This is a genomic window from Rhodococcus sp. 2G, from assembly GCF_001886355.1.
Classification (GTDB): Bacteria; Actinomycetota; Actinomycetes; order Mycobacteriales; family Mycobacteriaceae; genus Rhodococcus; species Rhodococcus pyridinivorans.
In genome coordinates this window covers 514,273-571,943 of the sequence record NZ_CP018063.1, presented here as the reverse complement: position 1 = coordinate 571,943, position 57,671 = coordinate 514,273, and the positions used below count along the sequence as shown (strand labels likewise).

The following is a 57,671-nucleotide window of genomic DNA, read 5'->3' as shown; positions in this document are numbered from 1 at the left end:
CCTGCGCCTGCTCACCGAGACCGCGCTGCACGACATCTCCCATTACCTGCGCACGGATCACCTGAAGCAGCTGGCGAGCATCCTCGAGGACCCCGAGGCGTCGAACAACGACAAGTTCGTTGCGCTCGACCTCCTGAAGAACGCAAACATTGCCGCCGGCGGCGTGCTGCCCATGTGCCAGGACACCGGCACCGCCATCGTCATGGGCAAGCGCGGCCAGCAGGTGCTCACCCCGGGTGACGACGAGGAGTCCATCGCGCGCGGTGTGTACGACGCGTACACGAAGTTGAACCTGCGGTACTCGCAGAACGCCCCGCTGACGATGTGGGACGAGAAGAACACGGGCAACAACCTGCCGGCGCAGATCGAGCTGTACGCGGACACCGCGAAGGGCCACGAGAACGCCTACAAGTTTCTGTTCATGGCCAAGGGCGGCGGATCGGCCAACAAGTCGTACCTGTACCAGGAGACGAAGGCCATCCTGAACCCGGACTCGATGATGCAGTTCCTCGAGGCCAAGATCCGGTCGCTCGGCACCGCGGCGTGCCCGCCCTACCACCTCGCGATCGTTGTCGGCGGCACCTCCGCCGAGTTCGCGCTCAAGACGGCCAAGTACGCCTCGGCGCACTACCTCGACGAGCTGCCCACCGAGGGTGCCATCACCGGCCGCGGCTTCCGCGATCTCGAACTCGAGAAGAAGGTCTTCGAGCTCACCCAGAAGATCGGCATCGGCGCGCAGTTCGGTGGCAAGTACTTCTGCCACGACGTCCGCGTCGTCCGCCTGCCGCGCCACGGCGCGTCGCTGCCCGTCGCGATCGCCGTCTCCTGCTCGGCCGACCGCCAGGCCAAGGCCAAGATCACGCCCGAGGGTGTCTTCCTCGAGCAGCTCGAGTTCAACCCCGGTCAGTTCCTGCCCGAGGTCACCGACAGCCAGCTCGACTCCGAGACGTCGGGCGTCTCGGGCACCGGCAAGGGTGCCGCGGTCAAGATCGACCTCACCCGGCCGATGCCGGAGATCCTCGCCGAGCTGTCCAAGCACCCGGTCAAGACGCGCCTGTCGCTCACCGGTCCGCTGGTCGTCGCGCGCGACATCGCACACGCGAAGATCAAGGAGCGCCTCGACCGTGGTGAGGAGATGCCGCAGTACCTGAAGGATCACCCGGTCTACTACGCCGGTCCGGCGAAGACCCCCGAGGGTCTGGCGTCGGGTTCGTTCGGCCCGACGACGGCCGGTCGTATGGACTCCTACGTCGACCAGTTCCAGGCCGCCGGTGGCTCGATGGTGATGCTCGCGAAGGGCAATCGCTCCAAGCAGGTCACCGACGCATGCCACACGTACGGCGGCTTCTACCTAGGTTCGATCGGCGGTCCGGCCGCGCGTCTGGCGCTCGACTGCATCAAGAACGTCGAGGTCGTCGAGTACGAAGAGCTCGGCATGGAAGCGGTCTGGAAGATCGAGGTCGAGGACTTCCCCGCATTCATCGTCGTCGACGACAAGGGCAACGACTTCTTCGCGCACACCGGCGAGGTCACGCTCACGGTCGGCAAGCGACCCGGTCTGTAGACCCGACTCGCTGTAGACGCACTATCCCGAACGGCCCGGCAGGATTTTCTGCCGGGCCGTTCGCGTTCGGGTGGATGTGCGCACCGTGCGGACAGAAACACGCTGCCGGAGCGTGTGCTCATGTCCACAGGACGAGCAAATTCGGACTCAAGCAGCGCAGGTATGCGTCCGCGCGAGCACCGCGGGCGACTGCACGACCACCTGCTGCAGGAAGTCGAGGACGATGCCTGGTGCCGGTTCGGCGCCGGGTGTGAGCACCGCGCACAGTGCGCGGTACTGGTCGTCGCTCATCACGGGCGCGATACGGAAATGCGTGGTCATCGCGAGCGTGAAGTCGATCCCGAAGTCGCGGGCGCGGACCTGCAGCTGCGGACCGTGCTCCCCCGCGATCAGGCAGACGTCGAAGACGGCCCGTCCGGCGGTGTGCTCGAACGATGCGGCCGGAACGTTGTTGCGGACCATCTGCCGGTAGAGAGGTCGCAGTCCGCCGAGCACGACCGGCGGAAGCGTCACTGCTCGAGGACGGTCGGCGGTGAACATGTGATCACTCCTTCAACCCTGCGACCCCACCCGGGTCGCCCACTTCTTCTGGAATAAATCCAATAACTGGAACTATTCCAGAAAAACGTTCAAGACGCAACCACCTCGTTGGCCGATCATCCAACCGGCGCACCCGCGGCGAACCGAACTCTGTAGCGCTTGCACCTCCCCCGCCGCACGCCCACCGGACAGTATCGAATGCACCGACGAAAGGAGGGTCCGTGCAGCTCACAACGGCCCGGTTCGATGCGATGCCCGAGGACGAGGCCGTCGCTCTGTTGCTCGACTGCTGTTCGAGCCGGACATGGGCACACTCCGTCGTCGCAGCGCGCCCGTTCGGTTCGCGCACCGTGCTGCTCACCGCCGCCGCTGCCGCGGCCGAGAACCTCGACGGTGACGACCTCACCGACGCCCTCGCCGGCCACCCGCGCATCGGCGAACGCAGCGAACACGCTGCTTCCCGTCGCGAGCAGTCCGCCGTCGCCACGGCCGACGCCGACATCCTCGACCGGCTCGCCGCCGGCAACCGTGAATACGAGGAACGGTTCGGGCACGTCTACCTCGTCCGCGCCGCCGGCCGCACGGCCCCGGAACTGCTGGAGATCCTCGAGCGTCGCCTCGACAACGACCCGGAGAGCGAGAAAGCCGAGATGCGTGCGGCGCTCGCCGAGATCACCCGACTCCGCCTCGAGCGGATCGTCATCGAGACCGCAGGGAGCCGCGCATGAACACCCTGAGTACCCACGTGCTCGACGCGACGGCCGGTGCCCCCGCGGTGGGGTTGCGCGTCGCCCTCACCGATACGCACGGAACCTCGTTGGGCGCCGGTGTCACCGACGACGACGGTCGTCTCACCGGTTTCACCGATCCATTGCCCGAGGGCACCTACCACCTGACCTTCGCCACCGGTGACTGGTTCTCGCGCCGCGGAGTCGCGTCCTTCTATCCGGAGGTGACCGTCACCTTCCGTATCCCGGAGGGCAGCAGCCACTTCCACGTGCCGCTCCTCCTGTCGCCCTATTCGTATTCCACCTACCGCGGGAGCTGACCACCATGACCGAACTGACCGGCAAGATCGTCCTCGGACCGCACCGCTACGGCAAGGCCGAGAATCGGGTGGTGCGCATCGTGCGCGACACCGACCGGCACGAGATCCGCGACCTGAACGTCTCGTCCTGCCTGCACGGCGATTTCGACGCCGCACATCTCGAGGGAGATCAGGGCACGGTGCTGCCCACCGACAGCCAGAAGCAGACCATCTACTCCTACGCCAAGGAGAAGGGCGTCGAGTTCGTCGAGGAGTACGGCCTCGCGCTCGCGCGGCATTTCGTCGACGACGTCGAACCCGTCCGCTCGGCGCGCATCGAGATCGAGGAGTACGCCTGGGAGCGGGTCGTCGTCGACGGCGCCGAGCACGACCACACCTGGACGCGCAAGGGATCCGAGGTCCGCACCGCCGCGATCACCGTCGAGGGCACCGGGACCGACCGACGCGAATGGGTGGTCGGCGGCCTGAAGGATCTCGTCGTCCTCAAGTCCACCGGCTCGGAGTTCCAGGGCTTCCTCACCGACCCGTACACGGTTCTCGAACCGGCGGAGGATCGCATCATGGCGACGAGCCTCCAGGCGCGCTGGCGGTTCGCATCGACCGACGTCGACTGGGACACCGTCTACGCGGGCGTGCGCGCCACCCTCCTCGAGGTGTTCGCGAACCTGCATTCGAAGGCCCTGCAACAGAGCCTGTACGAGATGGGCCGCGCCGTGCTCGAGCGGTACCCATCGATCGCCGAGATCCGCCTGTCCGCACCGAACAAGCACCACTTCCTCTACGACCTGGCACGTTTCGGAGTCGAGAACGCCGGTGAGGTCTTCCACGCCGACGACCGGCCCTACGGACTGATCCAGGCGAGCGTGCTGCGCGAGGACGCCCCCGATGCCGGCATCTCCTGGGAGCCCTACACCGGCGCCATGTGACCACTCACGCGGCACGACAACGGATACCGCTCACGCGAGAGCGGGTTCCAACGAACGCAGCGCGAGATACAGATCGAAGCGGTCACCGGTGCGCGCGAGGGAACGCCCGGTGAGCGCTTCGACTCGCCCGATGCGGTAGCGGACCGTGTTCAGGTGCACGTGCAGTCGATCGGCCGCGCGCCGCCACGATCCGTCGCAGTCGAGGAATGCCTCGAGGGTCGCGAGCAGACCCGCGTCGGTGCGTCGGTCGTGTTCGACGACGTCCCCGAGCAGCCGGTCGGCGTAGGCGCGACGCAGTTCGTCGGGCAGGGTCGACAACAGGTCGAGCGCCGAATCGAGTTCGGCACGTCGCACCGACACCGGACCCGGATCGTTGTGTGCTGCAGCGCATGCCGATGCCGCCGCGCGGACCGCGCCGGCCGGGTCGTCGTCGGAACTCTGCCCGCCGACACCGACGAACATCCGGTCGCCGCGCAACGCCGGCGCGAGACGCCCGAGGCGTCGGCTCAACAGCCGTGCCACGTCGACGTCGCTGCCGATCGCCGGGGCGACCACCCTGTTCGCCGCGTCGATCGACGTGACCGCTCCGTCCAGGACGTCCTCGACGAGACCGCGTAGGACGTCCGGCGAGATCCGGCCCTCGGCTTCGGCCACCACCGCGACCCGCGAGTCCGCAGCGCGCACGGTCGGGGTCCGGTCGGTGATCTCCCATGCCACCCGGCGCCGTTCGTCGCGCCGGATCCGATCGAGAGCGACCACCGCGGCGAGTTCGGAGAACGCCTCGACGCACTCCGGTCCGCTCTCGTCGTGCCGGATCACCAGGAACCACGCGTCGATCCGGTCCGTCAGTCCGCGTCCCACCGGCAGGACGGTGAAGTCACCGTCGAGCCGCAGTGGAAAGCGGTCGGCGGTCAACGCTGCTGCGGTGATCCGGTCGAGTTCGGCGTCGTCGAGCTCAGCACCTCCTGCGACCGTCACGCCTGTGGAGGTGATCAGCGCCGATTCCACCCCGAGCTGCTGCGCGAGTCCGTCGAGCAGCTCCCCCACACTCCGACCGTCGGCGACGGCGGCGAGCCATTGCCGCTGCCGTGCCAGTCCCGTCTGCAGACGATCCATCCGGGCTCCGGCCATATGCCCGGTCATGTATTCGATGACCCGGCTGAACGGCACCTCGTCGGGCACGACCAGCAGCGGCATGCGATGTCGTGCACACGCCTCGATCACGTCGTCGGGTACCCGGCCGTGCAGGGCCTCGCCGGCGGCCATCGCCGTCACCCCCGCTCGGACGAGCCGTTTGACGAACAGGTCGGAGTCCTCGACGGAGCGTCGCCACACCAGGCCGGTGAACACGAGCGAGCCTGCGCTGACGTAGCGCGTGGGGTCGGGCATGTCGGTGGTGCACGCGCGCAGCACGGGACGGCTCAGGGCCTCCGCGTCGCCGTGCAGTACACCGATTCCCAGCCCCGGCGCCTCCACCACATCTCGAAGAAGCACGATGTTCACCTCCTGGTGACGGTCTTGGACGATCGCACAGTACGAGCCGCGGATTTCCGAGGTGTTTCGTGCGTGCTGCCGCAGAGGTACATCTGTTCGGCGCAGTTGACTGAAGACTCCCGACGATCCGAGGAGTCGACTATGCACGCGCATCCCACCACCCGGCCGCTCGTCATCCGCGGCGCACACGTGGTGAGCATGGACGCCGCCCGCGCCGAACACCGCGACGGTTATGTCGTCGTCTCCGGCAACCGGATCGTCGCGGTCGGGTCGGGCGAACCGACCGGCTACGACGATGCGCAGATCGTCGACGGCACCGGTTGCGTGCTCACCCCCGGCCTGATCAATACCCACCACCACCTGTACCAATGGATCACGCGTGGGCTCGCCGCCGACCACACCCTGTTCGAATGGCTCACCACCCTCTATCCAGTCTGGGGTGGCATCGACGCCGACGCCGTGCACGTCGCGGCCAAGGGCGCACTCGCGCATCTGGTGCGCACCGGATGCACGACCAGCACCGACCACCACTACGTCGTGCCCCGCGAGGGCGGTGACGTCTTCGGCGCGGAGATCGCCGCAGCGGCCGAGGTCGGTATCCGCTTCCATCCCTGCCGCGGGTCGATGGACCTCGGTGCGAGCGCCGGGGGTCTGCCGCCCGATCACATCGTCGAGGACATCGACGCGATCCTCGAGGGCAGCCGCGAGGCCGTCGACCGCTGGCACGATCCGTCGTTCGATTCGATGTTGCGGGTCGCGCTCGCGCCGTGCTCGCCCTTCTCGGTGACCGGTGAGCTGCTGAAGCAGTCCGCGTTGCTCGCCCGCGATCTCGGGGTGCGGCTGCACACCCATCTCGCCGAGACCCTCGACGAGGAGGACTTCTGCCTCGAGAAGTTCGGATGCAAGCCCGTCCAGTACATGGAGTCGCTGGGCTGGACCGGACCCGACGTCTGGTACGCGCACGCCGTGCACCTCGACGACCGTGACATCGGTGTGCTCGCCGCGTCGGGTACAGGTGCGGCCCACTGCCCCACCTCGAACGCCCGGCTCGGTGCCGGCATCGCCCGCGCCGCCGACCTCTACGCCGCGGGCGTGCCGCTCGGCCTCGGCGTCGACGGTGCCGCGAGCAACGAGTCGTGCTGCATGCTCGAAGAGGCCCACCACGCCGCACTGTTCGCCCGTGCCCGCAGCGGCCCCCGCGCCATGACGGTGCGGCAGAGCCTCGAACTCGCCACCATCGGCGGCGCCCGGGTCCTCGGACGCGAGGACGAGATCGGATCGATCGAGCCCGGCAAGCTCGCCGATCTGGCGTTGTGGCGGATCGACGGCCTCGCCCACTCCGGCATCGCCGACCCGGTCGCGGCCCTCGTCCTCGGCAGCACACCGCCTCTCGAACTGCTGTTGATCAACGGCCGTGAGGTGGTCGTCCGCGACGAGGTCCGGACCGTCGACGAGGACGTCGTGGCACGGCAGGTCGCGGCGGAACACGCCGCGCTGGTCGCCAAGGCGGGGTGAAGGCGATGGATCTGCACAACATCACCGCCTACGACATCGCCCGCGACCGCACCGATCTGACCTTCGAGGAGGGCGCGGCCCCGCTCGGCGGTGGCACCTGGTTGTTCTCCGAACCGCAACCGCACCTCCACCGACTCGTGGATCTGTCCGGTCTCGGCTGGCCTGCCGTGACCCGGCACCCCGACGCTCTCGAGATCGCCGCGACCTGCACGGTCGAACAGATGGCCGCACTCTCGGACGAGGCGGAACATACTGCGGCACCGCTGTTCCGGCAGTGCGCCGAGGCACTGTTGGCGTCGTGGAAGATCTGGAAGCGCGCCACGGTCGGCGGCAACATCTGCCTGTCCTTCCCCGCCGGCGCCATGATCTCGCTGGCGACCGCACTCGACGCGGACGCGGTGATCTGGACGATCGACGGCGGCGAACGGCGGATCCCGGTGGCCGACTTCGTCCTCGGAGTCGCCTCCAACGCCCTCGCACCCGGAGAGATCCTGCGGAGCATCCGGATTCCTCTGCGGGTCCTGAGTTCCCGCACGGTCTTCCGCAAGATCGCCCTCTCTCCGCTGGGACGTTCGGGGGCCGTCGTGATCGGACGCCGCGACGACGACGGCAGTGTCACGCTGTCGATCACCGCGTCGACGGTGCGTCCCTGCCTCCTGCGGTTCACGGAAGTCCCGTCGGCACAGGCGTTGTCCGACGCACTCGCCCGTCTCGTCCCGACGACGAGCTACTACACCGATGCGCATGGCTCCGCCGACTGGCGACGTGCCGTTACCGCGGTGCTCGCCGAAGAGATCCGCACCGAACTGTCGAACACTGCACTGCCGAAAACGGAGGTTCAGCCGTGAAACTCACCGTCAACGGCCGCGAACGCGACGTCGACCCCCGGCCCGGCCAGTGCCTGCGTACCCTGCTGCGCGAGACCGAGCACTTCGAGGTCAAGAAGGGCTGCGACGCCGGCGACTGCGGCGCGTGCTCGGTCCTGCTCGACGGCGAACCCGTCCACTCCTGCGTGGTCCCGGCCGTGCGGGTCGAGGGTCGCGAGGTCACCACGGTCGCGGGACTGGGAACCCCCGACGACCTGCATCCCGTCCAACAACAGTTCGCCGACGCCGCCGGTTTCCAGTGCGGCTTCTGTACCGCAGGCATGATCGTCACCGCGTCCACCTTCACCGACGAAGATCTCGACGACCTGCCGAAACGCTTGAAGGGCAACCTGTGCCGGTGCACCGGCTACCGATCGATCGAGGATGCCCTGCGGTCGCGCACCAACGTCGAGCAGGTCGATGGCCCGTCGTGCGGCCGCTCGCAGCGCGCACCGGCCGCGACGCGGGTCGTCACCGGCACCGAGCCGTACACCCTCGACACCACCGTCGAGGGCCTGCTGCACATCGCCGTCCTCGGCAGCCCGCACACCCATGCGCGGATCCTCTCCGTCGACGTCTCGGCCGCCGAGGCGTTCCCCGGTGTCCACGCGGTGTTGTACCACCGCGACGCCCCGGCCACCGCCTATTCGACCGCTCGCCACGAGAACCGCAACGACGATCCCGACGACACATACCTGTTCGACCGGGTCGTGCGCTTCCGCGGACAGCGGGTCGCCGCGGTGGTCGCCGAGAGTCCGGCAATCGCACACCGGGCGCTCGCGTCGATCCACGTCGAGTACGAGGAACTGCCCTTCGTCCTCGATCCCGACGAGGCCCGGAAGCCTGGGGCTCCCCTCCTGCACGCCGACAAGTCCGCCGACGCGCGCATCGCCGATCCCGGACGCAACGTCGTCGCCGCGATCCACGGCAGCAGCGGGGACGTCGACGCGGCGGTCGCGTCCGCTGCGGCGGTGGTGCAGGGACGCTGGCAGACCCACCGCGTCCAACACACCCATCTCGAAACACACGGAGCCATCGGTCATCTCGACGAGGCCGGACGGCTCGTCATCCGCAGTTCCACACAGGTTCCGTTCCTGGTGCGCGACGAGCTGTGCCATATCTTCGGACTCGACCGGGACCGGGTGCGCGTGCACACGGCCCGGGTGGGCGGGGGTTTCGGCGCCAAGCAGGAGATGCTGGTCGAAGATGTCGTCGCGGCGGCGGTCTTGAAGACGGGGCGCCCGGTGCAGTGGGAGTTCACCCGTTCCGATCAACTCACCGTCGCTCCGTGCCGGCATCCCATGCGGGTCGACGTCACCCTCGCCGCCGACGCCGACGGTGTCCTCACCGCCCTCGCGATCGACGTGCTGGCCGACGCGGGCGCCTACGGCAACCACAGCCCCGGGGTGATGTTCCACGGCTGCACGGAGTCGATCGCGGTGTACCGATGCCCGAACAAGCGGGTCGACGCCGAATCCGTGTACACGAACAACCGGCCGTCGGGCGCCTTCCGCGGCTACGGCCTCGGCCAGGTGATCTTCGCCGTGGAGTCGGCCATGGACGAACTCGCCATCAAGCTCGGCATCGACCCGTACGAGTTCCGGCGCCGCAACATCATCGCGCCGGGAGAGCCACTGGTCGCGGCGCATCCCGAGGGCGTCGACCTGACGTACGGCAGCTACGGACTCGACCAGTGTCTCGATCTTGCCGAACGGGCGATGGCGCGCACCGGCGGCCGGCCCACGCCGACCGGTGATCACTGGCGGATCGGCGAGGGGATGGCGCTCGCGATGATCGCGACCAACCCGCCCAACGGGCACATCTCCGAAGCGTCGATCGAACTTCTGCCCGACGGCCGGTATCTTGCCCGGGTGGGCACCGCGGAGTTCGGCAACGGCACCACCACCGTCCACACCCAGATCGCGGCCACCGCGCTCGGCACCACTCCCGACCGCATCGTGGTCCAGCAGTCCGACACCGACGTCACCACCCACGACACCGGTGCCTTCGGGTCGTCGGGCACGGTCGTCGCGTCGAAGGCCCTGCTGGCGGCCTCCCACGAGTTGCGACGGCGGATGGCCAAGACCGCCGCGGAGCTGACCGGCCTCGACCCGGAGCAGGCCGAGCTGCAGGCCGACGGCGTGCGGTGCGGCGATCGTCTCGTCACGCCTGGTGAGCTGCTGGAGGTCGCGGGTGGCCGGTTGCGCGCCGAGGGCCGGCACGGCGGTCTGCCGCGCTCGCTGTCGTTCAACGTGCAGGCCTTCCGCGTCGCCGTCGACACCCGTACCGGTGAGGTGCAGATCCTCCGCTCGGTCCAGGCCGCCGATGCCGGCACCGTCCTCAACCCCGAGCAGTGCCGCGGGCAGATCGAAGGCGGCACTGCGCAGGCGCTCGGTGCGTCGATGTACGAGGAGATCATCACAGACGACGCCGGCCGCGTGACGACAGATGTGTTACGCAACTACCATATTCCGCAATTCGCGGACGTCCCGCGCACCGAGGTCTACTTCGCCGACACCTACGACGAACTCGGGCCGATGGGCGCGAAGTCGATGAGCGAGGCCCCGTTCAACCCGGTGGCCCCGGCGTTGGCGAACGCCGTGCGCAACGCCATCGGGGTGCGGCCGCACGAGCTGCCGCTGTCCCGCGACCGCATCTGGCGCCTCATGCAGTGAGCCCGACCCGTCGAGACCGATGTTGTGTGCGATTTCCGGCCGGATTTCGCACACGACATCGGTCTCGTTCGTTGTACGGCCGGACACGCAACGCAGCCGTAACACGAAGTTGATGCAGCGGGGTCGATTCGACTCATCACGCTGTGTGCGCGATGGGCGTGGGATCCGACGCCGTCGTCGACCCGGACCTGCGGGTCCACGGCGTGGACGGACTGCGCGTCGTCGACGCCTCCGTCATCCCGGTGCTCCCGTCGTGCAACACCAACGCCCCCGTGATCGCCCTCGCCGAGCGCGCGGCCTCGCTGATCACCGGAACCGAGAGGAGACTGTCGTCTGGGATTACGAGAACGGCGCCGCCGGGCCGGAGAACTACTTGGAGACGAAGACGGTGTGCTTGTCGATCTGACCGTCGGTCGGGGCCCCGAGGTATGCGTGCGTCGCTTCGAACCGCGATTGAAGGTACTCGCCGGCCCCGATCGGTGGATGGATCGGCTCCGCGCCCGGTTCGACACAGGTCGGGATCGCCTCGATCACGGCGTGGTAGTCCGGGGTGACGAAATAGGGCAGCGAATAACGGTGTCCGTGTGTGGGATTCAGCACACGATGGCGGGTGGAGACGTAGCGGTGGTTGGTCCACCGGGCGATCATGTCGCCGAGGTTGACGATCAGCGCGTCGGGCGGGGTCACGACGTCGATCCATCCGCCGCCTCGCGCGGCGACCTGCAGCCCACCGATGTCGTTCTGGGCGAGCAGTGTCAACGAGCCGTAGTCGGTGTGGGGCGCGACGCCGAGTGTGGTATCGCCGACAGGAACGGGTGCGTAGTGCAGCATACGGAGCGACCCGAGCGGGTCGGTGAACATCGGCACGAAGGCGTCGGCGTCGAGGCCGAGAGCGAGTGCGAGACCGCGCATGAGGTGGGCGTTGATGTCCAGACACGCCTTCGCGTACTCGTCGGCGACACTCTTGAAGTCGGGCATCAGCGAGGCGGGCCATTGTGCCGGACCGTGCAGCGGCGTACCCGCCATCACCTCCGGATGATCGGCCGCACGGTCGGTGGTGATGTCGAGGGCCTCCTTGCCGTCGGCTCCGACGGTGGGGTCGAGTGCCTCGGTCTTCGGCGGCACATATCCGCTGTGACAGGTGGATCTCGCGATGGCGATCTCCATCTTCTCCTCGAAAGGCAGCGCGAAGAAGCGCCGCGCCTGCTCCATCGTCGCCGCGCGGAGGTCGGGGTCGAGTCCGTGACCGGTGACGACGAAGAACCCGAGGTCGGTACACGCGGCGTCGAGCGCGCCGACGACGGCGTGCGGGTCGCTCCCGTCGCGCAGCGGACGCAGATCGATGAGAGGCAGGGCTTCCATGGGTGACTCCTGGACAGAGCGGACGGGTGATCGCTCCGAGTCAATTCCTGCGATACTGCGGATCCGTCTCGCTGAGGTGAGGACCGTGTTACGGGTTCCCGGACCGCGCCCCGACGCAGAGCACCGGGCGAGCCGGATCGAGGAAGTCCGACGGCGACCGTCCGAGCGACGCGATCCTGTTCCGGCACTGCATTCTCCGTCGGCATCACGAATTTCATTCCCTTCCGCCGCCCGAAACACAATCGTCATGAATCGGACACGACCGCTCAACTACCAACCTGGATCGTCTCGACTCGACACATAGCGATTACTCGGAAGGCCCCACCGTATGGTGACAGCAACTTCGACCGCGAGCGTCACCACCACTGCGGGAGTGACAGAATCGGTTCCCGCCGAGGGCGTCGTGATGCGCGGTATCCACCGGTCCTTCGGTGAGAACACCGTCCTGCGCGACGTGTCGTTGCATGTGCGCCCCGGCGAGGTCTACGCACTGCTCGGCGAGAACGGCGCCGGCAAGTCGACCCTGATGCGCATCCTCACCGGGCTTCTCCCGCCCGACTCCGGTTCCATTGCGATGGACGGAAAGTCGATCATCGACGGAGGCCGGGAACGGATCGCGATGGTCCACCAGCACTTCATGCTCGTGCCGAGCATGACGGTTGCGGAGAACTTCCTGCTCGGCCGGTCCCGCGGAGTGATCGGCCGGAAGCGCTTGCGGCGCAACGAGGCCGAGATCGCCGCCCTCGCGAAGGACACCGGTCTCGCCTGCGACCCCACCGCACGCGTGGAGAACCTGTCGGTCGGCGAGCAGCAGCGCGTCGAGATCCTCCGAGCCCTGCACCTGGGCGCCCGTTACCTGCTGCTCGACGAACCGACCGCGAATCTGGCTCCGGCCGAGGTGCACTCACTGCTCGCACAGGTCCGCCGACTCGCCGCCGAACGCGGCGTCGGGATCGTGCTCATCACTCACCATCTGGAAGAGGTCCTCGAGGCCGCCGATCGGGTCGGTGTGCTGCGGGGAGGACGGCTCGTCGCCGAACGCCCCATCCGCGGGAACGGCGCCGAGAGGGTCACCACCGCCGAACTCGCCCGCGACATGGTCGGCCGTGAGGTCGGGCTCGGTATCCGCCGTGCGGCCACCGAACCGGCCGGGAACCGGATGCTCGAACTGGTCGGTGTGTCCGTCCCCGGTCAGTTGCACGACGTGACCCTGCGGGTCGCATCCGGGCAGCTCGTCGCCGTCGCCGGAGTCGAGGGCAACGGCCAGTCCGCCCTCGAGGACGTCCTGTCCGGGCTCTCCCCCGACTCCACCGGTGCGGTGGTCGTCGCCGAACGGGAGATCGACTCCTCGTCCCCCCGCGCGATGCGCGAGGCCGGTGTCGGCATCGTCCCCGCCGACCGCTACACCCGGGGACTGATCAAGTCGTTGGGAATCGACACCAATCTCGCGATCGACAGCTACACCGATCCCCCGCTCGCCCGTCGCTGGGGCCGCCTGTCGCGGGCAGCCGTCCGCGAACGCGCCGAGCGCATCATCGCCGCCCTGTCGGTCAAGGCCCAGAGCCCGCGCACGCTCGCCGGCACCCTGTCCGGTGGGCACGCCCAGCGCGTGGTGCTCGGCCGGGTCCTCGACGGTGAGCCGGACGTCCTCGTCGTCGCCCAGCCCACCCGCGGTCTCGACATCGGCGCCACCGAGTTCGTCTGGGACACGCTCGTCGACCATCGCTCCCGGGGCGCCGCGATCCTGCTCATCTCGTCCGATCTCGACGAGATCTGCAGCCTCGCCGACAGGATCGTCGTGCTCTACCGCGGACGGATCGTCGCCGAGTTCGACGAAGGCCCGTTCGACCGCGAAGCCCTCGGCTCGGCCATGGGCGGATTCCAGGAGGCCGCAGCATGACCGCCACGCTCAGCCCACCGGTGACGACGCCACCCGAGCCGCCCACCGCGTCGCGGATCCGGAGTCTCACGACCACTATCGGGGTGCCGCTACTCGCCGTCGCCGTCGGTCTCGCGGCGGGCGGGATCCTCATCGTCCTCGCGGGCGGTGATCCGGGGCAGGCCTACGCGACGATGCTCGACGCCGCTCTCGGCGGCGATACGCAACTCGGCCGCCTGCTCACGGGTATGACGCCGCTCGTCCTCATGGGTCTCGGCTACGCGATCGCGTACCGCACCGGCTTCATCACCATCGGCGCGCAGGGCCATTACGACGTCGGCGCGATCACCGCGACGGCCGTGGTGCTGAGCATGCCGTTGGGGACGAGCTGGATCGCGATCCCGATCGTCGCCGTCACCGCCGCGGCCGCAGGTGCGTGCATCGGCGGCATCGCAGGCGTGCTGAAGGCGCGGCTCGGGGTCAACGAGATCATCTCGTCGCTCATGCTCAACTACCTCGTCTTCTACACATTGGCGTGGGCGGTGCGCAAACCCCTCGCCAATCCCAACGGTTTCACCCCCGAGTCCGAGCGCATTCCCGACTGGGCCGCACTCGCGACGATTCCCGGCACCCGCATCCACATCGGTGTGTTCGTCGCGATCGCGGCGGTGCCGCTGGTGTGGTGGCTCATGCGTTCGACCCGGTTCGGTTTCGCGTCGCAGATCGTCGGTGGGAGCCCGAGCGTCGCCGAGGCCAATGGCATCTCCGTCGCCCGCACCGTGGTCACCTCCGCTCTGATCAGCGGCGCACTCGGCGGTATCGCCGGCGCGATCATGTTGCTGGGCAGCGAGTTCCGACTGTCGCTGGCGATCTCCTCCGGGATCGGGTTCACCGCGATCGTGGTAGCACTGCTCGGGCGTCGCAATCCGTTCGGCATCGTGCTCGCAGCAGCATTGGTCTCCGGGCTGACCCTCGGCAGTCAGGCGGTGCAGCGTACCCAGGAGATCCCCGCGTCCATCGGCACCGTCGTCCAGGCAGTGATGATCCTGACGGTGCTGCTCGCCAACCGAATCGTGGAGCGTGCTCGATGAACTGGTCCGATGTCCTGGGCGCCGGTGCGCTCGTCCCGCTGTTCACCGCTGCGCTGCGGCTGGCGGTGCCGATCATCCTCGCCGCCGCCGGCGCGTGCCTCGCCGAGCGCTCGGGGCTGATGAACCTCGGTATCGAGGGACAGATGATGGTCGGCGCGATCATCGCGTTCGTGACGGTGTACTACACCGGGCAACCGATGCTCGGCGCCGCCACCGGCGCCGCCGCGGGCCTCGTGATCGCCGCGATCGTCGGCTACCTGACGATCACGATGGCCGTCGACCAGATCATCACGGGGATCTCGGTGGTGATCCTCGGGACCGGACTCGCGTCCTTCCTGTACCTGCAGGTGTTCGGCATGACCGGTACACCGCCGCGCATCCAGGGCACCATTCCCCTCGACCTTCCGGTGCTGTCCGACCTGCCGGTGCTCGGCCCGATCGTGTTCTCGCAGTCCCCGCTCGTCTACCTCGCGCTCGCACTCGTCGTCGCCCTGTGGTGGGTGCTCACCCGCACGGCCTTCGGCCTGTCGATCCGCGCGGCCGGGGAAAGCCCCGAGGCCGCCGACTCGGTGGGCGTCTCCGTCCCCCGCACCCGATGGAGCACGCTGCTGATCTCCGGCGCCGCAGCAGGTATGGCCGGCGCGCTCGTCATCGACAGCCTGGGCTTCTTCCAGGACGGTATCACCGGTGGTCGCGGCTGGATCGCGCTCGGTGTCGTCATCCTCGCCCGGTGGAATCCGCTCGGCGCCATCGTCGGTGGCTTCATGTTCGGTCTCGTCGACGCCTTCCAGCTGCGCGTACAGGCCGCGTCCGGTGGACAGGCCACGTCGGTACCGTACGAGCTGTTCCAGGCCATGCCGTACGCGGTGACGTTGCTCGCGGTCATCGCCACAACCGTGTGGTTCTCGCGCAGCAATTCCCCGAAGGCGCTCGGCATCCCGTTCGTGCCCGCGAAATAGCTTTCCGTCAGCTTTCCCGTCAGTCCTGGGGTTCGCAGTCGCGAGCCCTCCCTTCCCCGAGGAGAACCACGTGAAGAAATTGGGTACCGCTGTGGCGGCCGCCGCCGTCGTCGGAGCCGCCGTGACCGGGTGTTCGAGTTCCGACCCCGGTGGGAGCGGCTCGGCCGACGGGGTCGTCAAGGCCGCGATCATCACCTCGGGTCCGGTCAACGACGTCGGCTGGAACCAGGGCATGGTCGAGGGCGCCGAGAAACTCGAAGCGGAAGGTCTTATCGACCTGACCGTGGTGCAGCAGGATTCGGGCGCGACCTCGGAGCAGATCGCCCAGATCGTCACCGACCTCGCGGAGGACGGCAACCAGCTCATCGTCGGCCACTCGTTCAATTACGGCGAACCCATCAAGGGCATCATCGCCGACTACCCCGACGTGCTGTTCGCCTATCCCGGCGGCTTCGGCGACATCACCGCCAACCTCGCCGACTACAGCCAGCCGTTCTATCAGGGTTCGTTCCTCACCGGCATCCTCGCCGGCGACCTGACGGAGACCGGCATCCTCGCCGGCACCGCCGGTTTCGAGATCCCGGTGTGCAAGGCCCAGATCGAGGCGTTCGCCGACGGCGCGCGCCTGACCTACAAGGGCCCCGGTGAGATCCAGTTGCGTCCGTCCTACATCGGCGGATGGTCCGACGCGGCGGCCCAGACCATCGAGGCCGTCAACGCCCTCGTCGACCAGGGCGCCGACCAGTTCTCCACGTGCGGTGTCGACGCGGCCACCATCGAGGGCGCCAAGCAGCGCGGCGTCGGCGTCGCCGGCTACACGATGGATCAGACCCCGCTGGCACCCCAGAACGTCGTCTCCTCCGTCGTGTGGAATCTCGACGAGGTCCTCCGCGCGATGATCGCCGACGTCGAGGCCGGCAACGTCGACCCGGCGAAGTACTACGAGGTGGACATCACCGAAGGCGGCCTGGACGTCGTCATCAATCCGGCCTTCGCCGACAAGATCTCGCCCGAGGCGATGGCGCTGTTCGAGGAGTACCGTGAGAGGATCATGGCCGGCGAGTTCGAGGTCGAGTACAAGGGCGGCGACTGACCCGGAGCACCTCCTGTAGAACGAACGAGACCGACCTTGTGCGCGATTTCCCACCGGATTTCGCACACAACGTCGGTCTCGTTCCGTAGCTTCGACCTTTGTGAAGATCCGACCTATGTTCGGACGCGCTCCGCGCACCACTCCACCAGCGCCGCCGCGAGGTCGTCGCGGGCGGACAGCTGTGGCGCATGGTCGGACTCGAGCGACACGACCTGCGCACCCGGGGTGAGGCGTTGCATCCCCCGTTGGGTGACGAGGGGAACCGAACGATCCAGTGTCGCTTCGACGTACAGGCGTGGCAGGCGCCCGAATCGTTCCGGTGTCCAGCTGGGCGCCATGAGCCGGGTGGTCTCGAGTTGCGGCACGAGTCGGCGCGCGGCACCGATCGCGTCGGCCGAATCCGCCTCGTGGAAGAACACCGCCGCACCGGCCTCCGGGGGCACGATCGTCCCGCGACCGTCCTCGGTGGGTTCGAGCCATCGCGAGATGCCCACCGGCGATTCGAGACCGATTCCGTCGCAGAGCATCCCGAAGTCGACCCCGGACGGAAGCATCATCCCCGCCACATAGGCGACCCCGGTGACACGCTCGGGTAGCATCTCCGCGACCTGCGTGACGACGATGCCGCCACCGGAATGGCCGACGAGGATCACCGGACCGTCGAGTCCGGCAACGTGGTCGGCCACGACCGCGGCGACGTCGTCGAGCGTCACGTCGTCGGCACCCCACGATCCGACACCGGGAAGCTCGAGCGGATGTGGGACGTGCCCGGCCCGACGGAGCGGTTCGAGCAGTGTGTCCCACACCCAACTTCCGGCCCACGCGCCGTGCACGAGCACGACATGACTCACTCGCGGTTCTCCCCCGTCGCCGCCAGCACCCGGGCGGCTTCCCGCACAGCAGCGGTGTTGGCCTTGCCGTGCCGCGACCCGGCGAGCTTCGCTTTGATGTGATCGCGGATCAGGATGGGTTCATAGGGTTCCAGGCCCGCATATTCGGGCAACGTGGAGACCACCGCGTCGACGTTGCCGTCGTGGAAGAACGCCACCGAACGACGGCGCCGGATCCTCCCGTCGACGATCGGCGGCTTGACGCGGTGCAGCGTCGACATCCACCGGTCGTCGGTGATGCGGGCGGTGAGATCGCCGAGATTGACCAGCAGGGCGCCGGGCAGCGGTTCGACGTCGTGCCAGACACCGTCGGAGCCGAGCACCTGCAGCCCCGCGACCCGATCGGCCCACAGCACGGTGACGATCCCGAAGTCGGTGTGCTCACCCATGCCGGTGAGATCGCCGTCGAGGTCGACGGTGCCCTCGGGCAGCGCGTAGTTGTTCATCCGCAACACGTCGATCGAGTGGTCGGTGAGCCGTTCGAATTAGTCGGGGGCCTGCCCGAGGGCGTCGGCGAAGATCCGGGTGAGGGTCCGCGCGACCCGCGAAGCCTCGGTGAAATAGGTCTGCACACGGTCCTCGAAGCGGGGGACGTCGGGCCAGACGTTGATTCCGTAGTCGTCCTCCGACAGGTCCAGGTGGGCGAACGACCGGGCCTCCACGCCGACGTTGTACGCCTCGAAGAAATCGTTCATGCGGCTGGCGGATTCGACGCCGAGGCTCAGGCTCAGCGACTCGCTCTTCGGCGGGCTGTACCCGCGGTTCGCACCCACCACCCGATACTGCTGCTTGTCGTCCATCGGCAGACCGAAGAAGTCGTCGAGGGCATCGGCGAGGCCGTCGACCACCGGATCGGAAATGCCGTGTCCGAGAATCTGAACGAATCCCACACGGCTGCAGGCTTCGTCGATCTCACGGGCGACACGAGCTCGTTCGGCCTCGTCGCCGGCCCGAACGTACGGGCCGATGTCGACGGCGGGAACGACGAAGGCGTCAGACGGCGACTGGTTCATGGGCAACTCCGTTGGGAGAGATGGTACCGGCCGAGGTGACGGGGGCCGGCGTGCCGGACCGGGACGCGCGAGCCAGTGTCCCGAGACGAGTGTGGTTCAACAGCAGGTTCAACGAGAATGCCGCGATCGCGGCGAGCGTGATGCCGCTGCCGAGCAGGATCTGCGCAGCGGACGGGAAGCGCTCGAACATGCCCTCGGCGAGTTCGGGCAGCAGACCCACACCCACCGCGACGGCGGCGATCGTCGAGTTGATGCGGTCGGACAGGTCCACCGAGCGCAGCGTGTTGATGCCCACGAGGGCGACGGTGGCGAACAGGATCAGGCCGACACCGCCGACCACCGGCTTCGGCAGCGCCGCGACCACCGAGCTCACCTTGGGCAACGCGCCGAGGACCACGAGGATCGCACCCGATGTGGCGGTGACGTAGCGGCTGTAGACGCGGGTGGTGGCGACCGCACCGACGTTCTGGGTGAAGACGGTGTCGACGAAGGCATTGAAGACACCCGCGAGCACGGCGGACGCTCCGTCGCCGGCGAGTCCACGAGCGATGTCGCCCTTGCTGACGCGCTTGCCGGTGATCTCGGCGACGGCGAGCATGCTCGCGGTGGACTCGGCGAAGACCACTGCCATGACGATGCTCATGGCGACGACCGCGGTGATCGGGAATTCCGGCGCACCGAAGTGGAAGGGCGCGGGCAGACCCACCCACGACGAACCGGTCACGCCGCCGAGGTCGATCAGGCCGAGCGGGACCGCGACGACCGTGCCGACGGCGAGGGCGATCAAGACCCCGAGCTGGGCCCAGATGCCGCGACCGAGGCACAGGAAGGCAACGGCGACGCCGATCACCAGCACGGCCAGGGCGATGTTGGTGGGCGAGGCGAAGGTGGGCGACGACGGGTCGGTACCGACGATCAACCCACCGGCCACGCCGATGAGCGAGATTCCTACGACGGTGAGAACGGCACCGGTGACGAGCGGCGGGAAGAAACGGATGATCCTGGCGAAAGGCCAGGCCAGGGCGAGACCGACGATGCCGCCGATCAGCATGGAGCCGTAGACGGCCTGCAGGCCGTATTCCTTCGCGATGAGGATCATCGGCGTCAGGCCGGCGAAGGTCGCACCGCAGACGATGGGTAGGCGGACACCGATGAGTTTGCCGACACCGAGGCTCTGGACGATGGTGATCAGACCGGCGATCAACAGGTCGGCGCTGATGAGCATCGCGATGGTGTCTCGGTCGAGTCCGACGGCCGCGCCGAAGACCAACGGGACGGTGATGCATCCGGTGTACATGATCAGGACATGCTGGAGGCCGAACGCGAACTGCCGGAGGAACGGTAGTCGCGCGTCGACGGGGTGCGGTGAGGTCATGTGATCGCTCCCATTTCGGATGCAGTGCTGTATACGGTGCCGGATACAGCTTGGGGGCCGAAGTTTTCGGGCTCGAGTCATCGTGTTTCGCGCGGGTAAGAAACCGCTCACCGCACCCGCATCGGAGCTAGGTCAGTCGTCCGTTCACGCGCAGACGGGCGATGCCACCGTCGGGATAGACGTCGAGCCGCACGAACTCCACCGGCGTCGGCGAATCGACGCGGAAACGGTGCCGGCAGTCCGGCAGCAGTGCGGTCCGCGGGACGAGTTCGACCCAGGACGATTCGTCGGACATCGCGTCCCCGCTGGGGATTCCGCTCAGGCGCGCCGCTCCCGGTGCGTTGCCGACGAAATAGGAGGTGTCGACCTCGACGTGGTCGACGCATCCCTGCCCGGCGAGACGGATCACCACGTAGTCGTTGCCGTCGTCGCGGCGCCGGGCGTTCTCCCAGCCCTCCCCCATGTGCCGCGAGCGACCGAGGCCGATGATGTTGCGCGGCGACGAATAGAAGCGGTTCGAGCACGCGACGACGTCGCCACCGTTCTCGAGGGCCGCGAGATCGATCGTGCCCGTGAGGAAGGCCGGGTCCGGGCGTGCATATCCGTGCACCCGGAAGCGGGCCACACCGCCGTCAGGAAAGATGTTCAGGCGCAGGTGCGTCCAGCGCCGGTCGTCTTCCACCGCGAAGGCGTTCGCGGTGTCGCCCTTCAGGGCCACGCGCTCGAGGACCGGTTCCCACGGCGCGTCCAGCAACTCCTGATCGGTCGGGTAGCCGTCGAGGTTCACCCCGTCGACGGACGCGAAGGGCGGGTAGTTGCCCGTGAACCAGGCGGTGTCGATCACGACACCCTCGACGACACCGGGAACGCCTAGCCGGACCACCGCGAAGTCGTGCCCGGGTTCGCGGCGACGCCGGGTCTCCCACCCGTCGTAGACCTTTCCCTTGTGCCCGAACTCGGAAGGATCGAAATCGGGTGCGCCCGGCGAGATCAGGTTCTCGCGACTCGCGAAGAACTCGTCGTTCGCGTACACGACGGCTCCGCCCAGCGATCGCGCGGCGAGATCGGGCAGTTGCAGGAAATCTGCTTCGGTCAACGGTTTTCCTTTCGGGAGAGCAGCGCACCACGCGGTGCGGGGTCGGTGGCGCCGAGGGTGACGGTGAGTGGTTCACCGGCGAGCCAGGTCTGCCGCACGACCCCGGCCAGTGCACGTTCGGCGTAGGGCGTCACCGCGTTGCGGTGGTGCAGTCGCTCCGGGAAGACCACGAAGGCGTCGTCGGGCGCGAAGACGCACAGGTCGGCACTGTTGCCCACGGCGATGGCACCGCGGTCGGCCAGGCCCACGAGGTCGGCGGTGCGACCGGCCATCCAGCGCACCACGTCGACGAGTGTGTGCCCGCGCTTGCGCGCCTCCGACCACACGATGGGCAGTCCGAGTTGCAGCGACGAGATTCCGCCCCACGCCTCGCCGAAGTCGCCGGTGACGAACTTCTTCAACTCCGGCAGGCACGGCGAGTGATCGGAGACGATGCAGTCGAGTGTGCCGTCGGCCAGGCCGCGCCACAGCGCTTCCCGGTTACGGGCCTCGCGGATCGGCGGGCAGCACTTGAAATGTGTGGAGCCGTCGAGGATCTCCTCGCTGAACAGCGACAGATAGTGCGGGCAGGTCTCCGCGGTGACGGGCAGGCCCTCGGCCTTCGCCGCGGCCACGAGCGGAAGGCTTCCCGCATCCGACAGATGCAGGATGTGCACGCGGCACCCGGTCTGCCGCGCGCCGTCGATCACCTGGGCCACGGCACGGGACTCGGCGACCGGTGGTCGCGAGTACAGGAAGTCGTCGTAGCGCGGTCCGGCCGGTGGGTCCTGCGCGTCGAGGGTCGGTCCGTCCTCGGCATGCACGATGAGCAGGCCGCCGAAGCCGGCGATCACGCGCATCGCCTCGATCATCTGCTCGCGGTCCAGCGGCGGGTACTCGTCGAGACCCGAATACGCGAGGAAGCACTTGAATCCGTACACCCCTGCGTCCCAGAGCGGTTCGAGATCGGCGAGGTTACCGGGAATCGCACCGCCCCAGAATCCGACGTCGACGGTGACCTGCCCGTCCGCGACCTTCTGCTTCACCTCGAGGGCCGCCACGTCGACGGTGGACGGGATGGAGTTGAGGGGCATGTCGACGATCGTCGTCACTCCCCCGGCCGCGGCGGCACGCGTGGCCGTCGCGAAGCCCTCCCATTCGGTGCGGCCGGGTTCGTTGACGTGGACGTGCGTGTCCACCAGGCCGGGGAGCAGCACCTCGTCGTCGGCGAGGACGGTCTCCCGCGCACCGGTCGGAGCGGCACCGTCGTATTCCTCGATCGCGACGATGCGGCCGTCGCGCACGTGGACGGCGCAGCTGCGTTCCTCGTCCCCCACCACAGCGCGTCGCGCGCGGATCACGGTGGTCATCGCGTCACCGCCGTCGGTCGACCCGCGAGCCGGGCCAGGTGGTCGAGATTCGTGCCGGTGCGATCGCATACTTCCTTCTCGGTGAGGGCTCCGCAGCTCGTTCCCCGCAGGAGGAAGGCGGCGAGAGCACGGGCGGTGGCGGGTTCGTCGAGGTATCCCGACGACAGGGCCGGGTCGATGTAGGCCGCGACGCGTCCCGCGGCGGTGGACAGCGACCGGCGGTAGAACGCGAAGGTCGCGGCGTAGCGGGTGGGCAGTTGCGCCGGATGCAGGTCCCATCCCTGGTAGAAGCCGCGGCGCAGCGACCGGTCGATCAGGTGGGCGTGCAGCCCCCATGCCGCGCGGATCTCGTCGCGGGTGCCGACGGGAAGGCGGTTGGTGGAGCCGTCGGACAACCGCACCCCCGTGCCCGCTGCCGCAACCTGCATCGTGGCCTTGGCGTGGTCGGCGACGGGGTGGTCCATCGCCTGGTACTCGGCGGCGATGTCGCACGCGGCCGAGTAGTCATAGGTGCCGTAGTGCAGTCCCGAACAGCGGCCCCGGGCCGCTCGGATCATGGTGGCGACGGCAGCGGTGCCATCGGGTCCGCAGATCGCCTGCGGCGTCTCGATCTGGATCTCGAACCGCAGGGGCGCGGCGAGCGGGTAGGTGGACTCGAGATGCTCGCAGACGGTCACCATAGCGGCGACCTGTTCGGGCGCGGTGACCTTGGGCAGCGTGACGACGAATCCGTCTGGGAGAGAGCACTTTCCGGTCAGTTCGGCGACGAAGGAGTCGAGCGTGCGCAGTCCGCGGCGCCGGGTGGCGGCCTCGAAGGACTTGAACCGGATGCCGACGAAGGGTGTCGCGGTGGGATCGGTCGCGAGCGCGGCGGCGGCGCGGGCGACGTGGGCGTCCTCGTCGGCGTCACGTTCGTGCTCCGGAATGCCGGGGCGGGTGAACCCGTCCTCGAAGTCGATGCGCAGATCCTCGATCGGTTCGGTGCGCAGTTTGGCCTCCACGAGAGGGAGGACGGCGTCGGCCAGTTCGGGTTCGATGCCGGTGACCGCGGCGAGGTCCGCGGGACCGTCGATGTGGGTGTCGAGGACGTCGAGCGCGTCGGCTCCCCATCGTGCCGCGATCCCGGCGTCGTAGCGGTCGGCCGGGACGTAGACGGTGTGCACTGGTTGGCGGGCACCGTCGGTCCCGGGATAGGTCGCAGTGTATGCCGCGTCGGTGCCCGCGAGCTGCGCGTCGAGCGCAGCCGCAAGCCTGTGCAATCCTGTCGGCACCCGAACTCCTGTCCTGTATCCACGGCTGTATACGTCGTGGTGCGCCGACGTTATCGGCGCCAGGTCATGTGTTCGGTTAACTGCGGTTACGGGCCCGTTACACATCTGCCGGGGCGGTGTTCGTCCTCGGCAGAACCCGGCCCGATGCCGCCGGATCGACGGCACAATGGTCGGCATGGAGCCGGAGCAGGGTCGCGTGATCGATTTCGCCACTGCCGCGAAGGCGGCACGTGTGACTGCCGCGAAGGCGGCACGTGTGACCGCCGCGAAGTCGGCACGGACTCCCGTGCGGGGAGCCGACAGCACCGAGCCCCGGCTGCTCCGCCAGATCTACGGCGAGATCCTGCGCGACGAGCGTCGCGATCAGGACCGCAGCCTCGAGGACGTCGCCCGCACGGTCGGGATGTCGAAGCAATATCTGTCGGAGGTCGAACGTGGGCGCAAGGAGGCCTCCTCCGAGATGCTGCGGTCCGTGTGCGATGCGCTGGAACTTCCGATGGAGCAACTGCTCGCGCGCGGGATCCGCCGGATGACCGCGCATCGCACACTTCGGACCACGGGTCACGCCGGCGTCGAGTTGTGCGCGGCATGACGGTATGACTGCGTCACAGTGTGACCACGTGACTGCGTGACGGGTCATCCGTCCCGATCGACGACGACGTGATCGGCCAGGCCGTAGGCCACCGCCTCCGTCGGTGAGAAGATCCGGTCCCGGTCGGTGTCGCGGCGCAGTCGGTCGATGTCACGTCCGGTGTGCGCGGCGAGGATCTCCTCGGTCTGGGCCCGTACCCTCATCACCTCCGCTGCCTGCAGGGCCAGATCCGAGATGGTGCCCTGCCCCTGCGCCGACGGCTGGTGCAGCAGCACCCGCGAATGGGCGAGCACGTGCCGACGGCCGGGCGCTCCGGCCGCGAGCAGCACGGCGGCCGCCGAGGCGGCCTCTCCCATGCAGTAGGTCGCGACCTTCGGGCGCAGGAACTGCATGGTGTCGTAGATCGCGAGCATCGCGGTGGACGATCCGCCGGGCGAGTTGATGTAGAGCCCGATCTCCCGATCGGGGGATTCGGCCTCGAGGTGCAACATCTGAGCCATGACGACGTTGGCGACCCCGTCGTCGATCTCGGTGCCGAGGAAGACGATGCGTTCGTTGAGCAACCGGCTGAAGACGTCGAACGACCGCTCCCCCGCCGGTGTGCGTTCGATGACGTTGGGGATCGTGTAGGTGCTCATCGTCCCAGTCCCATCTGCCGTCCTGCGGCGAACGGCGCCAGTTCGGCGAGCGACCCGACGACGGTGTCGACGATGCCGTACTCGCGCGCCTGTTCGGCGGTGAACCACCGGTCGCGGTCGCTGTCGCGTTCGATCTCCTCGAGTGAATGCCCGGTGGCGTCCGAGAGGATCTGCTGCGACTGCAGTTTCATGTATTCGAGATTCTCGGCCTGGATCGCGATGTCGACGGCCGTCCCCGAGAATCCGGCCGACGGTTGGTGCATCATGATCCGGCTGTGGGCAAGGCTCGCGCGTTTGCCCTTGGTGCCCGCCGCGAGCAGGACCTGCCCCATACTGGCGGCGAATCCCGCTGCCACGGTGACGATGTCGTTGGGAACGAGTTGCATCGTGTCGTAGATGGCGAGGCCGGCGAAGACGGATCCGCCGGGTGAGTTGATGTGCAGGACGATGTCGCGCCGGTCGTCGGCGGAGGCGAGCAGGACGAGTTCCGAGCAGACGCGCTCGGCCATCTCGTCGTCCACCTCTCCGGTCAGTCGCAGGATGCGCTGACGGAAGAGCCTGTCGGCCAGTTGGTCCCGGTACGAGAATGGTTCGGTGGTCGTCATGCAGCCAGCCTGACCCCCGATGGGTGCGAACCGGCGGTTCGTCTGCTCACGGCAGACGGACCGGTCGTTCCGGCAGATCAGTCCCCCGCGGACCGGACGGCGCTGATCACCACCGCGACGAGGACGGCCAGCAGAAGGAGCACGAGCAGGACCGGTCCGAGCAGCAGCACCAGCGTGATCACGACGGCCAGGCCGATCTTCGCCTTGGTGCTGAGTCCGGAAATCAGCCCGCCCAGCGCGGCGAGGGCCGGATTGCGACCCTCCAGCGCGGCTCGGATGCCGGCGAGGACCGCCTGCAATCCCACGCCGCCGCTGGTGACCTCGCCGAGGAGCGAGTCCACCCATCCGCGGATCTTCCGGATCAGTCTCGCCCCGAGTCCCCGGAGTTCGGCCAGTGCGCTGCGGACACCGGCCCGCAGCGCATCCTTCAACTTCTCGAGGAGCGATGTGGGTTCCGGCTGTGCCTGCTCGGGTCGGGTCTGCTCGGATCGTGTCCGCTCACGTCCGGGGCGGGTGGGTTTCCCTGCCCGGGCGTCGTTCGCCGGCGGACGCGGTCGTCGTCTCTCCTTCGGAGGCGCCGGCTTCACACGAGAGCGGGGCGTGGCGTCCGAACGGGTCGATGTCCGAGTGGTCGATCGGGATGAGGTTCGGGTCGAGGTGCGCCGCGAGCCGGTTCCGGGGTCGCGGTCCCGACGCCGTGCAGCGGGTTCGGGTTCGCGGGTGCGACGCCGCGCGGTGGGCTCGGGCTCGCGAGGTCGACGGCTGCGCGTCCGCACAGGCTCGACGGGAGTCTCCGTCTCCGTGGCCCTCGCGCGCGTCGCGGTCGGCCGCCGCGCCGGACGGGAGGTTCGGCGGGCTTCGTTCTGCCGAGCACTCATACCACTCGCCTTCTCTCGTGGACGAGCACGGTGCCTCTCAGTGAACGCCGGATTCCGGGTCCGGTCAACGGCAGACGGAGCGTTCAGCCGGTACGGAAAAGGGGTGGACCCTGTTCAAGATCGGTAACGGCTCTTGGAAGAATGGTCATCGCCCTCACAGCACACGGGGAGGTGTGCGCATCATCGTTCGCGATGGGGAGTGCGCGCGCGACGTAATCCGAAGGAGCACCGACAGACGTGACCGAGCAATTCAGTTTCGAAACACTCACGCCCACGGCATTTCTCGACCGCTCCGCCCGGGTCTTCCGTGACGACCTCGCAGTGGTGGACGGCGACATCCGTCGCACCTATGCCGAATTGCGCGATCGGTGCCTGCGACAGTCGGGCATGCTGCACGCTCTCGGTGTCGAGCCCGGCGACCGTGTCGCAGTACTCGCGCCGAACACCTCGCTGATGCTCGAGGCGCACTACGGTGTGCTCTACGCGGGCGCCGTGCTCGTCTCGCTCAACACGCGCCTCACCGCGCCGGAACTGCGGTTCATTCTCGAGCACTCGGGCAGCCGGGTCCTGCTCGTCGAGGAGTCGCTGGCCGACCTGGCCCGCGAGGCCACGGCCGATCTGCCGTCGATCACGGTCGTCGGCGACGACTACGAGGACAAGCTCGCCGCCGCCCGTCATCGGTGCGTGCCGCTCGCCGACGAGCGCACCATGATCGCCCTGAACTACACGTCCGGCACGACGGGTGATCCGAAGGGCGTGATGTACCACGCGCGCGGCGCCTACCTGCAGGCCCTGGCGATGGTCGCGCACTTCGGGCTCGACAGCGGATCCACCTATCTGTGGACGCTGCCTATGTTCCACTGCAACGGCTGGACGTTCACCTGGGCCGTCACAGCAGCCGGTGGCACGCACGTGTGCCTGCCCAAGGTCGACCCCGAGCGGATCTGGGATCTCGTGCGCACCGAGAACGTCACGCACCTGTGCGGCGCGCCGACCGTTCTCGCGTCGCTGGTCGACGCCCCGAATGCGGGCGGCATCGACCATCGTGTCGTCGCGGCGATCGGTGGCGCACCGCCGGCGCCCGCCCTCATCGAGCGGTGCACCGCGCTCGGACTCGACATCACGCACCTGTACGGGCTCACCGAGACGTACGGCCCGGCGGCGATCTGCGAGTGGCGTTCGGAATGGGACGTCCTCCCCGAGGACGAGAAGGCACGGCTGCGCTCGCGGCAGGGCGTGGGCAACGTCGTGGCCGGCGAACTCCGCATCGTCGACCCGATGGGATCCGACGTTCCCGCCGACGGTGAGACGACCGGTGAGATCGCGCTGCGCGGCAACAACGTGATGCTCGGTTACTACAACAACCCGGACGCGACCGCCCGCGCCGTGCCGGACGGCTGGTTCCGCACCGGCGACATCGGCGTCATGCATCCGGACGGCTACATCGAGATCCGCGACCGCGCGAAGGACGTCATCATCTCCGGTGGCGAGAACATCTCGTCCGTCGAGGTCGAAGCGGCGCTCATCAGCCATCCGGCCGTTCTCGAGGCCGCCGTCGTCGCGGCGCCGAGCGAGAAGTGGGGCGAACGTCCCGTCGCCTACGTGGCACTGCGCAGCGGCGCGAGTGCCGACGAAGCGGAACTGCGCGCGCATGTGCGTTCGCAGCTCGCCGGTTTCAAGGTTCCCGACAGCATCGTCTTCGGTGCCCTGCCGAAGACCGCCTCGGGCAAGATCCGCAAGGTCGAACTGCGCGAGCGTCTCTGAGCACCGGCCGGGGCGGTTCCCGACGTCACCTCTCGTCGAGAACCGTCCCGGCCCGCTCGGGCAGCGTGAATGCCGCGAGCGCGGCAACGACGAACGACACCGCGAACGCACCGAAGACGAGACCGTTGCCACCGACGCCCAGCAGCACCGGCACCAGCAGCGGTGCGATGATCGACGCGAGCCGCCCGAAGGCCGCTGCCGAACCGGTGCCGGCGCCCCGCACCGGCGTGGGATACAACTCGGGTCCGATCGCGTACAGGGCACCCCATGCGCCCAGGTTGAAGAACGACAGCGCCATACCCGCCGCGACGATCGTTCCCGGAGTCTCGGCGAGCCCGAACAATCCCGCCGAGACTGCCGACCCTACGAGGAATACCCCCAGCGTCAGGCGACGTCCCCACACCTCGATCAGCCACGCCGCGACCCCGTAGCCCGGTAGCTGGGCGAGCGTGATGAGCAGCGTGTAGCCGAACGAGGTGACCAGGTCGAAGCCCTGCGCGACGAGCAGGCTCGGCAGCCAGATGAACGCGCCGTAGTACGAGAAGTTGATGCCGAACCACACGATCCACAGCGCCGCGGTGCGGCGGCGTAGGTTCGGCGCCCATACCGATCCCCGGGGTACACGCTCGACTTGGGCGACAGGTCGGCCGGGTTGTTCGTCATCGTCCGGCACGGAGGTGACCCCGGCCGAGCGCTCGTAGTCGCGCACGATCGCCTCGGCTTCCGCGTGCCGTCCGCGACTCTCGAGATAGCGCACCGATTCGGGTAGGCCGAACCGGACGACGAGGGCGTAGGCAGCCGGGACGAGCCCGACGGCGAGCGCCCACCGCCACCCGTCGTCGCCGGTGGGAACGACGAAATAACCGATGAGAGCGGCCAGGAGCCAGCCGACCGCCCAGAACGCCTCGAGGGCCACGACCACGCGTCCTCGCACCTTGCGGGGCGCGAACTCACTGACCAGCGTCGACGCGACCGGCAGTTCGGCGCCGAGACCGAGTCCGACGACGAACCGCAGGACGATGAGCATCGCCACCGAGGTCGACAGCGCCGCCGCGCCGGTCGCGAGACCGTAGACGAGCAGCGTCGCGGCGAAGACCTGCCGGCGTCCGATGCGGTCGGCGAGCAGACCACCGAGGGACGCACCGATCGCCATGCCGACGAAGCCGATGGATCCGATCCACGAGAGCTGCGTCGACGACAGATCCCACTGCACGGCGAGGGCTGCCATGACGAACGAGATCAACCCGACGTCCATGGCGTCGAGGGCCCAGCCCACGCCGGAGCCGGTCAGCAGGCGGCGATGTCTGCCGGTGAACGGCAGGTCGTCGAGCCGCTGGGTGCGAGTGGTCATGCACCGAAACGTACCGCAGCGCTCGGGCGCCGATCAGCCGCGCGCGGCGGCCTCCAGCGCCGACACGTCGATCCGGCGCATCTTCATCATCGCGGCGGTCACGCGCTTCGCGACCTCCGGATCGGGGTCGGCGAGCAGTTCGTTCAGCCGTTTCGGTACCACCTGCCACGACAGGCCGTACTTGTCCTTCAACCATCCGCAGGCGGATTCCTCGCCGCCGTCGGCGGTCAGCGCGTACCAGTAGTGGTCGGCCTCCTCCTGATCGGCGCAGTCGATCTGGAGGGACACCGCTTCGGAGAACCGGAACTGCGGTCCCCCGTTGAGTCCGTAGAAGACCTGACCGTCGAGGAAGAACTCGACCGTCATCGGGGTCCCGGGCGGGACCGGGATGTCGCCTCCGGTGGACTCTTCGGTGTAGCGGGTGATCTCACCGATCTCGGAGTTGGGGAAGATGCCGATGTAGAAGTTCGCGGCCTCCTCGGCGTTCATGTCGAACCACAACCACGGAGTGATCCTGGGCATCGTGACTCCTCGTGTCGTCGAATGTGTTCCACTGTCACGAAGGCAGACCCTGTCCGGCCCGGATTCTCATCGCCGTGCGCACTCGCAGGCCGAGCCGCAGGGCTCCCGTGCTCGTAGGGGGAACGCATGCCCCAACGGTTATGACCGGAGGCACGTCCGGTTTCGGGGCGATCGCCGCCGAACGGATCCCGGGCGCAGACGGGATTCGCCTCGTCCACAGTGCCCGGCACGCCGCATCCACCGGAGAGGCACTACCGCTCGATCTGTCCTCCCTCGATTCCGTTCGTACCTTCGCGGCGACGGTTCGCGAGCGGAGCGACCGGATCGACGGGCTCGTGCTGAACGCCGGGATGATCCGGAGCGACGTCGCCGCGCGGACCGTCGACGGTTTCGAGACGACCTTCGTCGTCAACCATCTCGCCCACTACCTGCTGCTGCGCCCGTTGCTTCCGGCTCTGGCGGACCGAGCCGTCGTCGTTGCGACCACCAGCGGCACACGCGACCCCGCGACCGGTGCGGGACTGGTACCGCCACGACATGGCGACGCCGGGTTGCTCGCCCACCCTGAACGGGATCCCGACCTCGATACGCATCCCCGCAAGGCCGGACAGCACGCCTACACCGCCTCGAAACTGTGCACCGTCCTCACGATGCGGAGGTTGTCGAAGGACGACACGGTTCGAGCCGGACGGATCACCGCGGTCGCCTTCGATCCCGGCCAGGTCTTCGGAACCGGTCTGGCACGAGCACTTCCCACTCCGATGCGACTGGCGTGGCGCGGCCTCGGGACGCGGGCCGGCATGTTCCTCCGCATCGTGCAGGACACCTTCAACACGCAGACCGAAGCCGGGAACACGCTCGCAGACCTCGTTCTCGGTGACATCGACGTTCCGGACGGCCGGGGTTATCTCGCACTGCGCCGTGGCGAACCGTCGGTGCTCGCTCGCAGCGACGAGCAGGCCGAACGGTCGTGGCGCGAGAGCGCACGGCTCGTCGGACTGCCCGACCGTTAGGTGTAGGTCCCCCGGGCGTAGTATCGGGTGGCATGGGGAGCGCCTCGCGGTCCTCACGGCCTCTCAGCGATCGTCTCGCCGCACGGGCGCGACGCGTGTTCGTCGGTCGCGATGCCGAACTCGAGATCGTTCGCTCCGCACTGGACTCCCCCGAACCCTCGATCGCCGTGCTGTACCTGTACGGTCCGGGAGGCATCGGCAAGACCTGCTTGCTCGGCGCGATCTCCGATCTTGCGGAACGGAGCCATCGCGCGGTGACTGTGATCGACGGGCGCAACACGGATGCGTCGCCCGGCTCGGTCCTCGCGTCGGTGGATCGCCACATCGGCGACCGGCCGAGGGTGCTCCTCCTGGACTCGTACGAGCGGCTACGCGTGCTCGACGACTGGATCCGAACCGATTTTCTTCCCGGCCTTCCTGTGACGACGCTGACGGTGATCGCCGATAGGTCACCGCCCTCCGCGGGATGGCGCACCGATCCGGGTTGGGGTGATCTGCTCCGGATCGTGTCTCTCAGGAACTTCGACCCCGCTACGAGCGCTGCCTACCTCACCGCTGCGCGGGTTCCCGAGGAACTGCACGACGAGATCATCGGGGCAACGCACGGACATCCGCTCGGGCTCGGTCTGCTCACGGATGTCTTCGTCCGAGGAGGCGATGTACGTGTGCCGTGGCCTCCGGATCTCGTCGGGATGTTGCTCCGACGGTTTCTCGATACCGAGCCGGGGATCGCACATCGCCGCGCCCTGGAAGTGTGTGCGCTCGCCCGGGTGACCACCGAAGCCCTGCTGCGTGACGCCCTCGAGCTCACCGATGCACACGCCGAGTTCGAATGGCTCCGTGAGCTGTCGTTCGTCGAAGCAGGGCCGGACGGATTGTTTCCCCACGATCTGGCACGCGATGTCCTCGACGCCGATCTGCGCTGGCGCGATCCCGATGCCTACCGGTACACCTTCCACCGCGTGTGGAAGGGCATTCGCCGCGGTCTCGATTCTGCAGGAGAATGCGAACAGCAGCAGGCCATCGTGGACCTGAAGTTCGTGTTCCGCAATCTCCCCGGTGTGCTGTCGCCGGTGGATTGGCAGTCGTGGGGAAGCGCGCAACCCGAACGTGCGGAGCAGGCCGATCACTCCGCGATCGTCGATCTCGTGCGGACGTCGGAGGGAGACGAATCCGCGGTGCACGCGCGACGATGGCTCGAGCGACAACCCGAGGGTTTCTTCGTGTTGCGCGACACCGACGGATCGATACGTGGTGTGCTCGGTCTGTTGGAACTCTCGCGAGCGTCACCCGAGGATGTCCGTGCCGACCCGGCGACGCGAGCCGCGTGGGATTTCGCCCGGCGGACAGCGCCTTCCCGTCCCGGCGAGTGTGTCGCGATCACACGCATCGTCATCGACCGCGCTGACTACCAGAATCCTTCTCCGACAATGAACTCGGTTCCGGTGCTCACCTTCCAGCGCTATTTCACCCTGCCGCATCTGTCGTGGGACTTCCTGGCGCTGGCGGAGCCCGACCGGTGGAACGAGTACTTCGCGGTCGCAGATCTCCCCCGTGCCGAAGGAGCGGATTTCACGGTCGGCGATCGTCACTACGGACTGTTCGCTCACGACTTCCGCCGTCGGGATGTCGACGAGTGGCTCACCGTCGTAACCGATCGTGCTCTGGCTCAGGGGCACAGCGGTCCCGAGCCCACGATGTCCCTGCCTCTCGCGCTGTCGGAGAAAGAATTCGCGGGGGCAGTCCGAAATGCGCTGCACGACCTCCGTCGGCCCGATCTCCTCTCTCGTAATCCCCTGTTGCACACGAGGGTCCTCCACAAACGGTCCTCTCCCGACGATCCCGATCCGGTGGTGTTGCGCGCGCTCCTTCGTGAGGCGATCGATTCCTTGGCGAGCGACCCTCGGGACGACAAGCTCTTCCGCGCGGTGGACCGCACGTACGTGCGCGGCGCAGCAACACAGGAAGCAGCGGCAGCCAGACTCGGGCTGCCGTTCAGTACGTACCGCCGACATCTGACCCGCGGCGTCACCCGCGTCGTCGGATGGCTGTGGGATCTGGAGGTGTACGGCGAGGCACCGTCCGGCCGTGAGCACATGTGAGCAGGTTCCGGCCTGTCGACCGAGCACCTTCCGCAGCGACGATCGATTCCGAGGAGGAGGTGTGATCATGCCGATCGGAGAGCGCGCCGTGGTTCTCGGCGCGAGCATGAGCGGATTGTCGGCGGCCCGTGTCCTGTCGGACAGGTTCGCCGAGGTGACGGTGATCGATCGTGACCGGCTGCCGTCCACGGACGAACCACGCCGTGGGGTGCCCCAGGGACGGCACATCCACGTGCTGATCTCACGGGGACAGCAACTCCTCGAGGAGATGTTCCCCGGGTTGTCACAGGAACTGACCGCTGCAGGCGTTCCCACCCTCGACCACCTGGGCGACGTACGGTGGATTCTCAGTGGTCACCGGATTCGTCAGGGGCCGAGCGGTCTTCGAGTACTGGCAGCCGGCCGTTCGCTGCTGGAGCGCCGGATTCGTGACCGTGTGGCCGCGTTGGCGAACGTCGAGATCGTCGAACGGTGTGATGCCGCGGGTCTCGTCGCGACCGCGGACCGCAGCCGGGTGGTCGGTGCGCGGATCATCCGCCATGCCGACGGAAGCGCCGAGCAGGTGCTCGATGCCGACCTCGTCGTCGATGCGACCGGACGCGGATCCCGCGCCTCCGAATGGCTCGGGAGACAGGGCTGCCCGCAGCCCCGGGTCGACACCGTCGAACTCGATGTCGGCTACGCCACCGCGGTGTTCCGTGCGTCTTCGGTTGCACTCGGCAGCGACCGGGGCATCGTCATGGCGCCCACGCCCGAACATCCACGCGGTGCCGCCCTGCTCACCCTCGAATCGGATCGGTGCATGGTGGCCCTGATCGGGGTCCGCGGCGAAACCGTGCCGGCGACCCGGAGGGACTATCTCGAATTCGCACGGTCCCTGAGGTACCCGGACGTGTACGACGCGATCGCGGATGCCGAATGGGTCGAGGATGTCGTCCGGTATCGCTTCCGGGCGAGCACGTGGCATCGCTACGACCTTCTCGACCGATTTCCCGACGGATTCCTCGTCCTCGGCGACGCGTTCTGCAGTTTCGATCCGATCTATGCCCAGGGGATGACGGTCGCCGCCCTCGAAGCCACCGCAATGGGCCGCCTCCTCGACGACCACGGGCCGTCCGCTGCCGTTCAGCGGAAGCTCGCGCGTGTCGTCGACGATGCCTGGGCGATGTCCACCGGTGGCGATCTCGCGTTCCCCGGTGTCGAGGGCCGGCGGGATCCGAAGACGAGGATCGGCAATGCATACGTACCGATGGTGCACGCGGCAGCCGCACACGACTCGAAGGTGGGTACAGCGTTCGCCCGGGTGTCCGGACTGCTGGATCCCCCATCGGCATTGATGCGCCCAGGAATCATGGCACGTGTTGTCCGACAGAACATTTCGCATTCGGTCGCGTGGCCGTGGCGCCGAGCCGACGGATCCGCGATGCCGCCTCGCCGGTCGCCTCCGGGACCCGCCGGTCCGGCGGCACGACCTTCGTCCCTCTCGCAGACCAGGCCTATGCACACGTAGTCGCCGGAGTGGGTATACATCGTCCGTGACGAAGAAGACGCGCGATCGCAGGAAACCGGGGCGGCAACGGCACCGGCCGCCGAGCACCGCGCCCCCACCACCGGCGGGATACGTCGAGGATCCGACGCTACCGGCGGCCTGGCTGGTCGACATCGACGGAACGCTCGCGCACATGAGCGACCGGAGTCCCTTCCACTGGCACAGGGTGGGCGAGGACACCGTCTCCCCGGCGGTCGAGGCCGCGGTGCGAGCGTTCGCCGCCGCACCCGACAGGGCGGCGATCGTGCTGCTCTCGGGACGCGACGGCGTGTGCCGGCCGGAAACCGAGGAGTGGCTCGTCAGGCACGACATCCCCTACGACGAGCTGTACATGCGTCCGGCAGGCGACAATCGGAAGGATTCGATCGTCAAGGCCGAGTTGTTCGACCGTCACATCCGGCACCGCTATCGCATCATCGCGGTGCTCGACGATCGCGATCAGGTGGTGCGCATGTGGCGTCGGATGGGACTCGTGTGTTTCCAGGTCGCAGAGGGCGATTTCTGAGGGGGATCTGCACACGTCCGATACTCGACCGGTGACTCAATCATTCTGGGACACTTCGGTACTCAGCGCAGTCGGCGGAACGAACGGCGCCCCGCCGAGATCGACGCGTCGGGCCCCGCACCCGACGCACCGCACGTACAGCACCTGTCCGATCGACGTGGCGTGACTCGACTCCACGCTCCACGCGTGTTCGTGAGCGGGAGTCCGGAGGGGGCATTCCTGTGGGTTCCGAGCTTCGATAGCGGTCATGTCCACCACCATGATGTAATGGCCTTATGCATCTCAACCCTTACGGCGAGTATGCGGTCCTTCTCGCGGCGTCACTGGCCGGCGACTGGCCCGACGATCGGGACGGCATCGTGGCCCGTACGCGCGAGGTGGGGATGACCATGGACTTCCCGACCGCGCCCGACGACCATCAGCGCACCCGTGAGGTCATAGACGACTGGCTCGCCGTCGTCGACGCGTCCGACCCCAGGGAACGTGCGCGCCTGCTCAACGAGCAGATGGCCGCCGCAGCGGCTTATCCCCGGCTGACCGATCACGACGGCGAGGGGTGGCACCTGCACTACCGCGACGAGGTCCAACCGCTCCCCGACGTACTGCGCGCGGTGATCAGCGTCGGCACGGCACTGCACCTCACCACTCGTGGAATGCACCGCCTCCACCGGTGCGCCGCAGCGGACATCCCGACCAACCCGTGCTCGGCCGTGGTCGTCGACATCACCCGCAACGGTCGCCAGCAGTACTGCTCCGTGCGCTGCGCGAACCGCGCTGCAGTGCGCCGGCACCGAGCGCGGGCGGCCCAGCAGCGTCGCTCCGCGTAGCCGAGTAGCACATCGCAACCGGGGACGGGCCTGTCCCCCACGTTCCCCCGAACCCGACGAGTTGGGAAGCTGAACGGCAGACACCCGACCGATCCGGAGGCTCCGAGAACCATGGCTGCTCGTTCCACCACCCGTCCGCCGAGGATCGACGCTCCGGACCTCGGTGTCCTCACCGACACGGACGGCGACGAACTGCACGCACACGGGATCTTCGAGAGCGTGCGCTACACCGGCACGGACCTGACGGGCCGTGATCTGACAGGGATCGTCCTGTCCGAATGTTCGCTCGTCGCATCGATCGTCGCCGACAGCGACCTCACGAGCGCACGCCTGCGCGACACTCTCGTCGAGCGTATGCAGGCACCGAATCTGTTCGCGCCGCGCAGCAGCCTGCACCGCGTGCACATCCGGGACAGCCGGATCGGTGCGCTGGACCTCTTCGACGCGGATCTGCGCAGTGTCACGATCGCGGATTCGAAACTCGGCCTGGTCAATCTGCGGGCCGCCGCGGGACGCGACGTGCTCTTCCGCGGCTGCATCGTCGACGAACTGGACCTGGGCGGGGGCACCTTCACCCGCGTCGCCTTCGAGGACTGCTCCGTCGGCGTTCTCGACGTCGACCGCGCGACCCTCGACCAGGTCGATCTGCGTGGCCTGCGCATCGACACGATCCGCAACATGGGCGGGATGAAGGGCGCGACGATCGACGCCCACCAGGCCGTAGCCCTGGCAGGGCAGTTCGCCGCCCACCTGGGCCTGCGCATCGAGGACCTTCCCTGAGCACTGCGCTTCAGCGGTCGGTCAGGTCCCGCACCTCCGCGTAACGCTCCCGCACGTGCGGGGCCGGGTCGGCCTCGTAGTGGCGGCTCGGTTCGGGTTCCCAGGTGGGAGGCTCGTCGCCTCCGCGCAGCACCCACGCCGCCTGCCGGGCCGCGCCCCGCGCCACGTACTCCCCTGATTCGGGAACGTCGACGGGCATGCCCAGCACCGCCGGCGCCAGCTCGCACACCGCCTGCGAGCGCGCTCCACCGCCGACGAGCAGCACCCGTCGGACCTCGGTGCCCTGCGCCCGGATGTGGTCGATGCCGTCGGCCAGCGAGCACAGCAGGCCCTCGAACGCCGCGCGGGCGAGATGGGCGGGCGTCGCCGTTCCGAGCCGCAGCCCGTGCAGGGCGCCCGTCGCGCCGGGACGGTTCGGGGTGCGTTCCCCTTCCAGATACGGGACCAGCACGAGTCCGCCGCTGCCGGCCGGCGCCGAGAGTGCGAGCCGCGTGAGTTCGGTGTGGTCGACGCCGAGCATCGTCGCGGTGGCGTCCAGTACCCGGGCCCCGTTGAGCGTGCACACCAGCGGCAGGTGCCGGCCGGTCGCGTCGGCGAATCCCGCGACGTAACCGTTCGCGTCGCGGGGCGGTGTCGTGGATACGGCGCACACCACGCCCGACGTGCCGATCGAGACGACCACATCGCCTTCGCGGACGTCGAGGGCCAGCGCGCTCGCCGCATTGTCGCCGGCCCCCGGACCGAGCAGGGCGCCGGCGACCGTCTCACCGACGCTCTCGGCCGGCCCGGCGACCCGCGGAAGGATCGGGCTCGGCCGGCGCAGGGCCAGTTCGAGCAGGTCCCGACGGTAGGTGTCGGTGGATGCGTCGAAGTAGCCGGTGCCGCTCGCGTCGCTGCGATCGGTGGCGAGCCGATCGAGGTCGCGGTCGGTGCGCATCGTCCACGTCAGCCAGTCGTGCGGCAGGCACAGCGCCGCGGTGCGGTCGGCGTTGCCGGGTTCGTGGTCGGCGAGCCAGCGGGCCTTCGCGACGGTGATCGCCGCGAGCGGGACCACCCCCACGGCCTCGGCCCACGCGGCCGAGCCACCGGCCTCGTCGACGAGATCGGCTGCTGCCGCTGCGGATCTCGTGTCGTTCCACAGCAGCGCGTCGCGGACCACGTCGCCGCGATCGTCGAGGCACACCATGCCGTGCTGCTGCGCTCCCACCGAGATCGCCGCGACGTCGTCGAGTCCGCCCGCTTCGGAACACGCCCGATCGAAGGCGGCGCGCCACTCCAGCGGGTCCACTGCGGTGCCGGGTGGATGCGGAGCACGACCTTCGCGCACGACGGCTCCGGTGTCGGCGTCGCACACGACGACCTTGCACGACTGGGTGGACGAATCGATCCCGGCGACGAGCGTCATCGTGCCGCCTCCCGGGCCGCGGTACGGTCGGCCAGCGTGGGCAGGTCGGCGCCGGCGCGCGCGACGGTCAGACCGGAGGTCCACGCGGCGGTGGCGAGCACATCGCGCAGGTCGTCGATGCCGCGCAGCCGTTCCCGATTATCGGCGCCGAGGAGCCCGCAGGTCCACAATCCGTCGAGCAGACCGACGGTGAAAGCGTCGCCTGCCCCGACCGTGTCGACCACCTCGACCCGCACGGCGGGCACCTCGACGGTTCCGGCCGCACACAGCGCCACCGCACCGTGTTCTCCGCGGGTCACCGCGACGATCGCCGGCCCTCGCGAGAGCCAGTCCCGTGCGGTGTCGAGGGGATCGCGGTCGGGCGCGAACCACGTCAGGTCCTCGTCGCTGGCCTTGACCACATCGGCGAGCGAGACGAGGCGTTCGATCCGTTCCCGCCCACGTGCGGGGTCGTCGATCAGCGCAGGGCGGATGTTCGGGTCGAAGCTCACCGTGGACGTTCCCGCCTGCTGCGCGACGAGTTCGGCGACGAGATCACAGCCGGGTTCGAGCACCGTCGCGATGGATCCGGTATGCACGAGCACGGCGTCCACCGACGGTGGTGGCTCGACCGGATCCCAGACGATATCGAATTCGTACTTCGCGGAACCCTTCTCGTCGATCTCCGCCTGCGCGGTCGCTGTGCGCTCGGCTGCCGCGCTGCCCGGTGTCAACGACACGCCGGAGGCGGCGAGATGGTCGACGATCCGCCGTCCGCGAGCGTCGGTGCCGACGCGTGTCGTGAACTGCACGGGCCGGTCGAGCCGCCCCAGACCCAGCGCGACGTTGAGCGGACTCCCGCCCACATGCTCGACGGGTTCGGCACCGCCGCGGTGGACGATGTCGACGAGGGCTTCTCCGACGACGAGGGCGTGGCCGTTCATTCCGGCTCTCCCGGAAGTTCCTTCAGGGTGGCGCGGGCGCCGTCGTTGTGCAGGGCGTTGAGCGCCCAGGTGTAGGCGTCGACGAAGCGATGGTTCTGCGCGAGATCACCGAAGACCTCGGTGATCTCGATGAAGGCGGTGGGATGCGTGAGTTGTCGTCGCGCGATCGGGACGAGCGTGTCGGCGAGTCGGTCGACCACCTCGATCGGTTGCCCCTGCTCGTCGACGCCTTCGGCGTAGCGCGCCCACGAGGCGACGATCGCCGCGGACAACTGCACGTGACCACCGGTGGCCAGGTTCTCCCGGATCACCGGCACCAGCCACTTCGGGATGCGATCGGACGACTCGGCGCACAAGCGGGCGATCGTGTCCCGGATCTCGGGGTTCGCGAACCTCTCGATGAGGGTGGTCTTGTACTCGTCGAGATCGATGCCCGGCACCGGTTCCAGGGTCGGTGTCGCTTCGGTGTCCATGTAGGCACGGACGAATCCGGCGAGGAGCGGATCTTGCGCGGCCTCGTGGACGAGTCGGTATCCCATGAGATACGCGAAATAGCAGAGCCCCTGGTGACCCGCGTTGAGCAGACGCAACTTCATCAGCTCGTAGGGAGCGACGTCGTCGACGATCTGGACTCCCGCATCCTCGAAGGGCGGTCGTCCGTCGGCGAAGTCCTCCTCGAGCACCCAGGAGGTGAAGGGTTCGGCGGCGACCGGCCAGCGGTCCTGCACGTCGAAGCGTTCGGAGAGCGCCGAGACCACCTCGTCGGTGGTCACCGGGGTGATCCGGTCGACCATCGAGTTGGGGAAACGGACGTGCTCGGTGATCCATTCTGCGAGATCGGGATTCAGAAGGCGCGCGTATTCGGTGAAGACGCGACGCGCGACGGTTCCGTTGCCCTCGATGTTGTCGCACGACATCACCGTCGGAGCGCGCAGCCCCCGCTCCCGGCGCCGGGCGAGAGCCTCGGTGACGAGACCGAAGACGGTGGCCGGGGGTTCGCCGGACCGCAGATCGTGTTGCACGGCCGGATCGTCGACGTCGAACTCACCGGTGTCGTGACGGATGTTGTAACCGCCCTCGGTGACGGTCAGCGAGATGATCCGGGTGGTCGGGGCCGCGAGGAGCTCGATGACCGCCTCGGGATCGTCTGGGGCGTAACGATAGTCGATGATGGAGCCGATCACCCGCGGCTCCCAGGTGCCGTCGGGGTGGGTGAGCACCAGCGTGTACAGGTGGTCCTGGACGGCGAGCGCCTCCTGCATACGGCGATCACCGGGGAGCACCCCGACGCCGCAGATACCCCATTCCTTTGCCTTCCCCTGTTCGAGGAGCCGGTCGACGTACATCGCCTGGTGCGCGCGGTGGAATCCGCCCACACCGAAGTGCACGATGCCGACGGAGACGTCGTCGCGCCGGTAGCTCGGGACGGGCACGCCCAGCTCGGGGAGCGTCTGCTCGTTCACGTGCATGGATCTTCAGTCCTTTCCCGCCGGATCGGTCACGTCCACGACGGCCTTGATGTTTCCGGGTGTCCGATCGGATTCGAGCGCGTCGGCGGTCTTGTCGAGGGGGAACCGGGCGGTGACCATCGAGTCGAGATCGACCCGGCCCGATTCGACGAGTGCGAGCGCGGTCGGCCACGTGTTCGCGTAGCGGAACACGCCGGTCAGGATCAGTTCGCGGTTCTGGACGAGCTGCACCGGCAGGGTCATCGTCTCGGCGCCGGATCCGACGAGGACGACGGTGCCGCCGGGACGGACCGCGCGGATACCCGAATCGACGGCGGCGGGGGCGCCGGACGCGTCGATGTAGGCGTCGACGCGCAGGGCCGACGGGTCGTCGACGCGGGGGTCGAGCGCAGCGCTCGCCCCGAACGACAGTGCGGTCTCGCGTCGCCGTTCGTCGAGGTCGGTGACGACGACCTCGACCGCACCGAAGGCGCGCGCGACCTGCGCGACGACGATGCCGACGGGACCGGCGCCGGTGACGAGAACGCGGGAGCCGGCGGTGACGCGGGCCTTGCGGACGGCCGCGATACCGACCGACAGCGGCTCGCACAGAGCGGCGGCATCGTCGGACACGGTGTCCGGAACGGGATGCGCGAAGGCCGCCCCGATGGTGACGTACTCGCACAGCGCGCCGTCGACCGGCGGCGTGGCGTAGAAGCGCATGTGCGGGCACAGGTTGTAGTCGCCGCGGCGCGTCTCCTCGGTGAGCGGGTCGGGACGCTGCGGCTCGATCGAGACCCGCTCGCCGATCCGGCTCTGCGGAACACCGTCCCCGACCGCGACCACGACCCCGGACGCCTCGTGGCCGAGCACGATCGGATCGGTCACGACGAACTCGCCGATCCGCCCTTCGCGGTAGTAGTGCGCGTCCGAACCGCACACCCCTACGGTGGTCACCCGGACGAGGACGTCGCCGGACTCCGGTGCAGGTAGTGGCCTTTCCTGCATCTCGATGCGGCCCGGTTCGAGAAGTACGGCGGCACGCATCGTGTCCGGGAGCGGCGGGCGAACTGTTGTGTGGGTCACACTGTGATGCTAACGTACTGAGCAGATGCACGCACCCCTGAGCAGATGCTCACGAAGCGTCCGAATACTGCTCACACCAAGGAGAGCTCGTGACCGCCCCCGGCCCCACCAACATCCCGGACACGGAGAGCCCGGTATCCACCGATGATCTCCGTCTCGCCGTGCGGGCCGCGACGCTCTACTACCTCGACGGACTCACGCAGGCCGAGGTGGCGCAGCGTCTCGGCGTCTCCCGTCCCACCGCCGGCCGGCTCGTCGCGCGCGCTCGCGCCCAGGGCCTGGTGCGCATCGAGGTCACCGTGCCACCCGCCTGGCGCGACGACCTGCACGCCGAGACCGAACGGGCACTCGAGGAGCGCTACGGACTCGTCGAGGCCGTGGTGGTCGGGCGCCGGGTCGACGACGCGGGTCCGATCGAGGACTCCGCAAGCTTCACCGCCCTCGGGCGCGCCGCCGCCGGCCTGCTCACCCGCCGTCTCCGCCCCTCCGACACCCTCGGATTCACGTGGGGTCCGGAGACCGTCGCCGTGGCACAGGCCATCCCGTCGGGTGTCGCCAGTTGCGCCACGATCGTCCAACTCGACGGCTCCCTCTCCACGAGCGCCTACCAGACCGGCACCGAGTTCGTCCTCGGCCGCTGCGCCGAACAGCTTCGGGCGCAACCGCTCCGGCTTCCCACACCGCTGTACGCCGATCCGTCCACGGTCGCGTCGATGCGCGCCGACTCGTTGATCTCCCGCACGCTCGAGGTCGGGCGCCGCGCGGAGGCGATGATCTTCGGTGTGGGCGCCGTGTCGACCTCGACCACCCTGTTCGAGGGCAGCTTCCTCGACACCACGATGCTCCACGAACTCGACGGCCTCGGTGCGGTCGGTGAGATCGGCGGCCGGTTCTTCCGTGCCGACGGCACCGCCGTGCACGGCGAACTCGAAAGCCGCACGATGTCGGTACCTCTCGACGACGTCCGCGACTGCCCCGCCACGATTCTCGTCACCGGCGGACAGTCCAAGCACCGCGCTGTACTCGGTGCTCTCCGAGGCGGTCTCGCGAACATGCTCGTCTGCGACATCGCGTGCGCCCAGTACCTGCTCGACCATCCCGACCAACGCCCTCGAGAACGGCACCCCGAAGGACGAGGCACCACCGAAATGAGGTAGACCATCGTGCCTACAGCAAGAAGATCCATCCGCGCGGCCGCGGCAGGAGCCGTGGCCCTGAGCGTCGCACTGACCGGTTGTGCCGGTGCAGGATCAATCGGTACGTCCGGCCGCACCGTCACCATCGCGATGGTGTCGAACTCCCAGATGCAGGACGCACAGCAACTCGCGTCGCAGTTCGAGGCCGAGAACCCGGAGATCGACCTGAAGTTCGTCACCCTCTCCGAGAACCAGGCCCGCGCCAAGATCACCGCGTCCACGGCGATGGGCGGTGGCGAGTTCGACGTCGTGATGATCAGCAACTACGAGACTCCCCAGTGGGCGGAGTACGGCTGGCTCACGAATCTGTCACCGTACATCGAGCAGACCGACGGCTACGACGCCGACGACATCATTCCCTCGCTGCGCGAAGCACTCTCGTACGAGGGCGATCTGTACTCGGTGCCCTTCTACGGCGAATCGTCGTTCCTCATGTATCGCAAGGACCTGTTCGAACAGGCCGGCATCACGCTGTCCGACCCGCCGACCTGGACCGAGGTCGCCGAGGCCGCAGCGCAACTCGACAGCCCCGACATCAACGGCATCTGCCTTCGCGGCAAGCCCGGCTGGGGTGAGCTGCTCGCACCGCTCGACACCGTCATCAACACCTTCGGCGGACGGTGGTTCGACGAGAACTGGAACGCACAGCTGAACAGTCCCGAGGTACGCGAAGCGGTGCAGTTCTATGTCGACCTCGTCCGCGAGTACGGTCAGCCCGGTGCCGCGACGAGCGGATTCAGCGAGTGCGCCACGCAACTCGCGCAGGGCCGGGTCGCCATGTGGTACGACTCCACCTCCGCCGTCTCGACCCTCGAGGATCCCGCGTCGAGCAACGTCGTCGGGAAGATCGGCTACGCGGCCGCGCCCGTCCAGGAGAAGGACCCCTCGGGCTGGCTCTACACCTGGTCGCTCGGCATCCCCGCGAGCAGCGAACACACCGAGGACGCCTGGAAGTTCATCTCGTGGATGACCGACCAGCAGTACCTGCGCACCGTCGGCGAGCAACTCGGCTGGGAGCGGGTGCCGCCGGGCAGCCGACTGTCGACCTACGAGATCCCCGAATACGTCGAGGCCGCCGCGGCCTACGGCCCGATCACCCTCGAATCCATCGAGGGAGCCGACCAGCAGAACCCCACGGTCGACCCCGTCCCGTACACGGGCATCCAGTTCGTGGCCATCCCCGAGTTCCAGGATCTCGGCACCCGGGTCAGCCAGCAGATCAGCGCCGCCATCGCCGGACGGCAGAGCGTCGAGGACGCCCTCGACCAGGCACAGAAGTACGCCGAGGCCGTCGGCGCGACCTACCGGGAGAAGACGTCATGACCGCACCTGCAGCGCAGCGTCCCGCACCGGACGCCGACGAGCGCATCCGCGCCGTACGGGAAGCGAAGGAGGAGCAGATCTCCCGCGCCGAGGGATGGCGCCGGCGCGGCCCCCTGCTCCCGGCCCTGATCTTCACGATCGTTGTCACACAGATCCCGTTCCTGTTCACGCTGTACTACTCGACCCAGTCCTGGAACCTCGTCAGCCCCGGCTCCCGCCGGTTCGTCGGACTCCAGAACTACGTCGACGTCTTCCAGGACAGCCAGTTCTGGCAGGTCACCCTGAACACGGTGATCCTCATCGTCGGCACGGTCCTGATCTCCGTGATACTCGGGCTGCTTCTTGCGCTCCTGCTCGACCGGGCGTTCCTCGGCCGCGGTATCGCACGGACCCTGCTCATCACGCCGTTCCTCGTCACCCCGGTCGCCAGTGCACTGATCTGGAAGACGTCGATGTTCGATCCCGTTTTCGGCATCGTCAACTTCGTTCTCTCCCCCTTCGGATTGGGAGAGGTGGACTGGATCAGCCGGTTCCCGCTCCCGGCCGTGATGGTCGCGCTGGTGTGGCAGTGGACGCCGTTCATGATGCTGCTCATCCTCGCCGGCCTGCAGTCGATGCCCCGCGACATCCTCGAGGCCGGCCGCGTCGACGGCGCCGGAGCCTTCGCACTGTTCCGCGAACTGACGCTGCCGCATCTGCGCCGGTTCATCGAACTCGGCACCGTTCTCGGCGCGATCTACCTGGTGAACACGTTCGACGCGATCTACATGATGACCCAGGGCGGACCCGGCACGGCCAGCTCCAACCTGCCGTTCTACATCTACCAGCGCGCGTTCCTCGGCTTCGACATCGGCCAGGCCGCGGCAATGGGTGTCGTGGTCGTCATCGGCACGATCGTCATCGCCACCTTCGCGCTGCGCCTGATCTTCACATCGTTCACCGGCAAGGAGGAAGCGGCATGAGCACCACGGCCACGCAGCCGCAGGCTTCGGACACCACGGCACCCACCGGCCGTGTCATGCGCACGGCCCGGAAGCGCAAGAACCGCAAGTTCAATCCCTGGGGTGTGGTCGCGTGGATCGCCGCCATCGGATTCTTCTTCCCGGTCTTCTGGATGGTGCTCACCGCCTTCAAGCAGGAGGCCGACGCCTACTCCGACCCACCGAAGTTCTTCTTCACCCCCACCCTCGACCAGTTCCGGGCGGTGTTCGAGACCGGAGTGGGCACGGCCCTGCTCAACTCGGCCTTCGCCACGATCGTCTCGACGGTACTGGTCCTGCTGCTCGGCGTGCCGGCGGCCTTCGCGCTGTCGCTGCGGCCGGTGAAGAAGACCAAGGACGTGCTGTTCTTCTTCATCAGCACGAAGATGCTGCCCATCGTCGCGGCGATCATCCCGCTGTACGTGATCGTCGCGAACGTCGGCCTGCTCGACAACATCTGGGCCCTGATCATCCTGTACACGGCGATGAACCTGCCCATCGCGGTGTGGATGATGCGGTCGTTCTTCCTCGAGGTCCCGGGCGAGCTGCTCGAGGCGGCGAGCATGGACGGCGCGAGCCTGTGGACGGCGGTGCGCGAGCTGATCCTGCCGCTCGTCTCCCCCGGCATCGCTGCGACCGCCCTGATCTGCGTGATCTTCTCGTGGAACGAGTTCTTCTTCGCCGTCAACCTGACCGCTGTTCAGGCGCAGACAATTCCCGTCTTCCTCGTCGGCTTCATCACCGGTGAGGGCCTGTACTGGGCCCGGCTGTCCGCCGCCGCGACGATGGCGGCGCTGCCCGTCGTGCTCGCGGGCTGGCTCGCCCAGAACAAGCTCGTGCGCGGCCTGTCGTTCGGCGCCATCAAGTAGACCCGATTCCTTTTACCAGCAAGGACTTCCATCATGGCCGACATCACCTACCGCAACGCCTCGTGCATCTACGAGAACTCCGACACCTTCGCGGTCGATTCGCTGAACCTCGACATCGAGAACGGTGAGTTCGTGGTCCTCGTCGGACCGTCCGGATCCGGCAAGAGCACCGCGCTGCGCATGCTCGCCGGGCTCGAGGACATCGACGAGGGGTCGATCTCCATCGGCGGCAAGGACATGACCGGTGTGCCGTCGAAGGACCGCGACATCGCGATGGTCTTCCAGAACTACGCGCTGTACCCGAACAAGACGGTCGCCGAGAACATGGGCTTCGCTCTGAAGATGCGCGGTGTGAGCGCGGACGAGCGTCGCCGCAAGGTCGAGGAAGCGGCGAAGATCCTGGACCTGACCCAGTTCCTCGACCGCAAGCCCGCCAAGCTGTCCGGTGGTCAGCGCCAGCGCGTCGCGATGGGACGCGCGATCGTGCGCGAGCCACAGGTGTTCTGCATGGACGAGCCGTTGTCGAACCTCGATGCGAAGCTGCGCGTGCAGACTCGCACCGAGATCGCGGCGCTGCAACGCCGTCTCGGCACCACCACCGTCTACGTCACCCACGACCAGGTCGAGGCGATGACGATGGGCGATCGCGTCGCCGTCCTGAAGAACGGAGTGCTGCAGCAGTTCTCCAGCCCCACCGAACTCTACGACCGTCCCGCCAACGCGTTCGTCGCCGGTTTCATCGGCTCACCGTCGATGAACCTGCTCCGCGCGAAGGTCGTCGACGACGGAGTCGTCGTGGGCAGCACCGTCATCCCCGTCGAACGCGACCGCATCGCGCGACTGCACTCCGCAGGCATCGAGGAGGTCACCGCCGGGATCCGGCCGGAGGACTTCGAGATCGCCGACGAGGGCGTCGAAGCCGTCGTCGAACTCGTCGAGGAACTCGGCAGCGAGTCGTACCTGTACACGCGGGTGCCCGGCACCGGCAATCAGGTGGTCGCGCGGGCCCTCGTCCGCACCCCCGCACGCCTCGCCGACACCGTGCACCTGCGCAAGCGCGAAGGTACGGTGCACCTGTTCCACGTCGACACCGGAGAGCGAGTGGGCGACTGACCCGGCGACGGAAGGATCCTCAGTGGGCGAGCAGAAGGAACGGATGCTGGCCGGCGAACTCTACATCGCCGACGACCCCGAACTCGCCGCCGACGCGCTGCGGGCAGCGCTGCTGACCGAGAAGTACAACGCGTCGAGTGCAGCGGATACGGATGCGCGTCGCGCACTCCTCGAGGAGTTGTTCGACTCGATCGGTGACGACGTGGAGATCCGGCCGCCACTGCAGGTGGACTACGGGTATCGGATCACCGTGGGGGACGGGACATTCGTCAACTTCGGCGCGATCATGCTCGACGTCGCGCCGATCACGATCGGCTCGGACGTGCAGATCGGCCCGAACGTGCAACTCCTCACGCCCACTCATCCCCTCGATCCCGATCTCCGCCGCGCGAAGTGGGAATCGGCGCAACCCATCACGATCGGCGACAACGTGTGGCTCGGCGGTGGCGCAATCGTCGGACCGGGCGTCACGATCGGCGAGAACACGGTCGTGGGAGCCGGCGCGGTGGTCACCCGCGACCTGCCGCCGAACGTCGTGGCGACGGGCGTACCTGCTCGGGTGACGCGCCGGCTCTGAGCCGATCGAAGCCACCGCCTCCGAGTCGATCGGAGCGGAACTTGCGTCGATCCCGACGCTCGCTATGCTGCCCCGCATGATCAGTCGCCGCGCACGCCTCGTCAGCTTCGTCGTCGTCGCGGGTGCGGCACTCGTCGCGGCAGGGTGTTCGCGCAGCGTGGAGGGTGAGGCCACCGCATCCGAAGCACCCCCCGAGCCGTCGAGCACCACGGCGACCTCGTCGGCGCCGACCACGACCGCGACCACCACGGCCGCACCGAAGCCGGTCGACCCCGACGACTACGCGGCGACCAGCGAGGGCGTGTACTACTTCGCCTCGCCGGGCGGGCAGTTCGGATGCGCCATCCTCGTCCACACCGCCCCCCTGACGGGCTGCCAGGGCACGATGCCGGCGAGTGCACCCCGGGTCCCCGGCAGCGGCGCGCCCGACGTGCTGGTGCCCGCGAACGCCCTGATGCTCGAAGGGGACGGCCCCGGAGAGTGGGTCAGCATCGGCGACATCGCGTTCACGGATCTCGGAGGTGCCCCGAATACGCTGCCCCACGGCAGCACTCTCACCGTTGATCCGTTCACGTGCACCGTCGACGAGAAGACCGCTGTCACGTGCGAGACGGACACCCATGGCTTCACCGTGTCGGAGACCGGTGGCGAGGTGTGGTGACCGCATCGGCGATCAAGGAGCGCGGTCAGGGCAGGTCGTCCCGCGCCATCGGCATCATGAAATCGCCGATCTCGTCCCGCATCCACCACTGGCGCGTCGCGCGTCGTTCGGCGCGCGTGGCGAAGCGGTAGCGGAACAGGCGGGCCCGCACCAGACGGGGCGGTTCGTCCGGGAACGGGTTGTGCCGGAGCAACTTCACGGTGGCCGGATCGTTCTCCAGCAGTTTTCCCGCGAACCGCGGGAACCACCCCGCGGCGTAGTCGCGCGAGATCCCCGCGAACCACATCAACCAGTCCAGACGCAGGTGGTACGGCGCGTACTGACGAGGCCTGCGATACACGTCGCCCGGTTTGCCCTTGAACTCGTACTCGCGCCACTCCGTCGCCGGTGTCACCACCGCATCGGTGGTGCCTTCGACGATCACTTCCCGCCGGGTGCGTGTGACGGTGCCGAACGCGCCGTAGGTGTTCACGAAGTGCCACTTGTTGAACGAGGCGTTCATCGCCTGCCGATGCGACATCAGATTCGACACCGGCCAGTAGCTGAGCACCGCGACCAGCACGGTCAGCGCCACCACGGCGACGGTGAACGCGATCGGTGTCGGACCGTAGGTCGTGGTGGAGTCGATCAGCAACCCGTAGAAGCTGTCGGGCACCACCGACAGCGCGATGACGATGGTGATCCAGTTGAGCCACGCGAAATTGCCGCTCGTCACCAGCCACAACTGCGTGACGATCATGATCAGTGCGGCGATCCCGGCGACCGGTTGCGGCAGGAACAATCCGAACGGCACGACGAGCTGGGTGAAGTGGTTACCCGCCACCTCCACCTTGTGCAGCGGCCGCGGGATCAGGTGGAAGTAGCGGCTGAGCGGGCCGGGCATCGGCTGGGTTTCGTGGTGGTAGTACAGGCACGTCAGATCGCGCCAGCACCGGTCGCCACGCATCTTGATCAGTCCGGCACCGAACTCCAGGCGAAACAGCAACCAGCGCAGCAGGATCAGCACGAGCAGCGGGGGCGCGGTATCGGCGTTGCCCAGGAAGATCGCGAGCACACCGCCCTCGAGCAGCAGCGACTCCCAGCCGAACGAGTACCAGACCTGGCCGACGTTGACGATCGACAGGTACAGCAGCCACATCACGATCCACACGAGCATGCAGACCACGAGCGGCAACTGCTCGGTGACACCGAGCACCGTCACCACCGACAACACGAGACCCACCGCGGCAACCGCGGTGAACAGAGCGTCGGAGTATCTCCAGTGGAACAGGCTCGGCGACTGCCGGAACGATGTGAGCGCCAGGAAGCGCGGGGCGGGAAGGATGCCGCGTTCGCCGATCAGCGCCCGGAACTGCAGCAGGGCCGCGAGGAAAGCCACGGCGTACAGCACCGCGAGTCCACGGGTGACCAGCAGCCGCCCGATCGTGTACCCGTCCGCGTCCAACCAGTCCATCGCTCGGCTCGTTCGTCGTCTGTCGTGCGCGCCATCTCGAGCATGCCACGTCCGGTTCGCCGACGGAGACAGTGTTGCGACGATGGGTCGACGGGATCGGGCCTCGTCCTCACTCGATACGGGTGCGGAGACGGACCGGCTACACGCGGATCTCCCGCCGCAGCCCACTCGCTCGGAGCACCTGCCGTGCCACGCCCGCGCGTACCGCATCCTCGGTCCCGATGATCCGCACGTGCGACCGCGCACGCGTGATCGCGGTGTACAGCAGTTCGCGGGTGAGCAGCGCCGATCCCGAATCGGGCAGCACCACCGAGACGGTGCCGTACTGACTGCCCTGGCTGCGGTGGATCGTCATCGCGTAGACGGTGCTCACCGCCGGGAGCTGACTCGGGCGCAGTTCGAACGGCGTCTCGCCGCGTGCGAACGCCGCGACGAGTTCGTCGCCGCGCCGCACGACCACGCCGGTGTCGCCGTTGTAGATCTGCATGTCATGGTCGTTCGCGGTGACGAGCAACGGCCGGCCCGGATACCAGCTCTCGGGATCGAGTCGCTGCCCCGCGGCCTCCCCGATCCACTCGGCGGCCTGCCGCGCCCACCACTGCACGCCGGCCGGGCCGTCGCGGTGCGCGCACAGCAACCGATGTTCCTCGAACCGCTTCAGCGCCGTCTCGACGTCCCCCGTCTCGGCGGACTTGGTGACCTCGGCGGCGGAGCGGACGATGTCGTCGCGCAGGGCGTCGAGGTCGGAGGGGGCCACGAACGAGACCTCCGGGTCGCCCCTGCGCAGGATGTCGAGCACCTCGTCGCCGGCGCCCTTACGGACGGCCACCGCCAGCTCGGCGATCGCACCACCGAAGCGGCGGCCGCGACTCAGCCGCACGACACCGCCACCGAGCCGGGCGCGTTGGGCCGGAGTGAAGGCCGCCTCGGCGGGGTCGTCGGCGGCCGCCACATCGCGGGCGACGACCCGTTCGAAGACCGGATCGAGGGTGCCGCTGACCGGGCGCCCCACGAGGTCGGCAAGCACCGCACCGGCGTCGACCGAGGCGAGCTGGTCGGGGTCGCCCACGAGGACGAGCCGGGTGTCGGGCCGCACCGCCTCGAGCAGGCGGCACATCATCGTCAGCGACACCATCGACGTCTCGTCGACGACGATCACGTCGTACGGCAGGTGGTTGCCCGCGTGGTAGCGGAAGCGGGTGCGGCCGCGCTGCCAGCCGAGCATCCGGTGCACGGTCATGGCGGTGAGATTCGGCGGCAGACCCAGCTCGGTCTCCTGCTCGCGCACCGATTCCTGGAGGCGCGCAGCGGCCTTGCCGGTGGGAGCGGCCAGGCCGATGCGCAGTTCGTGTCCGTACAGGCGGGTGAGCAGCGCGAGGATCCGCGCCACGGTGTGGGTCTTGCCGGTGCCCGGCCCGCCCGCGATCACCGTGGTCGGTCGGGTGGCGGCGAGTGCCGCCGCGACGCGCTGACGATCGGGTGCCGGCGCGGGCCGGGAGGGATCCTCGGGATGGTGGAACAGCTCGTCGAGTGTCGCCGCGATGCGCTCCTCGTCGAGGTCGGGGAACGTCGCCGTGCGCTCGGCGAGCACCCGGCGGATCGTCTGCTCCTGCCGGAAGTACCGGTCGAGATACAGCAGCGGACCTTCCGCGGTATCGACGAGACGCAGCGGACGCAGAGGTCCGCGGTCGCCACCGACCACGAGGGGGCTGCGACGCAGCGCCGCGAGCACGTCCTCGTCGCGAGGCCACGGCAGGCTCGCGGGGTCGACGACGGGATGGCCGTCCGCGTCCTCGTCGACCGTGACCTCGCGGAAACGGGTGAGGTCGAGGCACACCGACCCGGATCGCACGGCACGCACCGCCAGCGCGGTGGCGAGATGCACGTGCGGGTCGTCCTCGCCGCCGAGCGCCGCGAGTCGCAGGGCGACGTGCACGTCGGCGGCGGAGAGTGCGCCCACCTCGTTGAACTGCCGCAGAGCGCCCTTGCCGCGCTGGGCGATCCGAACGTCGGTCATGGACTCGATCACGAAATCATGGCCTTTCCGGCGAGGAGGTCGGACAGGTCGGTGACGAGATCGGCCGGCGGATGCCAGTCGAACACGCCACTGCCGGGTGGACTGTCCGGTCCGGCCATGCCGCGGACGAACAGGTACTGCACACCACCGAGGTGGACGTGCGGGTCGTAGTCGCGCATCCGCCACCGCAGATAACGGTGCAGGGCAACGGAATAGAGCAGAGCCTGCATCGGATAGTGCGCGCGGAGCATCTCCGCCGCCATCGACTCGCGGGTGTAGTGGGCGGTGGTCAGTTCGTCGACGGGCGCGAGCCGGTTGGTCTTGTAGTCGACGACGACGAATCGCGGACCGTCGGTGCGCAGCACGGCGTCGATACTGCCGTTGAGGTAACCCCGCAGCGGCACGGACTCGAGGGTGCGCACCAGATCGGCGTAGGTCGCCATCGGATCGTCGGCGGGCAGGTGCCGGCGCAGCAACCCACCGACCGCGTCGAGGGTGACGGTGACGGGCACCGGGCTGTCGCCTCCAGTGAGCGGCAACTCGAAGTCGAGTTCGGAGAGCCGGTCGGACGGCGTGAAGTCGGCGAGGGTCCGGCCGAGTGGCCCGAGCGGGGTGCGCATCACCGGGAGCAACGCCGCCGCGAGCTGGACGGGGTCTATCGGCGACATCTGGCGTCGCACCGTCTCGTGGCAGCAGTCGAGCAGTTCGGCCTCGAGGTCGGCGGCGGAGGTGTCGACGACCTCGAGGACGGCGTGCACCAGCGTGCCGAAGATCGTGCCGCCGGGCAGTCCGTTCATCGGTGACGGAATGCCTTCGCGCGCCGCTTCCGGTGCGCTCAGCGGAGGCTCGGCAGGCTCGTCGGTCGTCACCGGTTCCTCCACCTCACCGCTCACCACGGGCGCATCGTGCACCGAGGCGGTGAGCGCCGAATAGGAGGTCCTGCGCCAGTTCTCGTCGACGACCCGATCGAAGCGCGCGGCGGCGAGTGGGCCGGTCTCCACGCGGGGGCGGGTCCAGCGCAACACCGGAATCGGGTGCGGCCCGACCGCTTCGGCGGCGATGACCCCGTCGGCGCGCGCGGCCCACCGGTCGAATTCCTCGGCCATGGCCTCGTCGTGGCCGATCCGGCCTTCCGCGGAGACCTCTGCCGAACCGGGATCGCGGGCGAACAGCAACCGGTGCAGCGGAGACCGCGAGGTGGGGGTGGACGGCGCCCACCAGAGAGTGAGCGCACACTGCGCGCGCGTCACCGCCACGTACAGCAGGCGCAGTTCCTCTCCCGCCTCCTCGAGTTCGTGCTGACGCCGCCGCGCGACATAACCGGGACCGCTCTTGCCGCCCACATCGAGGATGCGTCGGCCGTACTCGTGCAGCAGCAGCTTGTCGGGCTCGGGGTTCTTCGCGGCATCCCACCCGTACGGGACGTGGACGACGGGGAATTCGAGTCCCTTGCTGCCGTGCACGGTGAGGATCTGGACCGCCGCGGCGTCGCTGTCGAGGCGCCGGATCCGGTCGGCTCCACCTCGGTCGGGGTCGTTGATGCGATCCTCGAGCCAGCGGGTGAGTGCCGCCAGCCCCAGCGACTGTGCCGAGGCGACGTCCTCGAGCAACTGTGCGACGTGCCGGATGTCTGTGAGGGTGCGTTCCCCGGACGGCTGATCGAGGAGGCGGGCCTCGACCGAACCGAAGGACGCGAGGCGTTCGAAGACGGCGGCGAAGCCGGTGCGGGCGTAGACGTCGTTCAGTTCGCGGAGCAGTCCGCCGACCTCCACGACCAGCGCTTCGCCCTCCGAATCGATGTCGGTCATCGTGCGGCCGAGCAACGGGGTGAGCGCGGCGAGCCGGACGCGATCGGCGCGATGGGGCTGCTCGAGCGCATAGAGAACCCACAGCCAGTGCTGTGCGGACGGTGTGGCGAACACACTCGTGCCCCCGGCGACCACGCACGGCACGTTCGCCTTCGTCAGCGCGTCGTGGACGAGCGTCACCTGTTTGTGTTTGCGCACGAGGACCGCGATGTGCCCGGGTTGCACACGCTCGGGCCCGGAACCGAGGTCGACGGTGACGTTCTCGTCGTCGAGCAGGCGCACGATGTCGGCCGCCACGTCGCGAGCGACCCGCCCACGTAAGCCGTCGAGGTTCTGCGGGAAACCCCAGTCGTTGAGCGGACCGGCACCGGCGCGGGGCAGGTGACGCACCCGCAGGGGCGCGATACCCGAGAGCCGGGAATCGGCGGCTGCCGCCTTCACCGGGTTCACCACGATGCGGGGATCACCGAGAGCCGCACCGAGATGGACGTGTTCGAGCGCCCGGACGAGATCGCCGTCGCTGCGCCAATTGGTGGTCAGCTCGCAGTAGGTGTCGGATTCGGAGACGGCGTCGAGATAGCTGAGCACCTCCGCGCCGCGGAAGGCGTAGATCGCCTGTTTCGGGTCGCCGACGAGCACGAGCGTGCTGTGCCCGTGGAACGCCCGGCGCAGGATCTCCCACTGCTTGGGGTCGGTGTCCTGGAACTCGTCGACGAGGACGACGGAGAAGCGCGCACGCATCCGCCGGCAGGCGGCGTCGCCGTGCTCCGGATCGCCGAGCACCGCGTGCAGTAGGGACAACTGGTCGTCGAAGTCGCGCAGTCCGAGCCGGCGCTTGCGCCGTTCTACCTCCTCGCGGACCGCACGCGCGAATTCCACACGCTCGCCTGCCGCGGTGCCGTCGGCGTCGTTCGGTGCGAGTTCGGCCTGCGGGTCGAAGATCGCCTCCTTCGCGGCGACGGCCGCCTCGGCGTAGGTGATGGGGGCCTGTCCCCTGCCGTAGCGCCGCAGGTAGAGATCGTCGACGACCTCCACCCGCAGGTCGTCGACGTCCTCGACGACCGTGACGTCGGGTTCGCGTTCACCGGCGATCCCGAGTTCGTCGAGCATGCGGCGGCAGAAGCCGTGCGTGGTGGAAATGGTGCCGGAGTCGAAGTCGGACAACGCCTGTCGTAGGCGGGCCCGCCGCGCGTCGACGTCCTCGCTCGCGAGATGACGGACGAGCATGTCGGTGCTCGCCCGCGCACTCTCGGGATCGGCGAGGGCGGTGGCGACCTGCGCGAACCGGTTCCGGGTACGTTCGCGCAGTTCCTGCGTCGCAGCCCGGCTGAAGGTGACGAGCAGCAGATCCGACAGGTGGGCGCGCCCTTCGGCGACGAACCGGGTGGCGAGCCCGACGATCGCGTACGTCTTCCCCGTTCCCGCGCTGGCCTCGAGAACGGTGGTGCCGCTCGGGAGCCGGCCGAGCAGATCGAAGCCTGCCGGCGGCGGACCGCCCGCGGCGCGCGGATCGGTGATGGCGGTATCGGGCACGCTGCGTCCTTCTCTCACGGGCGTCCCTGGTTCTCGGAGGCGAGCAGGGGTTCCCACAACCGTCGGGCGAGCACACCGAAACGGGTGGGGTCGTCGAACCAGCCGGCCTCGACACCCTCCGGTGCGTCGGCGGTGAGCTGCCCGAACGTGACGTCGGGCCCGTACAGATACTGCACGTGACGGTCCTTGCCGTCGCCGAACGCGCCACCGAACGCCTTCCCGGCGGCCGACAGTGCCATCTCCACGGAATCACCGCGGTGGCGGCGATCGGCGTACTCGGCCGACGCGCCCGTCACGAGCGGCAGCGGCCGGCACAGTCCACGATCGCGCAGATCGACGAGTGCGGCGAGCAGCGCGACGGGATCGGCGGGAGCCAGAAGGGTCGAGCGCCAGGCCGGATACGAGCGCGAACGGCTGCGCCCGGTGGTCACCGCACGCCACTGTCCGGGATGACCCGAGGCGACGACGGCGAGCAACCGGATCCATGCTTCAAGCCGGTGTTTCGGGGACAGCTTGGAATAGGTGCTGCGGGCCAGTACCTCGCCGTGTACACCTCCGACGGTGCCGGTGAGCCGACGACCGTCGCCGAGATCGACGCGGATGTCGACGGTGCGGGCCTGCCCGGTGTGCACACCGGCGCAGGCGTGCACGAGGCGGTCGACGTTGTCGCTCACCGCGTCGAGGGTCCTGCGGCCGAGCGCGAACGGCGGGAGCGTGCCGCGACGCCATTCCGCGTCCTGGAAGGCACCCGCGGACATGCCCGCCAATCGCGCTTCGAGCATGCGGTCGCCCAGTTGCCACTGAGCGAGACCGTCGAGTTCGACGTCGAGTGCGTCGGCGATGCCCTCGTCGGTGTCGGGGATCCGCAGACCGAGTCGCTGCCGGAGGAATCCCTGCGTCGGATGTGTCAGGAAGGAAACGAGTTCGTCGAGATCGACATCGGTGCGTGCCGGGGCCGGAAGGTCGTCGACGAGGAGCGCACCCGACCGGTCGCGCTCCACCGAAACTCCTTGTCCGGCACGGGCTCCCGCGAGTGCGGTGACACCGAACCCGAACGGGTCGTCGGCCCGGAAATTGCGCGGATCGAAGGGCTGCAGGGGATGTCGCCGCACGATGCGCTCGTCGTCGACGTCGACTCCCGTCATCGTCGACACCACGTCGCGCACCTCGGTGAGCGGAATCGCCGGTGGGCGCAGTGCTCCGGTGACGGCGTCGGCGCCGGTGTGGAACAACAGCACACGCTCCTCCGCGGCCATCAGCGCGTCGAGCAGCAGCTGCCGGTCCTCGCTGCGCGGATCACGCTCTCCCACACAGGGATTCTGGGTCAGGACATCGTCGCCGTCGATGTGGGCCGTGCGAGGGAAGACGTCGTCGTCGAGACCGAGGAGAACCACCACGCGATGGGGCACCGAGCGCATCGGCACCATCGTGCACACGGTCAGTTCGCCGGTACGGAAGTTCGAGCGCGACGGACGCCCGGCGAGCCGGGAGGAGAGCATGGACCGGACGTCGCTCAGGGACAACTGCGTGTCGCCGGCATGCTCGACGGCCTCGCCGATCTCGCGACGCGCGCGGGTGAGCTGCCATGCGTCGGCGGCGGGAACGTCGGCGAGCAGGTCGATGCCGTAACCGAGTTCGTCCGACCACCGCCCCGCCGGGTGCGGGCCGCGCAGCCGGAGCAGCACCACCGTCAGCCGGTCGATGAACTCGGCGAACCGACCGGCGAGGTCGATGTCGTTGCTGTCGACGTCGTCGAGGGGCAGTGACAGCGACAGCCACTCCCCGTCCGCTCCGTCGGCGGCGACACCGAGAAGGATGCGGTCGAGTGCCGCCCCGAAGGTGTTCTGCATGAAGTCGCCGAGACCGAAGCTCTTGCGCTGCCACGGGCCGAGACCCCAACGGGCACCGGTCTCGGTGGTCCACTCCTGCAGGCGTTCGAGTTCGTCGTCGTCGAATCCGAACTTGCGGCGCACCGGGGCGGAGGCGGCGAGATCGAGGACCTCGCTGGCGGTGACCCGGCCGTCGGCGAGCGCGAGCAGTTCGGACACCACCGCAAGCACCGGATCGGTGCGGCGCAGGCCACGATCGGCGAGACGGACCCGCAGCGTGTGGCCGGGATGCTCACCGACTCCGGCACCGAAGGCGGC

The 57,671-nt window shown here is 68.5% G+C and carries 47 protein-coding genes and 3 pseudogenes (2 of these 50 only partly in view); 28 read left to right on the top strand and 22 right to left on the bottom strand.

Annotated elements, in window-relative coordinates:
* Positions 1–1,564, top strand: partial view of a fumarate hydratase gene (locus BO226_RS02705; RefSeq protein ID WP_019288028.1) — the 3' portion only. 134 nt of this gene lie to the left of the window's left edge; only the last 1,564 of its 1,698 coding nucleotides appear in the window; its start codon lies beyond the left edge, outside the window; the stop codon is at positions 1,562–1,564.
* 147 nt (positions 1,565–1,711) lie between these two features.
* On the opposite strand, the gene BO226_RS02700 is transcribed toward BO226_RS02705, so the two are convergent.
* Positions 1,712–2,104 (bottom strand): hypothetical protein, encoded by a 393-nt coding sequence (locus BO226_RS02700; RefSeq protein WP_006550601.1) that lies wholly within the window; start codon positions 2,102–2,104, stop codon positions 1,712–1,714.
* Between the two features lie 221 nt (positions 2,105–2,325).
* Between BO226_RS02700 and uraD the strand changes: the two genes are divergently transcribed.
* From uraD to pucL, 3 genes are read left to right on the top strand one after another with little or no spacing between them, the layout of a single operon-like run.
* Positions 2,326–2,832 carry a 2-oxo-4-hydroxy-4-carboxy-5-ureidoimidazoline decarboxylase gene (gene uraD, locus BO226_RS02695; protein ID WP_006550602.1) on the top strand — a complete coding sequence of 169 codons (507 nt, stop codon included), beginning with the start codon at positions 2,326–2,328 and terminating at the stop codon, positions 2,830–2,832.
* A complete protein-coding gene (gene uraH / locus BO226_RS02690; RefSeq protein WP_006550603.1) occupies positions 2,829–3,152 on the top strand; it encodes a hydroxyisourate hydrolase in 324 nt (107 codons plus the stop codon). The genes uraD and uraH overlap by 4 nt, the downstream gene beginning before the upstream one ends.
* A 5-nt stretch (positions 3,153–3,157) precedes the next feature.
* Positions 3,158–4,078 (top strand): factor-independent urate hydroxylase, encoded by a 921-nt coding sequence (pucL, locus tag BO226_RS02685; RefSeq protein ID WP_006550604.1) that lies wholly within the window; start codon positions 3,158–3,160, stop codon positions 4,076–4,078.
* Between the two features lie 30 nt (positions 4,079–4,108).
* Here pucL and BO226_RS02680 read toward each other — a convergent pair whose 3' ends face one another.
* Positions 4,109–5,572, bottom strand: coding sequence for a PucR family transcriptional regulator (locus tag BO226_RS02680; RefSeq protein ID WP_232238041.1), 1,464 nt, complete (start codon positions 5,570–5,572; stop codon positions 4,109–4,111).
* A 141-nt stretch (positions 5,573–5,713) separates the two neighbouring features.
* Here BO226_RS02680 and BO226_RS02675 point away from each other — a divergent pair, with 141 nt between their 5' ends.
* From BO226_RS02675 to BO226_RS02660, 4 genes and pseudogenes are all read left to right on the top strand, one after another.
* On the top strand, positions 5,714–7,087 hold the full coding sequence (locus BO226_RS02675; RefSeq protein WP_033097281.1) for an 8-oxoguanine deaminase: 1,374 nt from the start codon (positions 5,714–5,716) through the stop codon (positions 7,085–7,087).
* A 5-nt stretch (positions 7,088–7,092) separates the two neighbouring features.
* Positions 7,093–7,935 (top strand): FAD binding domain-containing protein, encoded by an 843-nt coding sequence (locus tag BO226_RS02670; protein WP_050993395.1) that lies wholly within the window; start codon positions 7,093–7,095, stop codon positions 7,933–7,935.
* Positions 7,932–10,628, top strand: a complete 2,697-nt coding sequence (locus tag BO226_RS02665) for a molybdopterin-dependent oxidoreductase (protein ID WP_033097280.1) — start codon at positions 7,932–7,934, stop codon at positions 10,626–10,628. Before BO226_RS02670 ends, BO226_RS02665 begins: the two co-directional genes overlap by 4 nt.
* A 146-nt stretch (positions 10,629–10,774) precedes the next feature.
* Positions 10,775–10,942 (top strand): annotated as a pseudogene (locus tag BO226_RS02660) (GMC oxidoreductase); the annotation flags it as partial.
* 55 nt (positions 10,943–10,997) lie between these two features.
* On the opposite strand, the gene BO226_RS02655 reads toward BO226_RS02660, so the two are convergent.
* Positions 10,998–11,990: an isopenicillin N synthase family dioxygenase gene (locus BO226_RS02655; protein WP_006550608.1), complete on the bottom strand. Its 993-nt coding sequence runs from the start codon at positions 11,988–11,990 to the stop codon at positions 10,998–11,000.
* Positions 11,991–12,447: 457 nt separating this feature from the next.
* On the opposite strand from BO226_RS02655, the pseudogene BO226_RS28630 reads away from it, so the two are divergent.
* From BO226_RS28630 to BO226_RS02635, 5 genes and pseudogenes are all read left to right on the top strand, one after another.
* Positions 12,448–12,810 (top strand): annotated as a pseudogene (locus BO226_RS28630) (ATP-binding cassette domain-containing protein); the annotation flags it as partial.
* 276 nt (positions 12,811–13,086) lie between these two features.
* The gene (locus BO226_RS28625) at positions 13,087–13,890 is read left to right on the top strand and encodes an ATP-binding cassette domain-containing protein (RefSeq protein WP_418345743.1); all 804 of its coding nucleotides are present in this window, start codon (positions 13,087–13,089) and stop codon (positions 13,888–13,890) included.
* Entirely contained in the window at positions 13,887–14,960 is a 1,074-nt protein-coding gene (locus BO226_RS02645; protein ID WP_006550610.1) for an ABC transporter permease, read from the top strand. Before BO226_RS28625 ends, BO226_RS02645 begins: the two co-directional genes overlap by 4 nt.
* Positions 14,957–15,919, top strand: coding sequence for an ABC transporter permease (locus tag BO226_RS02640; RefSeq protein ID WP_006550611.1), 963 nt, complete (start codon positions 14,957–14,959; stop codon positions 15,917–15,919). The genes BO226_RS02645 and BO226_RS02640 overlap by 4 nt, the downstream gene beginning before the upstream one ends.
* 70 nt (positions 15,920–15,989) lie before the next feature.
* Entirely contained in the window at positions 15,990–17,012 is a 1,023-nt protein-coding gene (locus tag BO226_RS02635; RefSeq protein WP_228044946.1) for a BMP family protein, read from the top strand.
* A 113-nt stretch (positions 17,013–17,125) separates the two neighbouring features.
* On the opposite strand, the gene BO226_RS02630 is transcribed toward BO226_RS02635, so the two are convergent.
* From BO226_RS02630 to BO226_RS02605, 6 genes and pseudogenes are all read right to left on the bottom strand, one after another.
* Positions 17,126–17,863: an alpha/beta fold hydrolase gene (locus tag BO226_RS02630; protein ID WP_006550613.1), complete on the bottom strand. Its 738-nt coding sequence runs from the start codon at positions 17,861–17,863 to the stop codon at positions 17,126–17,128.
* A pseudogene (locus tag BO226_RS02625) lies at positions 17,860–18,915 on the bottom strand (isopenicillin N synthase family dioxygenase). Before BO226_RS02625 ends, BO226_RS02630 begins: the two are co-directional and overlap by 4 nt.
* Positions 18,896–20,290, bottom strand: a complete 1,395-nt coding sequence (locus BO226_RS02620; RefSeq protein WP_039586344.1) for a uracil-xanthine permease family protein — start codon at positions 20,288–20,290, stop codon at positions 18,896–18,898. Before BO226_RS02620 ends, BO226_RS02625 begins: the two are co-directional and overlap by 20 nt.
* Positions 20,291–20,417: 127 nt before the next feature.
* Positions 20,418–21,386 (bottom strand): allantoicase, encoded by a 969-nt coding sequence (gene alc, locus BO226_RS02615; RefSeq protein WP_039586345.1) that lies wholly within the window; start codon positions 21,384–21,386, stop codon positions 20,418–20,420.
* On the bottom strand, positions 21,383–22,735 hold the full coding sequence (gene allB / locus BO226_RS02610; protein ID WP_039586346.1) for an allantoinase AllB: 1,353 nt from the start codon (positions 22,733–22,735) through the stop codon (positions 21,383–21,385). The genes alc and allB overlap by 4 nt, the downstream gene beginning before the upstream one ends.
* Positions 22,732–24,006, bottom strand: coding sequence for a DUF6986 family protein (locus tag BO226_RS02605; protein ID WP_019288013.1), 1,275 nt, complete (start codon positions 24,004–24,006; stop codon positions 22,732–22,734). Before BO226_RS02605 ends, allB begins: the two co-directional genes overlap by 4 nt.
* A 166-nt stretch (positions 24,007–24,172) precedes the next feature.
* On the opposite strand from BO226_RS02605, the gene BO226_RS02600 reads away from it, so the two are divergent.
* Complete coding sequence (locus tag BO226_RS02600) at positions 24,173–24,598, top strand: helix-turn-helix domain-containing protein (RefSeq protein WP_006550619.1); 426 nt, start codon at positions 24,173–24,175, stop codon at positions 24,596–24,598.
* 44 nt (positions 24,599–24,642) lie between these two features.
* Here the strand turns inward: BO226_RS02600 and BO226_RS02595 are convergent, their stop codons facing one another.
* From BO226_RS02595 to BO226_RS02585, 3 genes are all read right to left on the bottom strand, one after another.
* Positions 24,643–25,236, bottom strand: coding sequence for an ATP-dependent Clp protease proteolytic subunit (locus BO226_RS02595; RefSeq protein WP_071934562.1), 594 nt, complete (start codon positions 25,234–25,236; stop codon positions 24,643–24,645).
* Positions 25,233–25,841 carry a ClpP family protease gene (locus tag BO226_RS02590; RefSeq protein WP_006550621.1) on the bottom strand — a complete coding sequence of 203 codons (609 nt, stop codon included), beginning with the start codon at positions 25,839–25,841 and terminating at the stop codon, positions 25,233–25,235. The genes BO226_RS02595 and BO226_RS02590 overlap by 4 nt, the downstream gene beginning before the upstream one ends.
* A gap of 77 nt (positions 25,842–25,918) precedes the next feature.
* Positions 25,919–26,272 carry a hypothetical protein gene (locus BO226_RS02585; RefSeq protein ID WP_006550622.1) on the bottom strand — a complete coding sequence of 118 codons (354 nt, stop codon included), beginning with the start codon at positions 26,270–26,272 and terminating at the stop codon, positions 25,919–25,921.
* A 684-nt stretch (positions 26,273–26,956) separates the two neighbouring features.
* Between BO226_RS02585 and BO226_RS02580 the strand changes: the two genes are divergently transcribed.
* Positions 26,957–28,483, top strand: coding sequence for an acyl--CoA ligase family protein (locus BO226_RS02580; RefSeq protein WP_006550623.1), 1,527 nt, complete (start codon positions 26,957–26,959; stop codon positions 28,481–28,483).
* Positions 28,484–28,508: 25 nt separating this feature from the next.
* Here BO226_RS02580 and BO226_RS02575 read toward each other — a convergent pair whose 3' ends face one another.
* A complete protein-coding gene (locus BO226_RS02575) occupies positions 28,509–29,834 on the bottom strand; it encodes an MFS transporter (RefSeq protein ID WP_039586348.1) in 1,326 nt (441 codons plus the stop codon).
* A gap of 33 nt (positions 29,835–29,867) precedes the next feature.
* Entirely contained in the window at positions 29,868–30,356 is a 489-nt protein-coding gene (locus tag BO226_RS02570; RefSeq protein WP_019288011.1) for a VOC family protein, read from the bottom strand.
* A gap of 140 nt (positions 30,357–30,496) precedes the next feature.
* On the opposite strand from BO226_RS02570, the gene BO226_RS02565 reads away from it, so the two are divergent.
* From BO226_RS02565 to BO226_RS02540, 6 genes are all read left to right on the top strand, one after another.
* Positions 30,497–31,369, top strand: coding sequence for an SDR family NAD(P)-dependent oxidoreductase (locus BO226_RS02565; RefSeq protein ID WP_071934561.1), 873 nt, complete (start codon positions 30,497–30,499; stop codon positions 31,367–31,369).
* 32 nt (positions 31,370–31,401) lie between these two features.
* The gene (locus BO226_RS02560) at positions 31,402–33,471 is read left to right on the top strand and encodes an ATP-binding protein (RefSeq protein ID WP_071934560.1); all 2,070 of its coding nucleotides are present in this window, start codon (positions 31,402–31,404) and stop codon (positions 33,469–33,471) included.
* A 67-nt stretch (positions 33,472–33,538) separates the two neighbouring features.
* The gene (locus BO226_RS02555; RefSeq protein WP_232238040.1) at positions 33,539–34,981 is read left to right on the top strand and encodes an FAD-dependent oxidoreductase; all 1,443 of its coding nucleotides are present in this window, start codon (positions 33,539–33,541) and stop codon (positions 34,979–34,981) included.
* A 25-nt stretch (positions 34,982–35,006) separates the two neighbouring features.
* Positions 35,007–35,525: a phosphatase domain-containing protein gene (locus BO226_RS02550; RefSeq protein ID WP_071934558.1), complete on the top strand. Its 519-nt coding sequence runs from the start codon at positions 35,007–35,009 to the stop codon at positions 35,523–35,525.
* 275 nt (positions 35,526–35,800) lie between these two features.
* Entirely contained in the window at positions 35,801–36,352 is a 552-nt protein-coding gene (locus BO226_RS02545) for a CGNR zinc finger domain-containing protein (protein WP_071934557.1), read from the top strand.
* 111 nt (positions 36,353–36,463) lie between these two features.
* On the top strand, positions 36,464–37,132 hold the full coding sequence (locus BO226_RS02540; RefSeq protein ID WP_071934556.1) for a pentapeptide repeat-containing protein: 669 nt from the start codon (positions 36,464–36,466) through the stop codon (positions 37,130–37,132).
* A 10-nt stretch (positions 37,133–37,142) separates the two neighbouring features.
* Here BO226_RS02540 and BO226_RS02535 read toward each other — a convergent pair whose 3' ends face one another.
* From BO226_RS02535 to BO226_RS02520, 4 genes are read right to left on the bottom strand one after another with little or no spacing between them, the layout of a single operon-like run.
* The gene (locus BO226_RS02535; protein WP_071934555.1) at positions 37,143–38,537 is read right to left on the bottom strand and encodes a xylulokinase; all 1,395 of its coding nucleotides are present in this window, start codon (positions 38,535–38,537) and stop codon (positions 37,143–37,145) included.
* Positions 38,534–39,460: a carbohydrate kinase family protein gene (locus tag BO226_RS02530; RefSeq protein ID WP_071934554.1), complete on the bottom strand. Its 927-nt coding sequence runs from the start codon at positions 39,458–39,460 to the stop codon at positions 38,534–38,536. The genes BO226_RS02535 and BO226_RS02530 overlap by 4 nt, the downstream gene beginning before the upstream one ends.
* Entirely contained in the window at positions 39,457–40,929 is a 1,473-nt protein-coding gene (locus tag BO226_RS02525) for a mannitol dehydrogenase family protein (protein WP_071934553.1), read from the bottom strand. Before BO226_RS02525 ends, BO226_RS02530 begins: the two co-directional genes overlap by 4 nt.
* Positions 40,930–40,935: 6 nt before the next feature.
* Positions 40,936–41,955 carry an NAD(P)-dependent alcohol dehydrogenase gene (locus BO226_RS02520; RefSeq protein ID WP_071934552.1) on the bottom strand — a complete coding sequence of 340 codons (1,020 nt, stop codon included), beginning with the start codon at positions 41,953–41,955 and terminating at the stop codon, positions 40,936–40,938.
* A 128-nt stretch (positions 41,956–42,083) separates the two neighbouring features.
* Here BO226_RS02520 and BO226_RS02515 point away from each other — a divergent pair, with 128 nt between their 5' ends.
* From BO226_RS02515 to BO226_RS02485, 7 genes are all read left to right on the top strand, one after another.
* Positions 42,084–43,151 (top strand): sugar-binding transcriptional regulator, encoded by a 1,068-nt coding sequence (locus tag BO226_RS02515; protein ID WP_071934551.1) that lies wholly within the window; start codon positions 42,084–42,086, stop codon positions 43,149–43,151.
* A 6-nt stretch (positions 43,152–43,157) separates the two neighbouring features.
* On the top strand, positions 43,158–44,513 hold the full coding sequence (locus tag BO226_RS02510; RefSeq protein ID WP_230826361.1) for an ABC transporter substrate-binding protein: 1,356 nt from the start codon (positions 43,158–43,160) through the stop codon (positions 44,511–44,513).
* Positions 44,510–45,475, top strand: a complete 966-nt coding sequence (locus tag BO226_RS02505) for a carbohydrate ABC transporter permease (protein ID WP_006550640.1) — start codon at positions 44,510–44,512, stop codon at positions 45,473–45,475. The genes BO226_RS02510 and BO226_RS02505 overlap by 4 nt, the downstream gene beginning before the upstream one ends.
* Positions 45,472–46,362, top strand: a complete 891-nt coding sequence (locus tag BO226_RS02500) for a carbohydrate ABC transporter permease (protein ID WP_006550641.1) — start codon at positions 45,472–45,474, stop codon at positions 46,360–46,362. The genes BO226_RS02505 and BO226_RS02500 overlap by 4 nt, the downstream gene beginning before the upstream one ends.
* Before the next feature lie 33 nt (positions 46,363–46,395).
* A complete protein-coding gene (locus BO226_RS02495) occupies positions 46,396–47,475 on the top strand; it encodes an ABC transporter ATP-binding protein (protein WP_006550642.1) in 1,080 nt (359 codons plus the stop codon).
* A 22-nt stretch (positions 47,476–47,497) separates the two neighbouring features.
* Positions 47,498–48,052, top strand: a complete 555-nt coding sequence (locus tag BO226_RS02490) for a sugar O-acetyltransferase (RefSeq protein WP_033097265.1) — start codon at positions 47,498–47,500, stop codon at positions 48,050–48,052.
* A gap of 76 nt (positions 48,053–48,128) precedes the next feature.
* Positions 48,129–48,713 (top strand): hypothetical protein, encoded by a 585-nt coding sequence (locus BO226_RS02485; RefSeq protein WP_228044938.1) that lies wholly within the window; start codon positions 48,129–48,131, stop codon positions 48,711–48,713.
* Between the two features lie 25 nt (positions 48,714–48,738).
* Here BO226_RS02485 and BO226_RS02480 read toward each other — a convergent pair whose 3' ends face one another.
* From BO226_RS02480 to recC, 4 genes are all read right to left on the bottom strand, one after another.
* The gene (locus tag BO226_RS02480; RefSeq protein WP_071934550.1) at positions 48,739–50,166 is read right to left on the bottom strand and encodes a lipase maturation factor family protein; all 1,428 of its coding nucleotides are present in this window, start codon (positions 50,164–50,166) and stop codon (positions 48,739–48,741) included.
* Positions 50,167–50,305: 139 nt separating this feature from the next.
* Entirely contained in the window at positions 50,306–52,183 is a 1,878-nt protein-coding gene (recD, locus tag BO226_RS02475) for an exodeoxyribonuclease V subunit alpha (RefSeq protein WP_037215769.1), read from the bottom strand.
* A gap of 8 nt (positions 52,184–52,191) precedes the next feature.
* Entirely contained in the window at positions 52,192–55,524 is a 3,333-nt protein-coding gene (locus BO226_RS02470) for a UvrD-helicase domain-containing protein (protein WP_019287995.1), read from the bottom strand.
* Between the two features lie 14 nt (positions 55,525–55,538).
* Positions 55,539–57,671, bottom strand: partial view of an exodeoxyribonuclease V subunit gamma gene (gene recC, locus BO226_RS02465; protein ID WP_033097262.1) — the 3' portion only. The gene runs 1,161 nt beyond the window's last position; only the last 2,133 of its 3,294 coding nucleotides appear in the window; its start codon lies off the right edge, out of view; it ends in the stop codon at positions 55,539–55,541.

Coding starts and splice junctions, on each gene's coding strand:
- uraH (WP_006550603.1), top strand. CDS start 2,829: ATGAACACCCTGAGTACCCACGTGCTCGACGCGACGGCCGGTGCCCCC.
- allB (WP_039586346.1), bottom strand. CDS start 22,735: ATGACCACCGTGATCCGCGCGCGACGCGCTGTGGTGGGGGACGAGGAA.
- BO226_RS02505 (WP_006550640.1), top strand. CDS start 44,510: ATGACCGCACCTGCAGCGCAGCGTCCCGCACCGGACGCCGACGAGCGC.
- BO226_RS02545 (WP_071934557.1), top strand. CDS start 35,801: ATGCATCTCAACCCTTACGGCGAGTATGCGGTCCTTCTCGCGGCGTCA.
- BO226_RS02645 (WP_006550610.1), top strand. CDS start 13,887: ATGACCGCCACGCTCAGCCCACCGGTGACGACGCCACCCGAGCCGCCC.
- BO226_RS02670 (WP_050993395.1), top strand. CDS start 7,093: ATGGATCTGCACAACATCACCGCCTACGACATCGCCCGCGACCGCACC.
- BO226_RS02600 (WP_006550619.1), top strand. CDS start 24,173: ATGGTCGGCATGGAGCCGGAGCAGGGTCGCGTGATCGATTTCGCCACT.
- BO226_RS02555 (WP_232238040.1), top strand. CDS start 33,539: ATGCCGATCGGAGAGCGCGCCGTGGTTCTCGGCGCGAGCATGAGCGGA.
- BO226_RS02535 (WP_071934555.1), bottom strand. CDS start 38,537: ATGACGCTCGTCGCCGGGATCGATTCGTCCACCCAGTCGTGCAAGGTC.
- BO226_RS02575 (WP_039586348.1), bottom strand. CDS start 29,834: ATGACCACTCGCACCCAGCGGCTCGACGACCTGCCGTTCACCGGCAGA.
- pucL (WP_006550604.1), top strand. CDS start 3,158: ATGACCGAACTGACCGGCAAGATCGTCCTCGGACCGCACCGCTACGGC.
- BO226_RS02485 (WP_228044938.1), top strand. CDS start 48,129: ATGATCAGTCGCCGCGCACGCCTCGTCAGCTTCGTCGTCGTCGCGGGT.
- BO226_RS28625 (WP_418345743.1), top strand. CDS start 13,087: ATGGTCGGCCGTGAGGTCGGGCTCGGTATCCGCCGTGCGGCCACCGAA.
- BO226_RS02590 (WP_006550621.1), bottom strand. CDS start 25,841: ATGACGACCACCGAACCATTCTCGTACCGGGACCAACTGGCCGACAGG.
- BO226_RS02565 (WP_071934561.1), top strand. CDS start 30,497: ATGACCGGAGGCACGTCCGGTTTCGGGGCGATCGCCGCCGAACGGATC.
- BO226_RS02540 (WP_071934556.1), top strand. CDS start 36,464: ATGGCTGCTCGTTCCACCACCCGTCCGCCGAGGATCGACGCTCCGGAC.
- BO226_RS02655 (WP_006550608.1), bottom strand. CDS start 11,990: ATGGAAGCCCTGCCTCTCATCGATCTGCGTCCGCTGCGCGACGGGAGC.
- BO226_RS02640 (WP_006550611.1), top strand. CDS start 14,957: ATGAACTGGTCCGATGTCCTGGGCGCCGGTGCGCTCGTCCCGCTGTTC.
- BO226_RS02500 (WP_006550641.1), top strand. CDS start 45,472: ATGAGCACCACGGCCACGCAGCCGCAGGCTTCGGACACCACGGCACCC.
- BO226_RS02480 (WP_071934550.1), bottom strand. CDS start 50,166: ATGGACTGGTTGGACGCGGACGGGTACACGATCGGGCGGCTGCTGGTC.
- BO226_RS02520 (WP_071934552.1), bottom strand. CDS start 41,955: ATGCGTGCCGCCGTACTTCTCGAACCGGGCCGCATCGAGATGCAGGAA.
- BO226_RS02595 (WP_071934562.1), bottom strand. CDS start 25,236: ATGAGCACCTACACGATCCCCAACGTCATCGAACGCACACCGGCGGGG.
- BO226_RS02570 (WP_019288011.1), bottom strand. CDS start 30,356: ATGCCCAGGATCACTCCGTGGTTGTGGTTCGACATGAACGCCGAGGAG.
- BO226_RS02675 (WP_033097281.1), top strand. CDS start 5,714: ATGCACGCGCATCCCACCACCCGGCCGCTCGTCATCCGCGGCGCACAC.
- BO226_RS02700 (WP_006550601.1), bottom strand. CDS start 2,104: ATGTTCACCGCCGACCGTCCTCGAGCAGTGACGCTTCCGCCGGTCGTG.
- recD (WP_037215769.1), bottom strand. CDS start 52,183: ATGACCGACGTTCGGATCGCCCAGCGCGGCAAGGGCGCTCTGCGGCAG.
- BO226_RS02620 (WP_039586344.1), bottom strand. CDS start 20,290: ATGACCTCACCGCACCCCGTCGACGCGCGACTACCGTTCCTCCGGCAG.
- BO226_RS02525 (WP_071934553.1), bottom strand. CDS start 40,929: ATGCACGTGAACGAGCAGACGCTCCCCGAGCTGGGCGTGCCCGTCCCG.
- BO226_RS02495 (WP_006550642.1), top strand. CDS start 46,396: ATGGCCGACATCACCTACCGCAACGCCTCGTGCATCTACGAGAACTCC.
- BO226_RS02560 (WP_071934560.1), top strand. CDS start 31,402: ATGGGGAGCGCCTCGCGGTCCTCACGGCCTCTCAGCGATCGTCTCGCC.
- BO226_RS02530 (WP_071934554.1), bottom strand. CDS start 39,460: ATGAACGGCCACGCCCTCGTCGTCGGAGAAGCCCTCGTCGACATCGTC.